The sequence below is a fragment of the Jiella pacifica genome (genome assembly GCF_010500815.1).
Classification (GTDB): domain Bacteria; phylum Pseudomonadota; class Alphaproteobacteria; order Rhizobiales; family Rhizobiaceae; genus Jiella; species Jiella pacifica.
Genome location: NZ_JAAAMG010000026.1, coordinates 1 through 55,911 on the forward strand (window position 1 = coordinate 1; position 55,911 = coordinate 55,911).

The following is a 55,911-nucleotide window of genomic DNA, read 5'->3' on the forward strand; positions in this document are numbered from 1 at the left end:
GGCCGCCCGCACTCTGGACCAACTCTGGCGGGCCGTCGGCGACATCTGCGCCCTCTTCACACCCGACGAATGCTGGAACTACTTCAAGGCTGCAGGCTGTGTTGCAGATTAAACGCCCGACGCTCTAGGATATGATCCAACTGCCCGATTTCGCGGCTTTAACCCGACCTCGGCGTCATTCTCGGGACAAGCCCTGCAGCTTTCGCAAAATCGCCAAAAAACGCCTTCAGACGGCTCGATGCGAAGCAGGTGAGCGACAGCGGCGTGCACACTCTGGAGGCGCCAACCCCAACGCGCCGTCATTCTCGGGCCCCGTCCCGAGAATCCAGAGATCGTCGGGCGCTTTTTGCTTCAGCGGCAGAGGGCGTTAGCGGTCAATGCAGCGGCGGCCGCCCCTGGATTCTCGGGACGGCGCCCGAGAATGACTAAGCGTCAGGACCCACGCGACGACAAAGAACCTGCTCTGGTCGGCGACCGAAACGCAACCGGCGGCGTTTCGGTCCCGATCCCTCTCATCACACCGCCGACAGCCCGTCCGAGCCGATATAGGCCATGCGCAACAGGTTGGTCGCGCCCGGCGTCCTGAGCGGCACGCCGGCGGTGATGATGACGCGGTCGCCGGACTTGGCGTATTTCTGCTCGACGGCGATCCGGCAGGCCCGGTTGACCATGTCGTCGAGGTCCTGGGCGTCCTCGGTGACGACGCAGTGCAGCCCCCAGACCAGCGAAAGCCGCCGCGCCGTGGCGAGCACCGGCGACAGCGCGACGATCGGGATCTGCGGCCGCTCGCGGGCCGTACGCAGACCGGTGGTGCCCGTGGCGGTATAGGTGACGATGGCGGCGACGCCGAGCGTCTCGGCCATCTGCCGTGCGGCGAGCGACACGGCGTCAGCTCCCGTCGCTTCCGGCTCCGGGCGCTGGGCGAAGATGATGCCCGGATAGAGCGGGTCCTTCTCGACGCATTGGGCGATGCGGTCCATCGTCGCCACCGCCTCGACGGGATAGTCGCCCGCCGCCGATTCGGCCGACAGCATGATCGCGTCGGCACCCTCATAGACCGCGATGGAGACGTCCGAGACCTCGGCGCGGGTCGGCACCGGAGCGGAGATCATCGATTCCAGCATCTGCGTCGCCACGACCACCGGCTTGCCGGCCTTGCGGCACGCTCGGGTGATACGCTTCTGGATGCCCGGCACGGCTTCGAGTGGCAGCTCGACGCCGAGATCGCCGCGCGCCACCATGATCGCGTCGGAGAGTTCGATGATCTCGTCGAGCCGTTCGACCGCCTGCGGCTTTTCGATCTTCGACAAGAGGAACGCTCGGCCGCGGGCGATCTTGCGCGCCTCGGCCAGATCGTCCGGCCGTTGGATGAAGGACAGCGCCACCCAGTCGACGTCGGCGGCGAGCACCGCGTCGAGATCCTTCCGGTCTTTGTCGGTCAAGGCGCCGGTGGCGAGCGTCGTGTCCGGCAGAGAGACGCCCTTGCGATCGGAGATCTTGTCGCCGGCCACCACCTTGCATTCGATGTGATGGCTGTCGGTGGCGACGCATTCGAGCTGCAGCCGCCCGTCGTCGATGAGCAACCGGTGGCCGACCTCGACGGCCTCCAGGATCTCCGGGTGCGGCAGTTGCACGCGGTTCGCGTCGCCCGGCTCGGGATTGTCGTCGAGGGTGAAGGTCTGGCCGAGCGTCAGCGCCACCTTGCCCTCGGCGAACTTGCCGACCCTCAGCTTCGGTCCCTGCAGATCGGCGAGGATGCCGATCGGCCGGCCGACATCGCCCTCGACCTTGCGGATCCGCCCGACGAGCGCGCGCATCAAGTCGTGGTCGGCATGGCTCATATTGATGCGGAAGACGTCTGCCCCCGCCTCGTGCAGCTTGCGGATCATCTCCTCGGACGAGGAGGCAGGCCCCAAGGTCGCGAGGATCTTGACCCTACGGTTGCGTCTCATTGATTCCCCGATTCATTTCGCGGGGCCTCGGTGAGCTGTACCATCCAGCTCGCCTGCTCCCCAGTGTCGTATTCCCGGAAACCCGTGCGCTGATAGCCGCGCTTGAGGCAATCCTGGCGTCCGGTGATCTTGAATTCGTTCTCGGCGATGCAGAGATCGACCGGCCCCGCCCAGCGGCTGCGGCCGTCGGCGTCCTCGGCATAGACGTAATAGTAGCGCGAGGAGAGCGGTCCTTCGATGATCGACTTGCAGGTCGTCGCCGGAATCCGCCACCAACCTTCGGTGGTCCAGCCGGCCTCGACGCGGTAGCCGATTGCGACGCCGACGAGCGACTGGGTGCCGTTGCACACCCGAAAGTCCGCCCGCGCCCCGACCGCCGTCACGGGCGCGCTCAGCATGAAGCCGGCGGCGGCCAGAAGGGCCAGTCGGAAGGGCTTCGGCAGCGCTGCGATGACGCCAGCAAGCTTCATGTGAAATGTCCTGAAATCGATCAACTCTCAATCCGCAGTTTTTGCGTTGCGTCAGGCCCTGTCAACGGCCGGAAACTCCCGTGGCATCATCTCTAACACGCCGTGATGACGCGGGGATGGTGCGGCGCGGCCGCGCCACGAAGATGCCGATCAAAATGATGCACCCGCCGGCGATCTGCGCCGGCTGCGGCGTCTCGCCCGCGAAGACCCAGGCGAACAGCGCCGCCGCCACGGCTTCGACGAAGATCACCAGCGACGAGAAGGAAGCCGATAGCACGCCGAGCGCGATGGACAGAAGCCCCTGGCCGCCGGCATGGCTGACGAGGCCGAGCGCGGCGATGTTCATCGCGCCCGTGGAAGTGGCTGGAAGCAGCTCCTCGCCGGAATAAAGCGCGATCGGCAGAAGGATCGCCGCGGTAACGAGGCTGGAGACGAGCGTCGTCGTGCCGGCGCCCAGCCCGCCCCGCGCCTTCCGGACGGCGAGAAAATAAAGCCCGAAGAACAGCGAGGTGGCGAGGCCGAAGCTGTCGCCGAGAAGCGAGCCGGCGCCGGTGCTCGATTGCAGGATCAACAGCCCGGCGCCGGGAACGCAGATCAGGAGCCCCACCCAGGTCCTGCGACCGACCGCTTCGCCGATCGTCATTCGTGACAGCAGCGCCACCCAGAGCGGCGCGAGACAGGCGAAGAAGGTCGCGTTGGCGATCGTCGTGTGGACGATGGCGAGATGCCAGAAGGCGAGATCGCCGGCGAAGAACAGCCCGGCGAGCCCGAGAACCCGCGGATCGACGGGCATTCGGCCGGCTGCCGAGCGCCGCCGCTGCCCTCGCCTTTCCACCATCGCCCAGAGGGCGAGCAGCGGCAAAGCGGCGAAGACCCGCCAGAAGGCGCTGGCGAAGGGCCCGACCTCGGCCTGCCTGACGAAGACCGGCGATATCCCCATCGCCGCCGCGCCGAGGATCAAAAGCCCCAGCGCCATGCCGGCCGTCATCACCGGTCGGGCCATGGCCGCGTCGACGACGGCCACGGTCGCCGTTCCCGCCGTCGCCGCCGTCTCGTCCGATGCTGCGGCGAGCGTCGCTCCGGGCGGTCGTGTCTCGTACTGGCTCATGGAGGCGAAGGGCTCCGGCGATTCGGTGGAGCGAACATGATGCCGCCACCCACATAAGCCGCTTGTCGTCCTGCCGCAAAGCCGCTCCACCCCCGACGCTCGCGCCGCGCCTGCGCCCATCCCGCCCTCGCCCTTCATTCCAAGTGTTGATGCCGACCGCCCGAAGGCCGATATCAGCCGGAGTACGTGAACAAGGGAGACAGGACATGCAGGATTTGTCCGAAGGCCAGCGCATCGCCCTCGAAGCCGCCGCTTTCCGCCGGCTCCGCGATCATCTGCGGGAGCGCACGGACGTGCAGAACATCGACCTGATGAATCTCGCCGGCTTCTGCCGCAACTGTCTGTCGAACTGGTACCGCGACGCCGCCAAAGCCGATGGCATCGCGATGAGCAAGGAGGAATCCCGCGAGATCGTCTACGGGATGCCCTATGACGAATGGCGGGAGAAGCACCAGCGCGAAGCCTCCGCAGAGGCCAGTCAGGCCTTCGCCGCCAACGCGCCCAAGAACCACTGACGCAGGAAGCCGAGAGCCTCACGTCGGCGCCGGCCCCGGTTGCCGGCGCCCGGCGACGCTCCGTTTGCCGAAGTCGCGGTCTTCATCCTCGCTCTCCACATCCGCCATCCGACCGCCCGGTTCGTGCCGCCCTCGACGCCATGGTAACGAAAGCCTTAGGAAAGCCCGTTAAAGGCTGGCGACCCAACAAGGTCCATGAAAAACGGAGTGCCACATGTCTGACGTCAACGGAGTCGCGCAGGATCAGCTCCGCTCCTTCGTCGAGCGGATCGAGCGTCTCGAAGAGGAAAAGAAGACGATCTCGGACGACATCAAGGACGTCTATGCCGAGGCCAAGGGCAACGGCTTCGACACCAAGGTGCTGCGCCGGGTCATCTCGCTGCGCAAGCAGGACGCCGACGAGCGCAACGAGCAGGAGGCGATTCTCGACCTGTACATGCAGGCACTCGGCATGGCGCCGGCCGTCCAGGAGTAGTCGAGACAACGCCTCTCGTCACGGTGCGCGGCCCATGTTGCGGCCGCGCCGCCCTTTCCGGCTCCTCGACTTCACAGTGCGAGCCACCAAGGGCATCGGCCGCCGCACTGGCGGTACGTCGCGCTCCGGCCTGGCGCGTTGGTCCGCCGCCCCTGCACTCACAGACCCTTCGGCAGGGCCGCGCGCAGCTCGGCGATCCAGGGGGCGGCCGTGCCATCGGACGGCGCGCGCCAGTCGCCGCGCGGCGACAGGCTGCCCCCGGCGGAGACCTTCGGCCCGTTCGGCAGCGCCGAGCGCTTGAACTGCGAGGTCTGGAAGAACCGCATCAGGAAGCTCTCGAGCCACTTGGCGATGGTCGCCAGATCGTACTCGTTGCGCGATCCCTGCGGAAACTCCAGCGGCCACAGCCCGGCCTCGGCATCCCTCCACGCGTGCCAGGCCAGGAAGGCGACCTTGGAGGGCGACTGACCGTAGCGCGCGATATGGAAAAGAAAGAAGTCGTGCAGCTCGTAGGGCCCGATCTTCGACTGCGTGCTCTGGATTGCGCCCGTGGCATCGGCCGGCACCAGTTCAGGCGAGATCTCCGTGTCGAGGATCTGTGTCAGTAGCTCGCCCGTCCGCCGGTCGAACTGCTGCGTCCGGACCGTCCAGCGAATCAGATACTGGACCAGCGTCTTGGGAACACCTGCATTGACGTTGTAGTGGCTCATCTGGTCGCCGACGCCGTAGGTGCACCAGCCGAGCGCCAGTTCCGACAGATCGCCGGTGCCGATCACGAAGCCATGGCGCTGGTTCGCCAGCCGGAAGAGATAGTCGGTGCGCAGCCCCGCCTGAACGTTCTCGAAGGTGACGTCATAGACGGGTTCGCCTGACGCGAAGGGATGGCCCATGTCGCCGAGCATCTGCCGCGCCGCAGGGCGGATGTCGATCTCTTCGGACGCGACGCCCAAAGCCTCCATCAGGCCGAGCGCGTTCGCCTTCGTCTCGTCCCCCGTGGCGAAGCCCGGCAGGGTGTAGCCAAGGATCGTCGAGCGCGGCAGGCCCATCTGGTCGCAGGCCTTGGCCGCGACGATGAGGGCGTGGGTGGAATCGAGGCCGCCGGAAACGCCGATGACCATATGGTCGCCCGGGGTCGCCTCGAACCGCCGTCGCAGGCCCTCGACCTGGATGTTGAACGCCTCGAAACAGTCCTCGTCGAGCCGCTCGCGCGAATTCGGGACATAGGGGAACCGGCGCAGCGGCCGAACGAGCCCGATGTCGCCGGCGGTCGGGGCGTAGTCGAACCGGACCCGGCGGAACGACTTCTCGGGATGGCCGCGAAGAGCGGCGGCATCGTTGAAGGTGGGGGTGCGCAGACGCTCCTGCCGCAGCCGGGCGACGTCGACATCGCCGACGATCAGCTGCGGCGGCTGAGCAAAACGCTCGGACTGGGCGATGAGATCACCCGCCTCGTAGATCGTGCCCTGCCCGTCCCAGGCGAGGTCCGTCGTGCTCTCGCCGCGGCCGGCGGCGGAATAGACATAGGCGGCCATGCATCGCATCGATTGCGCGGCCGACAACAAATGCCGGTCGGCCGATTTGCCGACGACGATGTTGGACGCCGACAGATTGCAAAGCAGCAGCGCGCCGGCCAGAGCGCCGTCCGTCGAGGGCGGCGCCGGCGACCAGTAGTCCTCGCAGATCTCGATGTGAAAGACGAAGTCGGCAAGACCGTTCGCTTCGAACAGGAGATCGATCCCGAACGGCGCGATCCGCCCCGCAACCTCGATCTCCAGGCCCGTCATCCCCGCACCCGACGCGAACCAGCGCTTTTCGTAATATTCGCGGTAGTTGGGGAGAAACAGCTTCGGCACGACGCCGAGGATGCGCCCCCCGGCGATGGCAAGCGCACAATTGTAGAGGCGGCCGTTGCGCCGCAGTGGAGCCCCGACGAGCAACACCGTGCGCAGCTTCTCGCTCGCCCCGCAGATCGCGGCGATCCCGTCTTCGACGGCATCGAGCAGCGCGTCCTGCATAAGCAGATCGTCGATGGCGTAGGCCGACAGGCAAAGCTCGGGAAAGACCAGCAGATCCAGATGTCCGGCATCGGCCTCGGCAGCCTGCGCGATGATTGCGGCAGCATTCTTTGCGGGATCGGCGACGAAGACGTTCGGCGTCGCCACGCCGACGCGGACGAAACCGTGGCGATGGATCGACTGGAACGGGGCAGCCATCGAAGCCTGATCGTTTTTCGCCTGTTCGGTCGGGGTCAAGCTATCATCTCCCTGATCATCAGCAGAGCCGTGCGCAAGCATTTGGCCCGGATCGGATCACGACCGATATCGCCGAAATGCTCCACCTTGCGCAACGTCTCGCGGCCGCGGCGGGCACAGGCAAACCACACGAGGCCGACCTCGTCATCGGGGCCGCATGTCGGTGCGGGCCAGGCGGCTTCTCCTCGAAAGCCGGCGCTCGGGCACCGTGGACGGTGCTTCCGCCCGGGCCTTCTCGATCTCCATCAACGGAGCCCGAATCCTGTCCACCACGTGGCAGGCGGATTCGCCGCAAATTCTCCCGGCCGCCGCCGGAGCCGTCGCCGCATTCACGATCCGGAACTGATGACGCTGCTCATCCTTCGGGCGGATTCGCCGGACCTGGAACCTAAGCCAAACCCTTTCGATGTCAGGCGCGAAAGCGCGACATCAGGGTCCTCCGCACCTTCTTCGTCACATCGACCAGGCCGGGTCGGGCCTTCGACCCCGCTTCGTCGGAGAAATGCGACAGCCAGCGGCTCGGCGGTTCGAGACCGAGTTCGCTCAGCTCTGTGACGATCCTCTCCACGTCCGATCTGAAGAGTCCCGGGAACCATTCCGGCATGGGGATCGCGGTGGACTCGGCGTAGCGCCCATTCACGACCTCGGCCGGATAATCGTACGGTTCGAGGCCGAGATGCTCCTCCATCTGACGCAGCCAGGCATGCCGGTCGCTGTGGATGTCCTCGAAGAAGAACAACCGCAGCTCTTGCTCGGAAAGTGCCTCACGCAGGCGGCGTATCGTCGCGCCGTATTCGCCGTGCTTCCACATGTCGTCGCGCCGCACATAGGCTTCGAGCTGTTCCGGCGTCCATTTCCAGATCCCCTCGTTCCGGCCGGCGGTCTGAGTGTTGAAGCGGACATGCGACCAGAGCCGCTCGATGGGGTCGCGCATCGTGAAGATGACCCGCACCGTTCCGGCCACGCGGTGGACGTGGTCCCACCCCGATGGGCCGAGATGGGCGTAGAGATTGCTGAAGTCGGAGCGATAGACGTCGCGCGGACGCTCGTCGAACAGATCGGCATACCAGCGGTCGTCGATCGGCTCGTTCAGATACTTCGCGGTCCATAAAAGGCGGCGACGGACGCTGGCCGGGCTGTGACTCTCCGGGTCGACGGCGGCGTAGGACTTCGCGCGGGCGAGCCGCTCCCGCGCCGAGAGCGCGGTCTCGCCCGGCAGATGCACATGGGCGAAATAGTGAATTTCCTTGGCGTGGGACGAGATGATTTTCGGATGCCGATTGAGGACACGATGCATCCACGTCGTGCCGGATTTCATGGCCCCGACGCTCAGGAGAAGATTGTCGATCAGCAAAAGTCTCGAAGTCCCAATTCGCGTTCGTTGGCGATCATGGCCGACAGGCCTCCGCCATGCAATGTCGGCCGCGCCGCCAGCGGACCGATGGCCCTTCGCGTGAAATGTCCCGACCCGAGGAGGAATTCGGTTCCCCGGTCGTCGGGAATCGGACTTTGTCGGAATCTGCGCGTCGACGGAAATCCCTGTAGGCTGCGCCTGCCAAACGCGAAAAGCGCCAGCAGAAGCTGCTGTCGCCCGAACGTCGATATCACCGGGAAAAAGGCTGGTGCGGTCGAGAAGACTCGAACTTCCACGGGTTGCCCCACAGCGACCTCAACGCTGCGCGTCTACCAATTCCGCCACGACCGCACGCCGTGTTGCCGAGGGCCGTAAGCCGTCGGTGGCGGGCGTGTAACAAGACTTTTCAGGCGGCACAAGGGCTAACTTGGCAGGTCGGCCGGAAATCACCCGCCGACGCAGCAATGACCGCCGCAGTGCGCCCGAAACGCTCAGATCGGTCTCGTCCGCAGATCTCGCGCCCCCGTCATCACAAGGTTTCCGGTCGGCAGGGCTTCACGCCGCCAGGGCCGGGCCGCCACCGGGAAGCGGACTGGCGTGGATGGCGCGGCCCGATTCGCCTGCGCTCCGCCGCGCCCCGTTTCGCCCGGCGCCTTATTCGCTATATGGAGACGATGACACCTTCTCATTCTTCTCGTTCGCAGGATCCCGCTTCTCAGTCGCAGGATCCCGGCCCTTCGTCGGCACCACGGCTCGGCGCGGCAACCGACGCGTTTTTCGCGCAGCCGGGCAGCCCCCCCGTCGAATGGCACGTACTCGAGGGCGTGACGCCCTACGAGGAAGCCCTGGCGGCCATGGAGGCGCGGGTCGGCGCCATTGCCGACGGCCGGGCGAGCGAGGCGGTCCTCCTTCTGGAGCATCCGCCGCTCTACACCGCTGGAACCGGCGCGCGGGACGGCGATCTCCTCGATCGGCGATTCCCTGTGTTCGCCGCCGGCCGCGGTGGCCAGTACACCTATCACGGCCCGGGCCAGCGGGTGGCCTATGTCCTCCTCGACCTCAAGCGTCGCCGCCAGGACGTCCGCGCCTTCGTCGCCGCGCTGGAAGCCTGGATCATCGCGACGCTCTGGGAATTTCACGTCGCCGGCGAGCGGCGGGAGGACCGGGTCGGCGTCTGGGTGCGGCGGCCCGAGCGCCCCGTCGCCCCGGACGGCGCCACCGCCGAGGACAAGATCGCCGCCATCGGCATTCGGGTGCGCCGCTGGGTGACGTTCCACGGCATCTCGCTCAACGTCGATCCCGACCTGACGCATTTCTCCGGCATCGTCCCCTGCGGCATCCGCGGCCACGGGGTCACCAGCCTCGCCGATCTCGGGATCCTGGCCTCCATGCCGGAGGTCGATGGCCTCCTGCGCAGGAATTTCGAATCGGTGTTCGGGATGACGGTGGACGCGCCGTCCGTCCGCTGACCCAGCTGCGCCGGTTCTCTCACTGGCCGGGCGCCGCGAGGCGCTCGACCGTCGACGTCACTCGGTCGCCCGGACCTCGAACGGCCCTTCATAGGCCTCGACCTCGCCGATCACCCGGATATCGTTGACGCTGCTGCAGGCCGGTCCCTCCCGCAAACGTTCGAGCATCGCCTCGACGGCGGCCTCCTCGCCGCTGATAATCGCTTCGACCGCGCCCGAGCGGCGATTGCGCACCCAGCCCGACAGGCCCAGCCGGCCTGCCTCTTCCTCGGCCCAGGCGCGGTATCCCACTCCCTGGACCCGGCCGGTAATTTCGACATGCAGGCTTTTCGTCATCGGCTGTGATCCCTTCCGGTCCAGTATCAGGCAATTCGCATCCGCAGCATAGCCCGCCGATATCTGCTTGCGTGCCAGGTCTCGTGCGACGGCGCGGCGGGTCTTTGACCGGCAGCAGGAATTGCCGCAAACCTGCTCGATCCGGACCAGAATGGATTTTCGCCGATGCACACCCTCTACGTGGATGCCGACGCCTGCCCCGTGAAGGACGAGGCGGTCGACGTCGCCAGCCGCCGGCAGCTTGCCGTCGTCATCGTCTCGAATGGCGGCATCCGGCCGTCGCGCTACCCTGAAGCCCGCATCGTCGTCGTGCCGGACGGGCCGGACGTCGCTGACGACTGGATCGTCGACAACTGCAAGGCCGGCGACGTCGTCGTCACCGCCGACATTCCCCTGGCCTCGCGCGCATTGGAGAAGGGCGCGGTCGCGCTCGGTCCGACGGGGCGTGAGTTCACCCCCGAGACCATCGGCTCGGCTCTGTCGATGCGGGCCTTCAATCAGCATCTTCGCGAGACGGGCGAATCGAAGGGCTACAACGCGTCCTTCTCCGCCGCCGACCGGGCCCGGTTTCTCGAGGCCCTGCACCGGATCCTGACGCGGCTCACCGGCCAGCCCCCATCACGATAAGGAGAGGTCGTTGAAACCTTCCGGCCCGGCTGGACGAATGGCTCGTAACGACGCCGGCCGGCGGAACTCGTCGGTCCCGCGCGATGCTGCATAGGGAGATCCCCAAGATGGTGACGCTCACCGAGGCCGAGGCTTCCGAGAATAACCTGCCGAAAGGCGGAGGGGCGCTCGTCTACCGCCAGCGCCTCGCCACCCGGCTGACGCACTGGCTCTGGGCCATCAGCCTGTTCTTCATGCTGCTCTCCGGCCTGCAGATCTTCATGGCGAGGCCGGATCTCTATATCGGTCAGCAGTCTGGCTTCGGCTTCGACAACACGGTCCTGTCGATCGGCGCCCGCCAGGTCGACGGCGAGATGCAAGGGGTGACGACGCTCTTCGGCACGAGCTTCGACACCACCGGCTGGCTGGGCCTCGTCCCGCAGGGCGACGGTCTCGCCCGAAAGGCCTTTCCGGGCTGGCTGACGGTCCCCGGCTACCGGGATCTGGCCACCGGCCGGGTCGTCCACTTCTTCTTCGCCTGGCTCCTCGTCGCGACGCTCTTCGTCTGGCTGATCGCCAGCGCGTTCAACGGCCACCTGCGCGAAGTGTGGCCGAGCGGCCGGGAGCTGAAACACCTGCCGCGCGACGTCGCCGACCATCTGCGCCTGCGCTTCGTCCATGACGGCCGCTACAACGTCCTGCAGAAGCTTTCCTATGCCGGCGTCCTTTTCGTCGCCTTGCCGCTGATGATCCTCACCGGCCTCACCATGTCGCCCGGCGTCGTCGCCAAGTTCCCCATCCTGCTCGACGTCTTCGGCGGCCGGCAGACTGCTCGGACGCTCCACTTCGTCGTCATGATCGCCCTCCTCCTGTTCTTCGTTATCCACATCCTGATGGTGGTGCTCGCCGGCCCGCTCAACGAGCTGCGATCGATCGTGACCGGCTGGTACCGCACCACCCCGGAGAAACGCCCATGACCCGCCTCGCCCTCAGCCGGCGCCGCTTTCTCACCGGCGCGGCGCTCGCCTCCACCGCGACCCTCGCGGGCTGTTTCGACCCGCTCGGCGATCGCGACTCGACCGTCCGCAACGTCCTCGAGACGGCGAACTCCCTGACCTACCGCGCCCAGCGCCTGCTGCTCGGGAGCGACGATCTTGCCCGGGAATATTCCGAAAGCGAGATCCGCCAGCCGCAGCGGCCGAACGGCTCCACCAATCCGCGGGACGCCGACTATCTCGCGCTCGCGAACCAGAACTTCGCCCCTTATCGGCTGAAGATCTCCGGCCTCGTCGAGACGCCGGTCGAATTCTCGCTCGACGAGATCCGGGCGATGCCGAGCCGCACCCAGATCACCCGGCACGACTGCGTCGAAGGCTGGAGCTGCATCGCCAAATGGACCGGCGCCCCGCTCGCCTCGCTGCTCCAGCAGGCGAAAGTCAAACCCGCCGCGCGGTTCGTTCTGTTCGAATGCTTCGACACGGTCGAGAACGGCTTCAGCGGCCCGATCAAGTATTACGAATCCATAGACCTGCGCGATGCCCTCCATCCCCAGACGATCCTCGCCTATGGCCTGAACGGCGATGTCCTGCCCGTCGCGAACGGCTCGCCTCTCAGGGTCAGAGTCGAGCGACAGCTAGGTTACAAGATGGCAAAATATATCCGTTCCTTGGTCGTCACCGACGACCTGCACGGTCATGGCGACGGCGGCGGCGGCTATTGGGAGGATCGCGGCTACGAATGGTTTGCCGGCATCTGATTTTTGACTTCACGATTGCTTGCTTTCCGTGCGTCAGCCACGGCTCCCACAACCTCCAATTAAATATATGTTATGGAAGGTCTGCTTTCCTGATGGCGAGGCGGTGGGAGAGCTTTTCGAATGAAGGCGAAGAAACACCATAGCGACTTCGCGGTGCGCTTGATGGAGCATCTGGTCGTCCCGACCTTCGTTCTCGATCAGACCGGCCACGTGATCATCTGGAACAAATCCTGCGAGCGGCTGACGGGGATCGCAGCCGCAGACGTCATTGGTACCAAGCGCCACTGGACCGGATTCTATACCGAGGAGCGCCCTTGTCTGGCAGACCTCGTCATCGCTCACGGGGGATCGCAGATCCCCTCGCTCTACACGGTCGACTGTTCGACCGATCCCGACCGCGACATTTTTTCGGCGGAGAACTGGTGTCATCTGCCGATCGTTGCCGGGTTGCGGTATCTCGCCATCGACGCCGGCCCGATCCACGACGAGGATGGCAAACTCATCGCCGTCGTCGAAACGTTGCGCGACATCACCGTCCAGAAGGAAGCCCAGGACAAGCTGGAAGTCCTGGCCCGGCAGGACTCGCTGACGGGCATACCCAATCGTCGGCTGTTCGACGAGTATCTCGAGGCGGAGTGGCAGATCGCCACCGGAACGAACCACCCCCTTGCTCTCCTGATGATCGATATCGACCACTTCAAGGCTTATAACGACACGCTCGGGCATCTCGCCGGAGACCATTGCCTGAAGCGCATCGCCGAGCTCATCAGCGCCCAGACCCGCCGGGAATGCGACGTCTGCGCCCGCTATGGCGGCGAGGAATTCGCCGTCATCCTGCCGCGCACGGATCTTGCCGGAGCCGTGGCCGTCGCCAAGCGGATCGCCCGGGCCGTCAGTCTGGCGCGGATCCGAAATCCTGGGCTCGGCCCGACGAGCAAGCTGACGATGAGCATCGGCGCCTCGGCCTACGACGCCGACAACCGTCCCATCTCGCCGGACGAACTTCTCCGGTCGGCGGATGCGGCCCTCTACGCCGCCAAACAGTCCGGCCGTGCCTGCGTGCGCACACCGTCGTCGCTGCGGGCCGCCTGAGACGTCGTCCGGAAAGTCCTCGGGGGGCCCGGCGAGTCAGGAGGTCGGCTCGGCCGCTGGTATTAGTCGTGGACCGCACCCCCGGTGGTGATTTCTCGCAGGAAGGCCAGCCAGCGATTCGATCAGCCTGCGCGGCGCGAATCCAGGATCGCTGCCGCTGCCTGCATCTCCTGCCAGCGCATGGCCCGACGCGCCGTCGCCTCGTCGTCGGCGCCCCACTGCTCGACGTTCCAATCCTCGTCGAGATGGGCGAGTGCCCAGGCCTCCTCGGCCGTCAGCCTGCCGTCGGCAAGAGCGAACGCCAGCAGCGCCGAGCCGGTGAGCGTGGTGACCTGGTGGAGCGCGGCGACCGCAAAGCCGTCCGCGAAGGTCGCGACATGCCGGCGCACCGCCGAAAGCGAATCTTCCGGCTGGGCGACGTGCATCACCCCTTCCGTCAGGACGAACCGCACCCCGAGCCGATCCTTCGCCCAGTCGAGCACGGGGTCCCAGCGCTGGCGCTGGCGCACGGCCAGCCCCTCCGGCTCACCGGCGCGGTAGAACAGCATATCCGTCTCGGCGAACCGGGCGACATCCGCCGCCACCGGCTCAGGATCGTCGAGGATGCCGTCGATCGTGGTGTTGACGAGCCGGGTCATCGGCATGGTGCCGGGATCGATTCGTTCCTGCTGCGCGTCCCATTCCGCCCGGACGGCCTCCGCCACCGTGCGGCTGGGAACCGCCAGCGGCTTGCGCGCCGGCGTCTTCATCGGTCGCTTGTCGAGCAGGATGGTGAAACCGTCCGGCGTCTCGATCACGTCGACGATCTGGTAGAAGCGCTTCGGCAGATCCGGCCGGGCGAGAAGCGGGTTGTTCGACATTGGGGGCCCTTTCGATGACGATCGACCGCGAAAAGTCGTTTCGTTTGAAGTCGAGCCGGCGACGCTCCCGTCAGCCGGCGAGAAACGCCTCGATCGACCGGCTCAGCGCTGCGACGTCGCGGGCGATCTCGTCGGCCCCTGCCGCGTGCATCAACTCTGGCGAATGGCTGCCCCAGGTGACGCCGAACGCCCTTGCCCCCGCCGCCTTGGCCATCTCCATGTCGAAGGTCGTGTCACCGACGACCACCGCCCGCTCCGCGCCGATGCCGAATTCGGCGCAGCATTCGAGCACCATCGCCGGATGCGGCTTCGACGGACAGTCGTCGGCGGTGCGCACGGCAGCAAAACACTCGGCGATACCGTGATGGGCCGTCAGCGCCGCGACGCCCCGGCGGGACTTGCCGGTGACCATGCCGACGAAGACCGCGTCCCGCGCCGACAGATCGCGCACCAGTTCGGCCATGCCGGCAAACAGCGCCTCGGTAAAATCCGGCCGGGCCCGCTCGGCGCGATACTCGATGCGGTAGCCTTCCGCCACCTCGCGCACAGCCGCCTCGCCGAGCCCCGGCCGCAAGGCCTGCACGGCGGTCTCCAGGGACAGGCCGATGATCGCCCGGGTCGCCTCCGGCGCCGGCGGCTCCAGATCGAAGCGCCGGAAGGCGCGCTCCATGATCGCGCAGATCAACCCGGCCGAATCGGCGATCGTGCCGTCGCAGTCGAAGAGAACGGCCTTCATGGCAGCCTCAGTCCCCCAGCTGGGCTTCGTCGAAGCCGAACAGGTTGAAGGTCTGGACCATGTGCGGCGGCAGCGGCGCGACCTGATCGATCACGCCCTTGCCGTCCGGATGCGGAATGACGATCCGCCGGGCATGCAGGTGCAGCCGCATCTGCACCCCGCCGGGAAACTCCCAATTGGTGTCGTGCTCGAAATATTTCGGATCGCCGATGATCGGATGGCCGATATGGAGGGCGTGGACGCGGAGCTGGTGGGTGCGGCCGGTATGGGGCTGCATCTCCAGCCAGGCGAAGTTCTGCGCCAGCTGGTCGATCACCCGGTAGTAGGTCAGCGCATGGTCGGCGCCGTCGTCGCCATGCTGGGCGATCCGCATGCGGTCGCCGTCCGCCGTCTGTTCCCGGGCGAGATAGGTGGAGACCCGCCCCTCATGCGGAACCGGGACACCCTTGACGATCGCCCAGTAGTGCTTCTGCGTGTCGCGCTCGCGGAACGCCTTGGTCAGCTGCATCGCCGCGCCTCGCGTCCGCGCCACCACCAGGATGCCCGTCGTGTCGCGGTCGATGCGGTGGACGAGCCGGGGCTTTTCGCCCTTCTTGTTGCGCCAGGCTTCCAGCATCATGTCGACGTGGCGCACGACGCCCGAGCCACCCTGGACGGCGAGCCCCGCCGGCTTGTTGAAGACGAAGACCTTGTCGTCCTCGTAGATCAGCATCTTCGACAGGACCTCGCCGTCCTCCCGGTGCTTCATGGTGTTGGCGGTGAGCGGCTTGGTATCGAGGGTCTTGGCATCGCTGCCGACCGGCGGAACTCGCACCATCTGCCCCGGCTGGACCCGCGTGTCCGACTTCGCCCGCCCACCATCGACGCGGATCTGGCCGGAGCGCAGGAGCTTCTGCAGATGGCCGAAGCCGAGCCCCGGATAATGGAGCTTGAACCAGCGGTCGAGCCTGAGCCCCGCCTCGTCCTCCTCCACCCGCTTCTGCTCGACAGTCGCCATTTCGCGCCTTGCGCCTCTGTTTTGTATTGGTTGTTCGCCGTTTCCTAAAGAAAGCCGGAGCGATGGGCAATGAAGGTCGTGAATTTGCCGGACGTTGGGCCCCGCCGGGCAATCCATGCGCACGTCGAAATCGTCACTCACATGACGTCGATCGACCGGTGTCGCAACCGAAATGACCCAGCCTTGAAACGTACATACAAACGTGCATTTCTTGAGAAATGCAGGTCATCGGGTTCGAGTGGGATTCCGGAAACTGGCCCAAATGCGGCAAGCACGGTGTCGATCGCCAAGAGATCGAGCGTGCGGTCCGCGTGGCGGACTTTCGCGTCGTCAACCCGCATCCGTCTGAAGAACGTTGGCGAATCGCCGCTCCCGCCGCATCGGGTCGCTACGTGTTCGTCGTCATCGCCTATCGGGAGACGCCGGAAGGAACGTTCATCCGGCCCATCAGTGCCCGCTATATGCATCAGGAAGAGGTCGATCTTTATGAGCAGCAAAGACAAAAAGCCTTGGCCAAGTCTTCCAAGTGATGAAGCGGCCGAGCAGTTCGTCGCCGAAGCCGATCTAACCGCCTATGACTGGAGCCAGATCGAGCCGATCCACCACGAGTTCGACGACAAGTCGGCTCGCGTCACCATGCGCATGCCGGAACGCCAGCTTGCGGCGATCAAACTCGAGGCTGCGCGGCGGGGTATGAAATACCAAAGGTTCATGCGCGAACTTCTCGACCGCGGCCTGCAGTCGCTCCGCTGACCAGACAAGCGCCCTCGAAGCGATCCCGCGACCACTCCTCCTGCTCGTTGCCGACAGCGTGGAGGCAGAGGCACGGTCACGTCGAGGCCGATGCCTCTTCCTTCGGAGACACATAAGCCGGATCATGGTGGAACGGCAGCTCGCCGCCCTCCTCCACAGCCTGGAGGATCGCGGCGAAATCCGTCCGGCAGCGAAAGCCGAGGACGCGTTCCATGCGGCCCGCGTCATAGACCCGGCCGATCGATCGCGGCAGTTGCCAACCCCTCTGCGCGTATAGCTCCGCCGCTTGCGGAAAATGCCGGGCGATGACCGCCGATGCATCTTTCTTCAACTCGCCCACCTCCGACCGCTCGAACGGCGTCGGCGCCGAGACGACGAAGATCTCGAAGCCGAGCTCCGGCGCCCTGTCGAGGGCCGCGACATGGGCGCTGGCCGCATCTTCCACCGTCAGCCGGCGGTTGAGAAATTCGTTGGCCTTGAGGTTCTCCCCCGGCAGGTCGTCGATCGTGTCGTCCTCTTCGGGAAAGAACCTCGCCGTCCTGAGAACCACGGCGTTCAACCCGTGCTCGGCGTGAAACAGCCGACACAGCCCTTCCGCCGCGAGCTTCGTCACCCCATAGATGTTCCGCGGCGCCAGCGGCCCGGTGCTCTCGTCGAGCCAGACCGCCGCCTCGCCCGCCTCTTCACGGATGGCTTGCGAGATCATCAGCGACGTCGTCGAAGTGAACACGAAGCGGTCGTGCCCGGCGCGAAGGGCCGCCTCCAGGAGGTTCAGCGTCCCCGACACATTGACGTCGACGAAGGCCTGCCGGTCGTAGCGGGCGATGTCCGGCTTGTGCAGCGCGCCGGCATGGATCACCGCCTCGATGGCGTGTTCGGTGAAGACCCTTTCGACCAGCGCCCGCTCCGCAACGGTGCCGACGACGTCGGTGTCGGCGCCTGGCGCGACGTCGAGGCCGATGACGACGTCGCCCCGCGCCTTCAGCTTCGGCGCCAGGAACCGGCCGAGCCAGCCGGAGGATCCGGTCAGTAGAATGCGCATCCGGCGCTCCTGGTGATGTCTCGACGCATCGTCACGCCAACGCCCGCACCAGCGCGAGCCCGGCGAACAAGGCGGCCACCCCGACGACGACAGAGCCGATCACATAGACGGCCGCCAGCACCAGGTCGCCGCGTTCGTACAGGAAGGCCGTGTCGAGCGAGAAGGACGAGAAGGTGGTGAAGCCGCCGAGAACGCCGGTGGCGAAGAACAGCCGCAATTCGTCCGAGGCCCCGAAGCGCCGCGCCAGGAGCTCGATGAAGACGCCCATGACGAAGGAGCCGAGGACGTTGACGAACATCGTGCCATAGGGAAACCCGGCGCCGAGAAGCCGCAGTGCGGCCATCCCGGAAAGATGCCGCAATGCCGCGCCGATGCCGCCGCCGAGCGCCACGATGAGGACGTTGTACATGCTCGAACTACCCGAACGTTTCGCTTGAACGAAAAGCGGCCGGCGCATGATGCGCCGGCCGCCAGATAGCGACTTCTCCGGTCAGATCAGACCTTGTAGCCCTTGGCCTTCATCTTCTCGAGGAAGGGCTGCTTGCGCTCCTCCGCGAGCCCCTTCCAGGTCGACCAGCACAGGAACAACAACAGGATCGCGAAGGGAAAGCCCGTGGCGATCGCCGCGCCCTGCAGCGCTGCCAGCCCGCCGCCGAGCAGAAGCGTGATCGCCACGAGGCCCTCGAACGTCGCCCAGAAGATCCGCTGCGGCACCGGCGCGTCGATCTTGCCGCCGGCCGTGATCGTGTCGATCACCAGGGAGCCCGAGTCCGACGAGGTGACGAAGAAGACGATGACGAGAACGATGCCGATGAAGGAGGTGATCTGGGCGAGCGGCAGCTGGCCGAGCATCTCGAACAGCTTCACCTCGAGATCGGCGTCGACGATGCCGGAAAAGCCGCCGATCGTCTCGGTCAGCGCGGTCCCGCCGAAGACGGTCATCCAGATGATCGACACGATGGTCGGGATGATCAGGACGCAGGTGATGAATTCCCGCACCGTGCGGCCGCGCGACACCCGGGCGATGAACATGCCGACGAAGGGTGACCAGCTCATCCACCAGGCCCAGTAGAAGGTCGTCCAGCCGGTGCGATAGCCATCGTCCATGCGGCCGAACGGGTTCGACAGCGGAATGAACTCTCGCGCATAAGCCACTGTATTGCCGAAGATCCCCTGCACCAGCTGCCAGGTCGGTCCGACCAGGAAGACGAACACGAGGAGCAACAGCGCCAGCACCATGTTGATTTCGGACAGGCGCCTGACGCCGGCGTCGAGGCCCGCGACGACCGAAACGAGCGCGACGCCGGTGATGAGGGTGATCAGAACGACGTTGCTGACCATTCCGTCCGGAATGCCGAAGAGATAGTTGAGGCCACCGGCCGCCTGTTCCGCCCCGAAGCCGAGCGAGGTGGCAAGACCGAACAGCGTCGCGAAGACGGCGATGATGTCGATGATGTGGCCCGGCCAGCCCCACGCCCTGTCACCGAGCAGCGGGTAGAACGCCGACCGCATGGTCAGCGGCAGGCCCCAGTTGTAGCTGAAGAAGGCCAGTGCCAGCGCCACCACGGCGTAAATCGCCCAAGGGTGCAGCGCCCAGTGATAGATGGTTGCGGCCATGCCCAGCCGGCGCGCCGCCTCAGTGTCGCCTGGCGCGCCCATCAGTGGGGCGTCGGCGCCACCTGCCATGGCAGCGGAAAAATGCGTGACGGGCTCGGACACGCCGTAGAACATCAGACCGATGCCCATGCCGGCGGCAAACAGCATGGCGAACCAGCCGAAATAGCCGAATTCCGGCTGCGCGTCCTGGCCGCCGAGCCTTACCTTGCCGAGCGGCGAGACCACCAGAACCAGGCAGAACAGGACGAAGATGTCGCCGGCGAGAATGAACAGCCAGTCGAAGGTCGAGGTGATCGCCGGGCGCAGCCAGCCGAAGAAGCCGTCGGCGAGCCCCGGGAAGAGCAGCGCGAAGGCGACGAACGCGATGATCACGCTTGCCGAGATCGGGAAGACCGGATTGTGAATGTCGAGCCCGAAACGCTGGATATTGTCCTGACCGACTTCGTAGTCGGTCACGGACACGTCGGGTATCTCAGTCTGTTGCGATGACATCGAGACCTCGTCGTTGGAATGAAAAAAGCGCCCGTTTGGGGCGCACGAATGATGAGCCGAGAAACGGCCCGTGTCCATGTGGACTTTAAAATGGCTTAAGGTCGCAATGATCAACCCGTCAGGGCCGGTTTTCGCCGGCTTTCTGCCCCAATTCGGCAGAAACTTTCGAAAGCCGCCACGAAGACCGGCTATCCGCAGCGCTCGTGCGGCAGAATTGAACGGTGAAGTGTCGTTGTTTTCGCGGTGACGGAGCGTCCCGGTCGAAGTTTCCGCAAGGAGCATGGCGGCCGATTCACCCTGGGCTCATCTGCCCCCGCGCTCGCGCCGCAGCCTGTCGAGCCGTGCCAGATGCTCGCCGAGCCTCAGCTCCCGGCCACGATCGGTCGGCTGGTAGAAGCGCTGGCGGCCCATCTCCTCCGGAAAGTAGTCCTGGCCGGAGAAACCGTCGGGCTGGTCGTGGTCGTAGAGATAGCCGGTCCCGTAGCCCTCTTCCTTCATCAGCTTCGTCGGGGCGTTGAGGATGTGCTTGGGCGGCAGCAGAGAGCCGTGCTCCTTCGCCGCCCGCATCGCCGCCTTGTAGGCGACGTAGACGGCGTTCGACTTCGGCGCGGCGGCGAGATAGGCCGTCGCCTCGGCCAGCGCCAGTTCCCCTTCGGGAGAGCCCAGATAGTCGTAGGCGTCCTTGGCGGCGAGCGTCACCGTCAGGGCGTTCGGATCGGCAAGGCCGATGTCTTCCGATGCCATGCGCACCAGCCGGCGCCCGAGATAGAGCGGGTTCTCGCCGGCATCGAGCATCCGGCAGAGCCAATAGAGCGCCGCGTCGACGTCCGAGCCGCGCACCGCCTTGTGCAGCGCCGAGATCAGGTTGTAGTGCCCGTCCTGGCCTTTATCGTAGATCGGGGCCCGGCGCTGCACGACCGACAGCAGCGTCTCGGCATCCAGCACCTCGTCCTTGCCCGCCGCCCGCCAGACCTCCTCGGCCAGCGTCAGCACCGCCCGCCCGTCGCCGTCGGCAAGCTGCAGCAGCAGCTCGCGCGCCTGTTCGTCGAGGGGCAGCGCGCGGCCGGTCTCTTCCTCCGCCCGGTCGACGAGCCGCCCGAGGCTTTCCGGCCCGAGCGACCGGAAGGTCAGAACCCGCGCCCGCGAAAGCAGCGCGGCGTTGAGTTCGAAGGACGGGTTTTCCGTCGTCGCACCGACGAGAACGACCGTCCCGTCTTCCATCACCGGCAGAAACGAATCCTGCTGGGCGCGGTTGAAGCGGTGGATCTCGTCGACGAAGAGCAGCGTCGCCCGGCCGTTCTGCCGCCGCAGCCGCGCCGATTCGAACACCTTCTTCAGATCGGCGACGCCGGAAAAGATCGCCGAGATCTGCTCGAAGGCATAGTCCACCTGTCCGGCCAGAAGCCGCGCCACGGTGGTCTTGCCGGTCCCCGGCGGCCCCCAGAAGATCAACGAACCGAGACTGCCGTTGGCGAGCATGCGCGTGAGTGCGCCGCCCTCCCCGGTCAGATGCTCCTGGCCGACCACCTCCGACAATTTCTGCGGTCGCAGCCGGTCGGCGAGCGGCCGGGCGGCTGCGGGCTTTTTCTCGGCCCGGTTCATCGGCCCGTTCTCCGAGGTCGCGGCCGGGCTGCCGCCTTGCCGCGGCTTCGACGATGCCGGAGGTGGGTCGTCGCCGAAGAGGTCGCCCATCTCAGCGCACGACCTGAGTGAGACGCCGACCGCCCCGCTCGATGTCGAACTGCCAGCCGCGATAGTCCTCGCCGGCGATCGCCACCAATGACTTGGTCGAATCGACGCTCTCGCCATTGACCTCGAGCAGGATGTCGCCCGGCTGCAGGCCGAAGCGGGCGGCGAGCGAGCGCGGCGCGACCTTGGCGACGACCACGCCCGTGGCATCCTGCGGCAGCTGGAACTCGCCGGCGACCCGCGGCGAAAGGTTGTACACCGTCGCCCCGGCGAAAGGATTCCGCCCGTCGATCGTTTCCTCGTCGCGCGGCGGCGTTTCCGGCGCCTGTTCGAGCGGCAGCGTCAAGTCTCCGGTCTCGTCGGCGGAGAGCACCGCGAGCGCGACGCTCTGGCCGATCCCGCGCGTGGCGAAGCGATAGTTGAGCGCGTCTGGGTTGGCCACCTCCTTGCCGTCGGCCTTCATCACCACGTCGCCGACCTTGAGGCCGGCCTTGGCCGCGGGACCATCCGGATAGACCGACCGCACCAGCGCGCCGGTCGGGCGCGGCAGACCCAGCGCCTCGGCAATGTCTGCCGTCACCGGCGCGAAGTCGGCGCCGATGAACGGCCGCTCGTAGCGCCCGCCATTCTCCGCCGCGCGCACGAAGGTCGCGACCATGTTGGACGGGATCGCGAAGCCGATTCCATTCGAGCCGCCCGAGCGCGAAAAGATCGCCGTGTTGACGCCGACGAGCCGCCCGCTCATGTCGATGAGCGCGCCACCGGAATTGCCGGGATTGATCGCCGCATCGGTCTGGATGAAGAAACCGAAGTCGTTGACGCCGATGTGGTTGCGGGCGAGCGCCGAGACGATGCCGTTGGTCACCGTCTGGCCGATGCCGAACGGATTGCCGATGGCAAGCACCAGGTCGCCGGTCTGAAGATCGTCCGAATCGGCGATCGGGATGGTCGCGAACGGCCCGTCCCCGTCGATCTTCAGCACGGCGAGATCGACGGTGGCGTCCTTGGAGACCACCTTGGTGTCGAATTCCCGCCCATCGGCAAAGGCGACCTTCACCTCGTCGGCGCCCTCGACCACGTGGTTGTTGGTGACCACCAGCCCCGAAGCGTCGACGATGACGCCCGAGCCGAGGGACTGCTCCATCCGCGGCGGGTTGTCGAAGCGGTTGCCGAAGAACTGGCCGAAGAAGGGGTCGTCGGCAAAGGGCGAGCGCCGCGCCGCGACCTTGCGCGCCGCATAGACGTTGACGACGGCCGGCGCCGTCTTCTTGACCAGCGGGGCGAAGCTCAGCTTGATCTCTGCGGCCGAGGCGGGAACCCGCTCCTCAGCGGCTCCAGCCTCTGCAACCCGAAGCGGCCCGCCCCCGAGGTCCGCCACGTCGCTCTCGCCCCACTGGGGTCCGTCGTCGCGGCGCAACTCCCCCCGCAATCCGTCATCACTGCGGGAAAGGCGAACCGGCTCTAGGGTGCCGGACGGCGCGAACAGCTGGTGAAGGCTCGAGCCCTCGGACAGGACCGTGGGAGCCGCAAAAGCCGTCCCGATCAGAAGCACGGCGGCGAGCGCCAGGAATTTCAGCTTCATGTCATCCTCGAGCAAAGGCGCGAATCTCGAAGACGGGGATAGACCAGACGAATGCCACGAAAAAGGGGCCTCGAAGGCCCCTCATCCGTCTCATTTCGTGTGGCCGCGGCTTAGTTGCCGCTTGTGCCGACGATTTCGCTCGAAACGCTGTCGCCCGGCAGATCCGCCGTGGCGTAGCTCGCCGTCAGCACGCCAAAGGCGGCGATTGCGCCGAGGAGTGTCAGGAGGGTTCGACGCATGGTACTCCAGCCGGTCGTGTTCATTGTGCTCGCATCATTCATGAAGATTGTTTCAACCGCGTAAACGTTGCCACAATGTTGTGGCGGTCGCCCCATTCATGTCTTCAAAGGGTTAAGGCGCGATTTGGTTGCCTTGCTTCGAACGAAAAACGAATGTGCGGAGCCTATCGCACACGGGATCCCAAGCGGCGATGTCATTTCGGCCACAGTGAGCGCTTTGCCGGATGTGATCCTACCATTCCGGTTTACCTAGCGTCAATCATGACGATGCGCGTCGGTCAGTGCACGGCGCCTTTGTCGCGCAGACTGCGTGCCGCGGCAGCGATGGCATCCTTCGGGCCCCTCGGCGCGAAGCCGAGCATCGCTTTCGCCGGGTCGCACACCAGCGTCTTGCCGCGGCCGAGTTCGCCGACCACCGACCGTGCATCGGAACTGACCAGAGCCGCAAGCCGCACGACGAAATTCGGCAGGACGAACCGCGGCATCTTGTCCCCATAATCCGGCACGGCCTCGCCGATCGCCTTCCCAAACTCCAGCAGCGACAGTGTCCCAGCCGACAAGAGGAACCGTCGCCCGACCGCGCCTTCGGCGGTGAGCGCGGCGACATGGGCGGCCGCGACGTCCCTCACGTCGACGAAGCCGGAGGCAATGTCGGGCACGGCAGGCATCCGGCCCCGCATCATCAGCCGCACCAGCTGCATCGAGGCGCCGGCCTCGTCGTCGAGCAGCGGTCCGACGACGAGAACCGGGTTGATCGACACCATGTCGAGGCCACCGACCTTCGCCGCTTTCCAGGCCGCGGCCTCCGCTTCGGTCTTTGAGATGGCGTAAGGGGAAATGTCCGACGCCTCGACGTTCGACCAATCCGCCTCGCCGATGGTGCCGCTGTGCTCCTTGCCGTGGCCATAGGACATCGCCGCCACCGACGAGGTCATCACCAGCCGCCGCGCGCCCGCCCGCGCCGCCGCCTCGACCACCCGCACCGCCCCGCCCTTGGCCGCCGGCACCAGCGCCTGGCGGTCGCGCGGCTGTCGAAGCGGCAGAGGTGAGGCCATGTGGCAGACCAAGTCGCAGCCCGCCGCGGCCTCGTCCCAGCCATCGTCGCGCATCAGGTCGGCGGAGACGATTTCCAGCTGCGAGACATCGGCTCCATTCTCGGCAAGCGTCCGCCGCAGCTTCTCGCCCTTCTCCGCCGTGCGGACGGTCCCGCGAACGCGGTATCCGGCATCGAGCAGCTGCAGCGCGACATGCTTGGCGATGAAGCCCGATGCGCCGGTGAGGAGGACACGCTCTTGCGTCATGGTCTGGTCGCTCTCGCTCGTGATTGGTCGGCCCCCGCTCGCGACATTTCGATGCCGGTGCTCGAAGGCACGCGGCGGATGTCGATCCACAAGATCGGCCTGTAAGTCTTTGCCCGGATTGTCGTTATTCCCGCCCAAAGGTTTTCGAGCAATTTCCAGGAGAGTGATCGCATCCAGGCATGCCCGTGTGGTCTTGCCGGAAACCTGTGGGGGCTCTCAGCCGTTCCCGTGAAGGCGAAGAACCAAGGCCAAACGGCGGACAAAAAAAGGGGAGCCGAAGCCCCCCCTGACAAGTCATTCGATACGGCGCTTGCGGCTTATGCCGCTTCCTCGCCGCCTTCGGCTTCGAGCCGAGCGCGGTCGGCGGCGCCGCGCGCATCCGGGTCCCGGTCGACGAATTCGATGACCGCGAGCGGGGCGTTGTCGCCGCGCCGGAAGCCGGCCTTGAGCACTCGGCAATAGCCACCCTGGCGCTCGGCATAGCGGGCGGCCAGCGTGTCGAACAGCTTGGCGGTGGCCGCGTCGTCCTGCAGGCGCGAGCCGGCGATACGGCGGGCGTGGAGATCGCCGCGCTTGCCGAGGGTGATGAGCTTCTCGACGATCGGACGCAGGTCCTTGGCCTTCGGAAGCGTGGTGATGATCTGCTCGTGCTCGATCAGCGAGGCCGCCATGTTGGCGAACATCGCCTTGCGGTGGCTGGCGGTACGATTGAGCTTACGGCCGCGATTGCCGTGACGCATGGGTTGGTTTCCTTCGAAAAAGCCGGCTTTTCGCCGTGGTCGGGATCTTTGCGTCCCTGCCGGACCGTCCGACAGGCCGCCGTTCCTTTGAATGATTCGCGTGCCGATACACGCATGCGCCCGGCCACCCCTTCCGGGGCAGCCGGGACGCTTTGGCTCAGTACTGGTCTTCGTAGCGCTTGGCGAGATCGTCGATGTTCTCCGGCGGCCAGGACGGCACCTCCATACCGAGGTGCAGGCCCATGGACGCCAGGACTTCCTTGATCTCGTTCAAGGACTTGCGGCCGAAGTTCGGAGTGCGCAGCATCTCCGCCTCGGTCTTCTGGATGAGATCGCCGATATAGACGATGTTGTCGTTCTTCAGGCAGTTGGCCGAACGGACCGAAAGCTCCAGCTCGTCGACCTTCTTGAGCAGCGCCGGGTTGAAGGCGAGCTCGGCGATCTGCTCGTCGGCGACGCCGCCGGCTGCGCCCGGACGAACGTCGCGCTGCGGCTCCTCGAAGTTGACGAAGACCGACAGCTGGTCCTGCAGGATGCGCGCCGCATAAGCGACGGCGTCCTCGCCGGAGATCGAGCCGTCCGTGTCGATCGTCATGGTCAGCTTGTCCTTGTTCAGGTCCTGACCCTCGCGGGTGTTTTCGACCTTGTAGGACACCTTCTTGACCGGCGAGAACAGCGAGTCGACGGGGATGAGCCCGATCGGCGCATCCTCGGCACGGTTCTGGTCGGCAGGGACGTAGCCCTTGCCGGTGTTGACCGTGAACTCCATGCGGATCTCCGCGCCCTCGTCGAGGGTGCAGATTTCGTGCTCGGGATTCAGGACCTCGATGTCGCCGACCGTCTGGATGTCGCCGGCCTTGACGACGCCCGGACCGGACTTGCGCACGACCATGCGCTTCGGTCCCTCGCCCTGCATGGAGATGTTGATCTCCTTGACGTTCAGGACGATGTCGGTGACGTCCTCGCGGACGCCCGGGATCGAGGAGAATTCGTGCAGGACGCCGTCGATCTGGACGGCCGTCACCGACGCGCCGCGCAGCGACGACAGCAGGACGCGGCGAAGCGCGTTACCGAGCGTCAGGCCGAAGCCGCGCTCGAGCGGTTCGGCAACGAGCGTCGCCCGGGTGCGGCTGTTCTCGTTCTTGAAGACAAGCTGGTTCGGCTTCGTCAGCTCTTGCCAGTTGCTGGAAATCATGGGTGGATGCCTCTCAGTTTCCTCGCCACCATCCAATCGTGGCGATAGGTCTGATGCCGGTCGCCCGCCAGCACGTGCCGGCAGGGCCTTCCGGAAACTCGAACAGCGGAGCGCTTCGCGCTCCGCCCTTGCACTGGCCGCATGACGGCCGGGTCTTCACCACGCGCAACGGCGCGGCCAAGCGGCGCGCCGTTGCGAGACGGCCTCAGACGCGGCGCTTCTTGCGCGGCCGAACGCCATTGTGCGGGATCGGCGTCACGTCACGAATCGAGGTGATGGTGAAGCCGGACGACTGCAAGGCGCGCAGCGCCGATTCGCGGCCGGATCCGGGCCCGCAGACCTCGACCTCGAGGGTGCGCATGCCGTGCTCCTGCGCCTTCTTGGCGCAATCCTCGGCGGCGATCTGCGCCGCGAAGGGGGTCGACTTGCGCGAGCCCTTGAAGCCCTGCGCACCGGCCGAGGACCAGGCAATGGTGTTGCCCTGGGCGTCGGTGATGGTGATCAGCGTGTTGTTGAACGTCGAGTTGACGTGCGCCACACCCGACGAGATATTCTTGCGCTCGCGGCGGCGAACGCGTTGGACTTCCTTGGCCATTCAAACTTCCTGTTCGATCTCGACACCGCCGTAATTCCGGCGGCTCCACCTGCAGCGCCGAATGGCGCCGCGACGTCGGGAACGGATACGACGACGCCCCGACCGGGCGAACGACCCCATCCCCGAACGAAAGCGGGCGCGCGGCGAGTTGCCGGCGCCCGTTCCCGCAAAAGCTTACTTCTTCTTGCCGGCGATCGCCTTGGCCGGACCCTTGCGGGTGCGGGCATTGGTGTGGGTGCGCTGCCCACGGACCGGCAGGCCGCGGCGATGACGCAGGCCGCGGTAGCAGCCGAGGTCCATCAGCCGCTTGATGTTCATCGCGATCTCGCGGCGCAGGTCGCCCTCGACGTGGTAGTCGCGGTCGATGATCTCGCGGATCTGCAGCACCTCGGCGTCGCTGAGCTCGTTGACGCGACGATCCTCGGTCAGGTTCGCCTTCGCCATGATCTCGCGGGCGAAGGACGGACCGATGCCGTGGATGTACTGCAGCGCGATTACAGCGCGCTTGCCGGATGGGATATTGACGCCAGCGATACGGGCCACGTCGCTTCTCCTACAATGTCATGGCAGGCCGTGAAGCCCGCTTTCCTGTTGGGCAATGCGCCCGATCGTTCACGCGGGGGCTTTTATGGCCGAAAACAGCCGGCCGGTCCTCGTTCGAGCCCCGTGCCAGCCGCAAAAATCGCGAATGGGCTGCGTATAGGGAGTCGCGGCGGGCAAGTCAACTGGGGCGACACCGCGCGAACGGCCCCGAAGCGCCGGCTTCCTGCCGGCTTCGCAGGTGCTTCGGCAGCCTCGGATGGAAGCGTCCTTGTCAGCGCAAGAGGCCCTTCACCACGGTGGAGGCTTTGCCGAAGTCCATCTTGCCGGGATAGCGCTCCTTGAGCTTGTTCATGCATCGGCCGACGTCGCGCAGGCTCTTCGATTCGGTGTCCTCGACGGCCTTGCGGCAGGCCAGCTCGATCTCGCCCGGGTCGAGTTGCGGAGGAAGGAACTCGCGGATGATGGCGATTTCCTCACGCTCCTGCTCGGCCAGTTCCAGGCGCCCGTTGTCCTCGTAGGTCCGCGCCGATTCCTCGCGCTGCTTGATCATCTTGATGAGGATGTGCAGCACCTCCTCCTGGCTCACCGGATCGCGGCCGGCGGTCCGGTTGGCGACGTCGCGGTCCTTGATCGCGGTGGTGATCAGCCGCAACGTCGAGATGCGGCGCTTGTCCTGCTGTTTGACTGCGGCGTTGAGAGCGTCGGAAAGATGCTCGCGCATGATTGCCTGACTTTCGAGTTCGGTTGACGGCGCGACTGACGAGCGCGCTGGCGTTGACGTAGTGCAATACTTGTAGAGGACCGACGTAAAGGTCCAATCGCGTTTCGAGCGACGCAACGCTGTGAACGAAACGGGGGGATGTCGCCTGTTTGCATCGGGTCTGCCGGGGTCGGCCCGGCGCCTCGACGCTCTTGCTCGTCGGCACCGGCTGCATGTAAAGACGCCCAAGACTTAGCGCAAGATGTCTTGCCTCCGCCTGACGCGCACCTGATATGTGCAGTCTGTGACGGTGCGCACCGCGCGAAACCGCTCGCAACATCAGCAGCATACGACCCGAAAGGAACGACCATGACCGGCGAAGCCTGGACTGAGCGCAGGACGACGGCAGTGCTCGTCCTTGCCGATGGAACGGTGATCGAGGGATTCGGCGTCGGCGCCGAAGGAGCGATCGAAGGCGAGGTCTGTTTCAACACCGCCCTCACCGGCTATCAGGAAATCCTCACCGATCCCTCCTATGCCAAGCAGATCGTCACCTTCACCTTCCCGCATATCGGCAATGTCGGCGCCAATCCCGACGACCACGAGGACCTCACCCCGGCCAACTCCCATGGCGCGGTGGGTGCGATCTTCCGGGCCGACGTCACCGCCCCGTCGAACTATCGCTCGGCCGGTCACCTCGACGCCTGGCTGAAGACCCGCGGCGTCATCGGCCTGTCCGGTGTCGACACGCGGGCACTCACTGCCTGGATCCGCGACAACGGCATGCCCAACGCCGTCATCGCCCATTCGGCCGCCGGCGAGTTCGACATCGAGGCCCTGAAGGCCCGTGCGAAGGCCTGGCCTGGGCTCGTCGGGCTCGATCTCGCCAAGGAGGTCGCCGTCGGCCAGTCTGCAGCCTGGAAGGAAGCGCCGTGGATCTGGGATGCCGGCTATGCCGAGATGGCCGAGCCCCGCTACAAGATCGTCGCCGTCGACTACGGCACCAAGCGCAACATCCTTCGGCTGATGTGCGGCCATGGCGCCGAGGTGATCGTCATGCCGCCGACGGCGAGCGCCGAGGAGATCCTCGCCCACCGGCCCGACGGTGTCTTCCTGTCGAACGGCCCGGGTGATCCGGCGGCGACCGGCGAGTACGCCGTGCCGACGATCCGCAAGCTGATCGAGGCCGAGGTGCCGCTGTTCGGCATCTGCCTCGGCCACCAGCTGCTGGCGCTGGCGCTCGGCGCCAAGACCGAGAAGATGCACCAGGGCCATCACGGCGCGAACCATCCGGTGAAGGATTATACCACGAACAAGGTCGAGATCGTCTCGATGAACCATGGTTTCGCCGTCGCTTCGAACAGCCTGCCGGCCGGCGTCGAGGAAACCCACCGCTCGCTCTTCGACGGAACGAACTGCGGCCTCAGGCTGTCGGGCAAGCCGGTCTTTTCGGTCCAGCATCACCCCGAGGCCTCGCCCGGCCCGCAGGACAGCCACTACCTCTTCCAGCGCTTCTTCGACATGATCGAGGAAAGCCGGTCGAAGAAGGCCGCCTGATCAAGGCAGCTCGAGCGGTCCTTCGCGGCACGTCGGCCCGTCCGATTGGGCCGGCAGCAAACCGAAACGAAACCGGCGCCGGGGAGACATCTCCAGCGCCGGTTTCGTTCGTTTTCCGTGGTCTCCTGCGTCGCCGTCAGGCGAAGCGGAGCAGTTTCATTGCTCGCTTCCAAAACGACTTGACGCCGCAGCTGAACGTCGCGTGTCGATGCAGATCGTCCCGTCCGCGGTCACCGCCGTAAGAAGAGCGGCCGACCAGAATATCCGCCAACATGGCAGCTCACCCTTTCTCTGTTTGCCATAACATCGATGACGTTATGGTAGAAAACCTGCGCGAGCATGAATTCTCCATACGTCACGATGGGAGAATGTGCACCATGTGCGCATCCGTCAAGGGCGACCAGCGCACTATGTGCGCATTTTGCAGCGCACCTCGTGCGTTTTTTCTTGGCCGGCGCTCACATTCCGAGTAGGGGGGATCATACGCAATCACCGACAAGCGCGGGCGTTGCGGCCGGGCCGCCGGTTCGATCACCGCGCCGCCCCGACCAACGCGGATGGGCAAGCGGCAGGATCACAGTGCCGTGAAGTGGCCACGGAGTTCTGCTCCAGTGGTTTCGAAGGAAGAGACTGTAAGGCGTCGAGAGCGATATGACCCCCGAGACTTTCAAGGATTGGCGCAAGCGCCTCGGCCTCAAGCAGAAGGAGGCCGCCGACAAACTTGGCCTGAAGAAACGCGTCATCCAATATTACGAAAAGGGTCACCGCGACGGGAAGACGGTGGAGATCCCGAAGAACGTCGAGCTGGCCTGCGTCGCGCTGGCGCTGGGACACGAGCGATATGACGCGGCGCTTCTGAGACAGGCTCCCCCCGAGGCGGACCCCGAAGACGACGGATCGGACGGAAAAGGCTCGGCCGCAACGCCTCCCTCCCCATAAAAGACCGCAGATCTGAAGCACGAAGGCCGTACCGGCCTGTCGCTCTGCGCCAATTCGCCGTTTCCGTCCCCGACCCCTTTCGCCGTCCGTCCACCTTCCCTATAAGCCGGCCTCAGCCTCTCGATTGCCAGCCCGTCCGGCCGCCCGCCTGTCTGCGCGCCGGGGCTTTGGCATGCACCGGAAGACCACGCGATGCCCAAACGCACAGACCTCAAATCGATCCTCATCGTCGGCGCCGGCCCGATCATCATCGGTCAGGCCTGCGAGTTCGACTATTCGGGCACCCAAGCCTGCAAGGCGCTGCGCGAGGAAGGCTACCGGATCATCCTGGTCAACTCCAACCCGGCGACGATCATGACCGATCCCGATCTCGCCGACGCCACCTATATCGAGCCGATCACCCCGGAGGTCGTCGCCAAGATCATCGCCAAGGAGCGGCCGGACGCGATTCTGCCCACCATGGGCGGCCAGACGGCGCTGAACACGGCCCTGTCGCTGCGCCGCATGGGGGTTCTGGAGAAATACGGCGTCGAGATGATCGGGGCCGATGCCGACGCCATCGACATGGCCGAGGACCGCTCGCTGTTCCGCGAGGCGATGGCGCGGATCGGTCTCGAAACGCCTGCGTCGCGGCTCGCCAACGCCAGCGAGGCCAAGGCCGCCGACCGCGCCGCCCATGAGGCGAAGAAGGCTGCGCTTTCGAACGAGATCGCCGATCCGGCCGAGTTGGAGGCCCGCCTCGCCGCCCTCGAACTGGAGTGGCAGCACGGCGAGGGCGAGCGCAAGCAGCGCTACATGGGCCGGGCGCTCGCCGCCGCGGCCGAGGCGCTGGAGGACGTCGGCCTGCCGGCGATCATCCGCCCCTCCTTCACCATGGGCGGCACCGGCGGCGGCATCGCCTACAACCGCTCGGAATTCTTCGAGATCGTCGAGACCGGGCTCGACGCCTCGCCGACCACCGAGGTGCTGATCGAGGAATCCGTCCTCGGCTGGAAGGAGTTCGAGATGGAGGTGGTCCGCGACAAGGCGGACAACTGCATCATCGTCTGCTCGATCGAGAACATCGATCCGATGGGCGTCCACACCGGCGACTCGATCACCGTCGCCCCTGCCCTGACGCTCACCGACAAGGAATATCAGGTGATGCGCAACGCCTCGATCGCGGTCTTGCGCGAGATCGGCGTCGAGACCGGCGGCTCCAACGTGCAGTTCGCCGTCAATCCCGACACCGGCCGCCTCGTCGTCATCGAGATGAACCCGCGTGTGTCGCGCTCCTCGGCGCTGGCCTCCAAGGCCACCGGCTTTCCGATCGCCAAGGTCGCGGCCAAGCTTGCCGTTGGCTACACGCTGGACGAACTCGACAACGACATCACCGGCGGCGCGACGCCGGCCTCCTTCGAGCCGTCGATCGACTACGTCGTCACCAAGATCCCGCGCTTTGCCTTCGAGAAATTCCCCGGCGCCTCGCCGATCCTGACGACGGCGATGAAGTCGGTCGGCGAGGTGATGGCGATCGGCCGCACCTTCGCCGAGTCTCTGCAGAAGGCCCTGCGCGGCCTCGAGACAGGCCTCACCGGCCTCGACGAGATCGAGATCCCAGGCCTTGGCACAGACGGCGACACCACCGACGACAAGAACGCCATCCGCGCCGCCATCGGCACGCCGACGCCGGACCGCCTGCGCATGGTCGCCCAGGCGATGCGCCTCGGCATGTCGATCGAGGACATCCATGCAGGCTGCAAGATCGATCGCTGGTTCCTGGCGCAATTGAAGGCGATCGTCGACACCGAAAAGAAGATCGCCGCGCTCGGCCTGCCGGAGGATGCGAGCAATCTGCGGCTCTTGAAGGCGATGGGCTTTTCCGACGCGCGCCTCGCCAGCCTGACAAAGAAGCGGCCGAAGGAGGTCGCGGAACTGCGCAACCGGCTGGGCGTCCGGCCGGTGTTCAAGCGCATCGACACCTGCGCCGCCGAATTCGCCTCGCCCACACCCTACATGTACTCGACCTACGAGCGGCCCTTCGCCGGCTCCCTGCGCACGGAGGCAGAGGTCTCCGACAGCAAGAAGGTCGTCATCCTCGGCGGCGGGCCGAACCGAATCGGCCAGGGCATCGAGTTCGACTATTGCTGCTGCCATGCCGCCTTCGCCCTCAAGGATGCGGGGCTGGAAGCGATCATGATCAACTGCAACCCTGAAACCGTCTCGACCGACTACGACACCTCGGATCGGCTGTATTTCGAGCCGCTGACGGCTGAGGACGTCATCGAGATCATGAAGGCCGAGCAGGAGCGCGGCGAGCTCGTCGGCGTCATCGTCCAGTATGGCGGCCAGACGCCGCTGAAGCTTGCCGAGGCGCTGGAAAAGAACGGCATCCCGATCCTCGGCACCGCCCCTGACATGATCGACCTCGCCGAGGACCGCGACCGCTTCCAGAAGCTGCTGACCAAGCTCGACCTGAAACAGCCGAACAACGGCATCGCCTTTTCCGTGGAACAGGCGAGGCTTGTCGCCGCCGAGATCGGCTTCCCGCTGGTCGTGCGCCCGTCCTACGTGCTCGGGGGCCGGGCGATGCAGATCATCCATTCCGAGACGATGCTGCAGAGCTATCTGCTCGACACCGTCCCCGGCCTCGTGCCGGAGGACATCAAGCAGCGCTATCCGAACGACAAGACCGGCCAGATCAACACGCTGCTCGGCAAGAACCCGCTGCTCTTCGACAGCTATCTCGCCGACGCCATCGAGGTCGACGTCGACTGCCTCTCCGACGGGAAGAACAGCTTCGTCGCCGGCATCATGGAGCATATCGAAGAAGCCGGCATCCATTCCGGCGATTCGGCCTGCTCGCTGCCGGTGCATACCCTGTCGAAGGAGACGACCGACGAGCTCGCCCGGCAGAGCGAGGCGCTCGCCCGCTCGCTGCATGTCGGCGGGCTGATGAACGTCCAGTTCGCCATCAAGGACGGCGAGATCTACGTCCTCGAGGTCAATCCCCGGGCCTCGCGCACCGTACCCTTCGTCGCCAAGACGATCGGCCGGCCGATCGCCAAGATCGCCGCCCGCATCATGGCCGGCGAGAGCCTGGAAGCTGCCTTCGACCACTATGGCGGCAAGCCGGACACCCACAATGTCCGCCACATCGCGGTCAAGGAGGCGGTGTTCCCCTTCGCCCGCTTCCCCGGCGTCGACACGCTGCTCGGCCCGGAGATGCGCTCCACCGGCGAGGTGATGGGGCTCGACTACGACTATTCGATCGCCTTCGCCAAGGCACAGCTCGGCGCCGGCGTCGACCTGCCCCGCGACGGCACAGTGTTCGTCTCGGTCAAGGATTCCGACAAGGAGCGCTGCCTGCCGGCGGTGCGCCGCCTCGCCGAGCTCGGCTTCCAGGTGCTGGCGACAGGGGGCACCCAGCGCTTCCTCGTCGCCAACGCCATCCCGGCGACGAAGATCAACAAGGTGCTGGAAGGCCGCCCGCACATCGAGGACGCGATTCGCAACCGCCAGGTCCAGCTCGTCCTCAACACCACGGAGGGGGCGAAGGCGCTGTCGGATTCGCGCTCGCTGCGTCGCGCCGCGCTGATCCACAAGGTGCCGTACTACACCACCCTCGCGGGCATGGTGGCGGCCGCCGAAGCGATCGCTGCGCTGAAGAAAGGCAATCTTGAAGTTCGTCCGCTTCAGTCGTACTTTATTCCCGCCTGACGCTGTCGGGCGCCTGACGGACGGGCGTCTCAGGCAATCTCAAGCGGTCCGACACTAATGCTGGTCCGGAACGGCGGCGCCGTTCGGGGCTGGTTTCGTATTGTGCCGAGGGCGTCATCCTCGGCTAACTGTGTGCAGAACGACTTCGCTGCATGCGCGAAGTCCGTGAAAAATTGACTCCGCGCCGTGCGCGAAGTCCGGAAAGGTGGAGGCCATGGAAAAGGTCCCGATGACGAGTCGCGGTTTCGAGGCGCTGCGGGAAGAGTTGCGTCGTCGCCAACAGGAGGAGCGCCCGCGGATCATCGCGGCGATCTCCGAGGCGCGCGCTCACGGCGACCTCTCCGAGAACGCCGAATATCATGCCGCCAAGGAAGCCCAGAGCCTCAATGAGGGTCGCGTCGCAGAACTCGAGGACCTGACGGCCCGCGCCGAGGTGATCGATCTGTCGAAAATGTCCGGTGACCGGATCAAGTTCGGCGCCACCGTCAAGCTCGTCGACGAGGACACCGAGGAAGAGAGGCGCTACCAGATCGTCGGAGATCAGGAAGCCGACGTGAAGCAGGGCAAGATCTCGATCTCCTCGCCGATCGCCCGGGCCCTGATCGGCAAGACCGAGGGCGACACCGTCGAGGTCGCCGCTCCCGGCGGCGCCCGCTCCTACGAGATCCTCGAGGTCAGCTGGCAGTAGGCAGCGGCTCCGTCTTCTGGACGTGTTCCCTGGGGATTTCGAGTAGGATCCCGACGGGAGCACGTCCGGCAAACTGAAGCACGGGATCGATTTCGACGAGCCGAAGACGCTCTTCGACGATCCATCTCCTCGAATGCGATACGCAGTCGCAAGACGAACCACGAGACGTCCAACTCGGCTGATCTGAGCTGCTTGCCCGAACTCGCTGAAATCACCGTCATCGCGCCGAACTTCAAGCGCCGGCTCTCGGGCGTCACCTCGACGATCGTCCAGCTGGTGCCGCTCCAGGCCCGCTCGCTCGGCATCGCGACCCTCGGCCCCGGGCTGCCGGACGCCCTTCCGAAGCTCTCCTGGTGCGACCTGCCGAAGCTCTGGCGGCGGCCGACGGGCCGGCCGTTCCGGATCTGGCACGCCCGGCGCAACCCCGAGATGCTGGCGGGAGTCGTCCTGCGCGACGTGCTGCGCATGCCGCTCCGGCTTCTCTTCACCTCCGCCGCCCAGCGTCACCACACTGCCTGGACGCGCTTCCTGATCTCCCGGATGGACGCGGTGGTCGCCACCAGCGAGCGCAGCCGCGCCTATCTGACGGTCCCGGCGCGGGTCGTCATGCACGGGATCGACTGCGAACGGTTCCGCCCGGATGGCCCGATGCCCTCGGGCCCGCTGGCCGAACGCCTCGCCGGCCACAGGATCGTCGGCTGCTCCGGCCGCATCCGCCACCAGAAGGGCACCGACCTCTTCGTCGAGGCGATGATCTCGCTTCTGCCCGACCATGCCGGCTGGTCGGCCGTGATCACCGGACGCGCCACCTCGGACAACGAATCGTTCGCCGCCGATCTGAAGCGACGGATCGATGGCGCCGGCCTCGCCGAGCGGATCATCTTTGCCGGCGAGGTCGACGACATCGCCGCCTGGTTCCGCCGCTTCGACCTCTATGTCGCGCCGCCGCGCAACGAAGGCTTCGGCCTCACCCCGCTGGAAGCCATGGCAAGCGCCACGCCCGTCGTCGCCAGCGACGCCGGCGCCTTTCCCGAGCTGATCGTCGAGGGCGTCACCGGCCGGGTCGTTCCCGCCGGAGACGCGGGCGCCCTCGGCTCCGCGATCGCGCCTTATCTCTCGGGCGATGCCATGCGCGAGGCCGCCGGCACCGCCGGGCTCCAGCACGTCAGACGGAACTTTCCCCTGAAGCGGGAGGTAGGACAGTTGGGCGAGGTCTACGAAGCGATCTGGGCTTCGGTGCGATAGCTCGCCAGCTTTGCGTCCAGCGACTGTCGCGAGATCGGCAGCACGGCGCGAAATGCTTCTTCGTCGAACCACGCCGGCCGGAACTCTGCGTCGGCGAGACGGCGAAGCTGGACCAGGCCCAGCCGCCCTTGCGTGATCAGCCGGCGCACGCCGTAGCCGATGTTGGCAGGCGTCGTGGGCAGGCGCTTGCGCGGAAGCTGGATCGACGTCGTGGTGGACAGACCGACCTCGAACCCACGCGCTTCGAGGAGATGCACCTGCATGGTCGCCGCCGGCTCGATCTGCGCGGCCCTGAGACGGCAGACACCGAACATGAAGGCGTCGACCGGCGCCGTATGGGTGTCGGCGCGGGCGAGCAGCTGCCGCGCCCCCTGCGGCGAAATCCAGTAGGCGCCCGCCCCGGCCTTGTCGCGCAGGACTTCCGCCAGCCGAAGCCGGCCGATCGTTTCGATCCGGCCCTTGCGGAAAAATTTCCGTCGACCGAAACTCTCCAGATTGACGAGGTCGTAGCCGCTCTGCGCCACGGTCTGGACCGCCTCGACGAAATGAGCCGCGAACACCGTATCGTCTTCGAGGACGATCACCCCGTCCGGGCTTTGCGCCGCCTTTTCCCAAAGCGTCTTGTGCGAGAGAAAGGCCGCGACTTCCGGCCGCGTGATCGGCCGTTCCCAGCGCGTCGACAGCCGCTCGAAGGTGGCCTCGTCAATACCAGTGGCCTCGCAGGCCTTCAGCCGGGTCAGCGGGATGCCGAAGGACTCCGCCTGCACCTCCATGAGCGCCCGGCGGTCACGGGCCGCGTCGAGATTGATGTAGCAGATCTCCGGCGTCGCCATCGGTGTGCCTCAATCGATCCAGACCGACGGGAACAGCAGGATCAGCACGGTCACGAGTTCCAGGCGGCCGAGCAGCATGGCCGCCGACAGCACCCACAGGGCGGGGTCGGGAAGCGTCGAAAAGTTGCCGGCCGGTCCGATGATCTGGCCGAAACCCGGGCCGACGTTGGAGAGCGCCGTCAGCGTGCCGGAAAAGGCGGTGATCAGGTCGAGCCCGAACATCGTCAGGAGCACGGTGCCCAGCAGCAGCGTCCCGAAGAAAAGGAAGAAGAAGATCGTGACGGTCTGGATCGTCTGGGCGCTGATGTCGTCATTGCCGTATTTCAGCCGGATCACCGCGTGCGGGCGGACCAGCCGGCGAAAGCTCGCCCGCACGACGAGATAAAGGACGACCAGCCGGTTCGCCTTGATGCCGCCCGCCGTCGAACCGGCGCAGCCGCCGAGGAAGGAGGCGAGGAAGAATATGCCGATCGCCGCGTTCGACCACAGCGTATAGTCCTCCGACGCATAGCCCGTCGTGGTGATCACCGAGACGAGGTTGAAGGTGGAGGACACCAGCGCCTCGCCGAACGGCGTGTCGTTGATGATTCGCCGTGTGACCGCGATGGCGAAGCTGAGAACCGCACAAATTACCAGGAAGACCAGGATCTGCGGATCGCGCCAGAGCTGGAAGCGCCGCGGCAGGAAGGCGCGGACATAGACGACGAAGGGGAGCGCGGCGAGGACCATGAAGACCGTCGAGGCGATCAGGATCCGGTTGTCGTCGAAATAGCCCATCGAGGCATCGTGGGTGGAATAGCCGCCCGTCGCCATCGTCGTCATCGCATGGTTGGTCGCATCGAAGAACGTCATGCCGAGCGAGGTATAGGCGATGGCGCACATCAGCGTCAGCGCGACATAGGCGGCGATCAGCCCGCCGGTCAGCTGGTTCACCCGCGGCAGCACCTTGTCCGACTTGTCGGAGCTTTCCATGTGGAAGAGCGCCAGGCCGCCGGCCTGCAGCGACGGCAGGATCAGGAGCACCATGCCGATGATGCCGATACCGCCGAGCCACTGCAGCAGCGAGCGCCACAGGAGGATGCCGCGCGGCAGCGTGTCGAGGCCGGAGATCACCGTGGATCCGGTCGTCGTCAGCCCCGACATCGATTCGAAGAAGGCCCCGGCGAAGGTGACGTTCACCGAGGAGAAATACAGCGGCAGCGAGCCGATCAGGCAGGCCGCCAGCCACACCGTGGTGACCAGCAGGAAGCCGAGCTTCTGGGTGAATTGGGGCCGCTCGCCCCGCGTTGCCACGGCAATCAGGGCGCAGATCACCCCGACGAGGAAGCCGGTGCCGACGAAAACCCGGAAGTCGTCGTTCCGGTCGGCGAAGTCGGTCAGTGCCGGCAGGAGCATGGCGAAGGCGAGGCCAAGGCCGAAGATCGACGTGACGTGGGCGATCGTCCTGAAAATGTCGTGCTCTCCGAATGCTCACGGCACCCGCGAAAGGTCCGTCGAACCGGCTTTCTAGTGCTTTGCCGCGGCCACGGCAATTCGCCAGCCCTTTCCTGCAGCGGCTTCGCCAGCGCCTGTTGCCCCCATGTTGCAGCACGGGAAGGCCTCGTCTATTGAACGAGGCTATCCCCAATGCCATTTGCCAGACGCATTGCTCGCGAGGCCGCCATGTCCGATCGTCACGCCAACATCATCATCCTGGGTTCCGGCCCCGCCGGCTACACCGCCGCCATCTACGCGGCACGCGCCATGATGAAGCCGTTGATCATCGCCGGCCTGCAGGAGGGCGGCCAGCTCACCATCACCACCGACGTCGAGAACTATCCCGGCTTTGCCGAGCCCGTGCAGGGCCCGTGGATGATGGAGCAGATGAAGGCCCAGGCCCTGAACGTCGGCGCCGAGATCGCGAGCGACATCATCGTCGCCGCCGATCTTTCGACGCGTCCCTTCCGCCTCACCGGCGATTCCGGCACGATCTACACCTGCGACGCCTTGGTCATCGCCACGGGCGCCCAGGCGAAATGGCTGGGTCTTCCGAGCGAGGACACCTTCCAGGGCTTCGGCGTCTCGGCCTGCGCCACCTGCGACGGCTTCTTCTATCGCGGCAAGGACGTCGTCGTCGTCGGCGGCGGCAACACCGCCGTCGAGGAGGCGCTCTATCTGTCGCACATCGCCAAGTCGGTCACCCTCGTCCACCGCCGCGACGAGCTGCGCGCCGAGCGCATCCTGCAGGAGCGGCTGTTCAAATCCGCGAACGTCGAGGTCCTGTGGGACACGGGCATCGAGGAAGTCGTCGGGGTCACCAAGCCGATGAAGTCGGTGAACGGCGTCAGGCTGAAGAACATGAAGACCGGCGAGGTCACCGAAAAGCCCGTCGACGGCGTCTTCGTGGCGATCGGCCACGCCCCGGCGGTCGAACTCTTCGTCGGGCAGCTGAAGCAGAAGCCTTCCGGCTATCTGTGGGTGGAGCCGGGCACGACGCGCACCTCGCTCGAGGGCGTCTTTGCCGCCGGCGACGTCGCCGACGACGTCTACCGCCAGGCGGTCACCGCCGCCGGAATGGGTTGCATGGCCGCGCTGGAAGCGGAAAAGTGGCTCGCCGAGCGGGCCGTCACCGATACGCGACAAGCCGCCGAATAGGCATCGTTCCCCCTTCCGGCGCCTCGTGCCGGATCGCTTGAAGGACCACCCCTCATGGCCCTCGACTGGGACAAGCTGCGGATCTTCCACGCGGCGGCGGAAGCCGGCTCGTTCACCCATGCTGCCGACGCGCTCAATCTCAGCCAGTCGGCGATCAGCCGCCAGGTGGCGGCGCTGGAAAACGAGATCGGCGTGCCGCTGTTCCACCGGCACGCCCGCGGCCTCGTCCTGTCCGAACAGGGCGAGCTCCTGTTCCAGACGGCGAACGACGTCCTGAAGCGGCTCGAAACGGTGCGCATGCAGCTCACCGAGACGAAGGAAAAGCCCGCCGGCAAGCTGCGCGTCACCACCACCGTCGGCCTCGGCTCCGGCTGGCTGACCGAGCGCGCCCGCGAGTTCCTCGAACTTTATCCCGATCTCGAACTGCAGCTGGTCTTCGACAACGAGGAGATCGACCTGACGATGCGCAAGGCGGACGCGGCGATCCGCCTGCGCCAGCCGCAGCAGCCGGATCTGATCCAGCGCCGGCTGTTCACCGTGCATCTCCACGTCTATGCCGCCCCGGCCTATCTCGCGCGCTTTGGCACGCCGGAGACCCTCGACGATCTCGACCAGCACCGGATCATCACCTTCGGCGAGCCGGCGCCGAACTATCTGCGCAACCTCAACACGCTGGAGACCGTCGGCCTGCCGGAAGGCAAGAGCCGCAGCCCGATCCTGCAGATCAACAATCTGATGGCGATCCGCTCGGCCATCGAGAGCGGCACCGGCATCGCGCTGCTGCCCGACTACATGATCGACAAGCGGTCCAAGCTCGTCCAGGTCCTGCCCGAGATGGAAATGCCGACCTTCGACACCTATCTCTGCTACACCGAGCAGATGCGCAGCGCCGCCAAGTTGAAGGTCTTCCGCGACTTTCTGATCTCGAAGGCTCGCACCTGGGCCTATTGAGGACGGCGATCTTCCGCTGATCGCGCTGCCGCCCCCTGACGCGTCCTCCCACACGGTTTTGAGGCGGAGACATTGTCGAACGAACCGAGCGAAATCGTCGCCATCGGCGACGTCCACGGCGAGAGCGGGCTGTTCAGGCGCTTTCTCGACGGCGTCGACCGGCTGGCGGCGCAACGCGGCACCCGCCCGGCGATCTACATCCTCGGCGATCTCGTCGATCGCGGCGAGGACAGCCGCGGAGCGCTGAACATCGCCGACGAAGTGCTTTCGCAATGGCCGGGGTCGAAACTCCTCCTCGGCAATCACGACGAATGGCTGCTGCGCTTCCTGAAGAACGAGCTGTCGCTGGAAGAAATCTTTCATTGGCTCGATCAGGGCGGCGCGGAGACGCTCGCCTCCTACGGCTTCACCATCGCAGAGACGCGGCCCGACGAAATCCGCCGCACGATCAACGAACGATGGCCCGGCCACATCAAGCTTCTTGCCGAGGCCTCTTTTATCGAGTTCGCCGGGACCTTCGCCTTCGTCCATGCCGGGGTCGATCCGGCCCGCACGCTGACGAAGCAGCGGCCGCAGGACTGCGTCTGGATCCGGGCGCCGTTCATGAACCATGTCGGCCGCCTCGGCCATCTCGTCCTGCACGGCCACACGCCGCAAAAGGCAGGCCTTCCGACCGTCACCGAAAACCGCCTGTCGCTCGACACCGGCGCGGTCTTCACCGGCCGCCTGACCGGCGCCTGGGTCGACACCCGAACCGGCATGATCGAATGCTGGCAGGCAGTCCACGGACACGACCTCGCCCGGGTCGAGGCGCAACGGCTCGACCGCGGCCTGGGCACGGCGCTGGATCGGTGATCGCCCCACGCCGATCGTTCTCGCGGACGGCCAGGTCAATGACGGAAAGCGGCGGGGCCTGCCGGAAGGCCGGCGCGCCCCGCCCTTCCCGGCTTACATCCCGCCGGCCTTTTCCTTGAGCGAGGAGAGCCCGGCATCGTAGATCCCGGCGATGACGTTCGAAGCCTCTTCGTCGCTGGCGCCCGCCGCGTCGAACGTCCCCGACCAGTCGACCGTCGCGGCGTCGCCGGAGCCCGACACGCTGATGGTCGACTGGTAGTTCGCCACCGGCAGCGGCCCGCTCAGGATCTTGTAGCTGTAGCTCATCTTTCCGTCGTCGCGGGACACCTCTTCCTCGACGAGTTCCGCGCCATCGGGAAGCGTCAGCGTGCGGACGCTGGCGCCATCGTCGTCCTTCAGCTCGCACTTCGTCGCGGCCGGGTGCCATTTCTGGATGTCGCAGAAGCTGCCGATCGTCGTCCAGACCGTTTCAGGGCTGGCCGCGATCTCCACCGATTTCGAGACCTCTATCGCCAGCGCCGGCGACGCGGCGAATGCGGCGATGGCCGTGAGCACGGCCGCCTTCGATAGGTTCGTCATGAAAGTCCTCCCATCGTCGCATCGAAGCCTTCGAGCGACGTCCTCCCAGGTGCCCGCCGGCACGCTAGAGCACTGATGCCTCGCTTCGCAACACCTCGCGGAGCCTCGGGTCTCGGCGAGGACCTCCAGCTTCTCACGCAAGACCCTGATCCCCCATGCGGACCGGCTCGGTTGCTCCCGTCCACCCGACCGGCGCAGCGGCTCCTCGTGGCATCGACCCAAAAAGCCGGGGGCGCGCTCTGCAGCGGCACCCCCGGCGTTCACAGCAGTCGATCGTGATCGGGGCTCAGCGGCAGACTTTGACGGTCTTCACCCGCTTGTGGCCGTGCCGATAAGAGACGACCTTCTTGAAGCTGCAATGGTCCCGATGACGCACCTGACGGTGCCGGACGACATACCCGCGGATCGGCTTCGGCGCGACATGGTGTCTTGCCGGCGCCCTGTCGTGGCCGATCACGATTTTGACGTCGGCGGCATTGGCCGAGGCACCGGCTGAAAACGAGGCGGCGACGGCGACGGCTGCGGCAATGAGAAACTTACGCATGGAAGGACCCTTTCGATTGTTCGGTCTGTCAACCAGAACGATGGTCCCTGAATAGCGCTTGTAGACTGAATGGCTGCTGAACGATCTGTCCGACTTACGTTTATCGAAGATCGCCGACTGAGCTGCGGAATCCGCGTTTGTTGCGGCCGCGCGGCAGGCGGCGTCTTGTCAGCGCACGACCGGCCCAGAGCCGATCGAACTTCCGACGACACAAAAAAAAGGCGGCCACGGGCCGCCTTGAAGTTTGGCTGGAGTATCAGGTCCAAAACCCGATATGCACACAACGCTACCGCCGGAACATGGTTGCAGTTGGGCAACGCGAATAAAGAAAAATCTGCGTCCGCCGCTTATGTCGGCCTGATCGCGTTACAAGCCTCCGTGCAAGTCCCTCAGCGGAAACATCTATCGGCCGCCCGGCCTTTGCGGCGCAACCAATGCAGCGGGCTCACGTTATCTTGTCGAATTCGGCGGGCGATGGCCTAGCCGCTCCCCCGCCCTATACGATCGCCTACGACGCATCGGCAACGCCAGGAGTTTCGCATATGTTTCGCGACCGACCGAGCACCTACGATAACCTCGCCAACGCGCTCGGCGCGATCAGCGAGCGCATCGGGGAACTGGAAGGCCAGGTGGCCGAACGGCTCGACCCGACGCCCTCCGCGACAGATCGCGCCCGCCGGGCGATCGGTCGGATCATTCCTGGCGTCACGCCCGAGCCGACCGGCCTGACGCGCTACCTGCCGCATCTGTCGGACTACTGGCCGGACGACGCCGGCAAGCGCGCCCGCCGCCAGGTCCGCGCCCTGCAGGACGCCGGTGGCGACCTTGCCCACGGCGCCGAGGACTATTTCGACAGCGCCCGGCGCCATCTCGCCGGCTGGTCGGCACCGGCCCTCGCCTCGCTGCGCGGCCGGCTGCCCGCCCGCTACCAGCCGGAGCCGATCCGTCGCAACCGCGAGCTGACGGCGCTGCTGATCGCCGGTGGCGCCATCGCCGCCGTCGGCGCGGCCTATTACATCACCAAGAAGGTCAACGAGCACAGCGAAGAGCCCGACTACGACGTCGTGCGCTCCGACGGTCCGGTCGAGATCCGCGACTATGAGGGCATGATCGTCGCCGAGACGGTGAAGAGCGGCTATCACGAGAAGGCCCGGCGAATGGGCTTCATGACGCTTGCCGACTACATCTTCGCGAAGAACCGGCCCGGCAAGAAGATCAAGATGACCACCCCCGTCCTGCAGCAGCTCGCCGAGGGCGAAGGCCGCTCGAAAGGCTGGGCGGTGCGCTTCGTCATGCCGAAGAAGTTCACCCTCGCCAGCCTGCCCGAGCCCGGCTCCAGCGACGTCGCTTTGAAGGACGTGCCGGCAAGGCGCGTGGCGGCGATCCGGTTCTCCGGAAACTTCACCGCGACGCTCGCCTCGAAGCATCTGATGACGCTGTACAATTATCTTGCCGACAACAATCTGAAGCAGAAGGGCGATCCGGAATACGCCTTCTACAATCCGCCCTGGACGCCCGGCTTCCTGAAGCGCAACGAGATCCTCATCGAGATCGAGCGCTGAGCCGAGGCCGATTGCCCGCAGACACGACGTGAAAAGGTGGCGCCAGCGCCGCCTTTTTTTTATGGCTTGAACGATGCTGGAACACGTCCCATCGCGGCCACGAGGGCGCGAGAGACGTTGATGGGCAAAGGGCACTTCGGTCCGGTTCCGTCAGGCGCGCTGAAACGAGGAGGTGACGCCCGAGCATGTCAGGGTTCGCCGCCAGTCTCATGCCGCACTGCAGCAGCGCAGAGGGAGGTCCGCAACACTTGAAGCTTTGTCATCCCAGCCTCTGATCCCGCTGCACGAGCGTGGATGGATGGCGGCGACACTTACTGTCTCGTCAGTCCGGCCCCCGAGCCCGCTGCACGAGCGTGGACGGATGGCGGCGACACTTGATTGTCTCGTCATCCCGGCCCCCGAGCCGGGATCCATGCCAAACCGTCGAATTGGCTTTCGCTGGAGAAGAAACGGGGCTGTCGGCGGTGCGGCGAAGGCGAGGGCGAGGGCGTCGACGATTTGGAATGGATCCCGGGTCAAGCCCGGGATGACGAAAGCTTGGTGAATTCACCTGTTCTGCAACGCTGGTGCGCAGCCGAAGGCACCCGCTCCGGGACCGGCGCTTCTGCCTCAGACCGGCTGTGGCCGGTAGGGCATGAAACGCTGCATGATCACCCGGTAGGGAATCAGCGCGAAGACGGCGATGACGAGCTTCACGGTGAAATCGCCGATCGCCCAGGAAACCCAGCGCGGCGCCTCGAGCGAAAACACCCCGAGGAGCCGGGCGCTCTCCAGGGCGAAGCCGTCATTGGCGCCGAGGAAGACGAAGAGCGGCGCGAAGGCGACGGTGAAGAAGGTCACCGTGTCGAGCACCGAGCCGCTGAGCGAGGAGGCCGCCGGCGCGCGCCACCAGCTGTCCTGGCGCAGCCGGTTGAACACCGCGATGTCGAGGAGCTGGGCCATCAGGAACGCCCCGCCCGACGCGACGGCGATCCGGAACAGCCGGTCGGCCGTGGTCGAGAAGCCGAGCAGCCCGAGATCGTAGAGGAGCGGCGGCACCACCAGCGAACAGACGATCGCCGCGGCAAAGCCCGCATAGACCACCCGCCGGGCGACGCGTGGCCCGTAACGGCGATTGGTGAGGTCCGTAACGAGAAAGGCGAAGGGGTAGGTGAAGGCCCCGAAGGTCAGGATGTCGGCCAGTTGCAGCCCGCCGATTTCGGCGAAGACCGGATACTGCACGGCGACGTTCGAGGCGAGGACGATCGCGGCCATGGCCGCGATCGGCAGGGCATAGATCTTGGCTGAAGCCATTTTTTTATCCTGGGTGATGGAACCAGCGATCGGATGACGGCGCATGTCGGCGCGCCGCCTTGGCGAAATGGCCCCTTCACGCACGCGAATGCCGCTCGTATAAACCGTCCGAGCGGCATTCAGCTGAAGAGGTGAGCGCCCGCCCTCGGGCGGAAGACGCTGGCTTAGGCCGCGGTTGCGGCCGTCGCGTTCGTCTCGGCGACCTTCTTGGCGATCTGGCGCTTCAGAAGCTTGGCGCGCTGGGACAGATCGTCCTCGCTGGCCTTGATCAGGAAGGCGTCGAGGCCGCCCCGATGCTCGACGGAGCGCAAGGCATGCGCCGAAACGCGCAGGCGGAAACGCTGGCCGAGCGCGTCGGAGATCAGCGTGACGTTGCACAGATTCGGCAGAAACCGGCGACGCGTCTTGTTGTTCGCGTGGGAGACGTTGTTGCCGGTCAGGACGGCCTTGCCGGTCAGTTCGCAGGCGCGTGACATCGGTTCACCTTTCAGTCTAATCGTAAACCCCTCAAGCCGCGCGCCACCGTTCGAATCCGGCGCGACCATCGCTTCAGGGCATGATCGGGAAAATCTGGCGCTTCATAGTCGCGATCGAAAGGGGCGTCAAGGTTTTCGCGCCATTGCGGCATCGCAGCAAAGAATACGGGACTGTGGCTTTCGTCCCGCTCGCCAACTTCGTAGTGACGCCGCTAAGATCCGGCAACCATCCCCTGCCGAGAACGTTCCGGCGGACGAGGCGACCATTGAAGATGCGACCCATTCCCATGCGTTTCAGGCGAATCGCGATCACCCTCGCCGCCCTTTGCGGCGTCGCCCTCTCCCCGGCCCGGGCTCCGGCGGCGGCCGAACAGGTCGTCACGACCGAATACGGCATGGCGCTGATCGGCCTCATCATCGGCAAGGCGACCTTCGATACGGTGATCGACGGCAAGGGCTTCTCCGTCAAGGGCCGGATGTCCTCCGCCGGCCTCGGCCAGCTGGTCTCCAAGACCGGCGGCACCAGCCAGGTCTCCGGCCGCGTCACCGCGCGGGGCTTTGCCGCAGAGCGCTACAGCCTCGACTACACCTCCGACGGCAAGCGCTGGTCGAGCGACGTGCGCATGCGCTCCGGCCGGGTGACCGGCTCCAGCGTCATCCCGAAACGCACCAGGGACGAGAAGCCGTCCTACATTCCGGTCCAGCGCGCGCAGCTCGCCTCGGTGGTGGATCCGCTGAGCGGCTTGATGATTCGCACCGGCGACGCCGGCAGCGTCTGCCGTCGCACCCTGCCCCTCTATGACGGCTGGTCGCGCCTCGACCTGAAGCTGTCGCCCAAGGAGCGGCGGACCGTCTCGCTCACCGGCTACAGCGGCGAGGCGGTGGTCTGCAACGTCCGCATCGATCCGGTCAGCGGCTACGACAGGAAGTCCAAGGGCCTGCAGTTCCTGAAGAACCAGACGATCGAACTGTGGTTCGCGCCGATCGCCCGGCCGGACGTCTTCGTTCCGGTCTATGTCCGCATCCCGACCACGATCGGCCCGCTCACCCTGCAGGCAACCTCCGTCTCGGTGAAGTGACCGCGCAACGGGTGTGAAGCCGGCGTCGGCGTCCTCGCGCCGCCCCTCTGGCCAGACGCCTGCCGCATGAATAAGCTTGCCTTCTCTTTGACCATTGGAGGGAGTCGGACATGCGGACGGGGACAAGACGTATCGTAGCGACAGGGGCGTCGCTCGGCCTGGCATTGTGGCTCGCGGTGCCTGCGCTCGCGCAAGATCACGGCGGCAAGGGCCTGTGGTCGGTCTATGACGAGGCGCTGAAGGGCGCCAAATATGTCGACCTCACCCACACGATCACTCCAAACATCCCCGTCTGGGCGGGCTTTTCATCGCCGACCTTCGCCCCCGCCAAGGCCGGCAAGGACCTCGAAGGCTATGCCGCGAAAGGCGATACCTTCAGCTTCGAGAAGCACGGCTTCGGGGCGACCGAATACCGCCTGCCCACCGACCAGCTCGGCACCCAGCTCGATCCCCCGGCCCACTGGGCGCCGGAATATCCGGCCATCGACGAGCTCCCGGCCACCTACACGCTGCGCCCGCTCGTCGTCGTCTCCATCGTCGAGCAGCTGAAGAGCGACCCGAATTACGCGCTGCAGGTCACCGACATCGAGGCATGGGAGAAGGAGCACGGCACGATCCCCGAAGGCTCGGTCGTCTTCGTGCGCTCCGACTTGTCGAAGGACTGGCCCGATCCGAAGCTCGCCACCTTGAAGGAGTTTCCCCAGGTCGGTCTCGACGCCCTGAAGTTCCTGCACGAGCAGCGCCACATCCTGTTCCACGGCCACGAGCCGCTCGACACCGATTCGACGCCCACCCTCGAAGGCGAATACTGGCTGATGCACAACGGCTACGCCCAGGCCGAAGGCGTCGCCCATCTCGACCAGGTGCCGCCGACCGGCTGCCTCGTCTCGATCGGCTATCCGAAGTTCGGCGGCGGCCTTGGCGGCTATGCCCGCTACGTCGCCATCTGCCCGGCCGATTGGCAATACGGCGTCACCATCGGCCCCGACGACGCGCCGCTGCCGAAATCCGACAAGCCGCTGCATTTCGACGAAGCCGCCGGCATGCGCGTGCGCTGATCGGTGCCGAGACCAGTGCCGTGCGAGACTGCGGGCCCGACGCTCGGCTCCTGCCTCGTCGCCGTTGCCGCCCCCCCCGGCCCGTCTGGCGGCCGGCAGGTGGTTTTTGCGACGCCGCCAAAGGTGCTGTGGCAGCACTGTGATGGAGAACGATTTCCTTCCCTCGCCGCGCTGCGCCGTCTATGGCGTGTGGCGCCCGCAGATCTCGTGGACGTGCCGCAAGGCGCCGTGCAATTGTCGCCGCTGCGCCCCGGCGCCTAGGCGCTGGATCGCCTGCCCGACGCCGCCTTCGATGACATCAACGAGATGGTGCCGCTGATCGGCGACTTCCTCGCCCGGAAGATCGGCTGACGGAGGCCACGGTGCCGGCGCCGTCTCAGGCCCCCTCGGCTGGATCGGGCGGCACCACCGCCGAGCCGACAAGAGCGACGCCGAGCCGGCCGAAAGTCTCGGCAGTAACGCGACCGGAGAAACGCAGAGAGATGCCGGCTAGCGCGGTCGTCGGCATCGTGCCGAGCAATCCACTCCCGGCCGCCAGCATGCGGCCGGCGGCGACGTCATCGTGGTTGGCCTTCCAGACCCTCCTCTCCTCGCCGGAAGCCAAAGCTGGAGCCGAAATATCATCCGACCGACCCTGACCGCTTTCCAACCCATCCGGATGCCAGGGATCGACGGCCAGGGCCACCCGGCGATCATCGGGAAGCGGGCCGCCGAAGGGCGAGACGATCACGCAGATGGCGAGGAGGACCGCAGGAAGGAGGGCGGCGCCCGCCCGGCTGCCCGACCGCAGCACCTGATAGTCGTCGAGACGTCCCTGAACCATCGTCACCCTCCCTCTTCGGAACGGCGATTCTAGCGTTTGCGGGCGGGCCTGCGTTAGGCGCACCGTCTCATCGATCGCCGTCCAGATTGTACCGAGCGTTCCAATCCGTGCGACGATCGCGGCCCTTGTTCGGTACTCGTGCCTCCCGCTCTAAAGCCCCTGCAGCCAGGCGGCGAAGGGGCGCTCGCTCAGCAGGGGCTCACCGCCCTCGCCGGTGCCCGCTCCGTCCCGGGCAAGCCGGCGCACCTCGCTCGGGGTGCGGCCGAAGCGCTGGCGGAAGCTGCGGGAGAACTGCGACTCGCTGGCAAAGCCGAGGCCATGGGCGATGGTGCCGATGAGCCGCAGCTCCCGGCTGTCGCCGAGCGCCCGGTAGGCCTGCTCCAGGCGCCGTTCCAGGATGTAGGCGGCCACCCCGCCGAAGGGTTCGAAGAGCCGGTAGAGCGTCGAGCGGGAAAGCCCGATCCGCCCGGCGATGAAGTCGGGTCCGAGCCGGGGATCGGAAAGATTCGCGCGGATGAACTGCTGCGCTCGCAACGTCGCCGCCCGCGCCACGGCCGCCCGGCCCCGATCGAGCGCCCGGGGCCGCCGCGACAGGGTTGCGCCGATCAGGTCGACCAGCGCCGTGGCGGTCCCGTCGGCCTGCTCCTGCCGCAGGGTCGGTGCATGCCGGCTGAGAATCTTGATGAAGTCCTTGAGCAGTTCCGTCCCGGCGTCCGGCACGATCCGCCCATGCATCGTCTCGGCGTCGGGCACCACCTCGGTCATGACGTCGCGCGGCAGGATGATGGAGACGTTGTGCGGCGCGATCGGCGCGAAGTCGGTAAGCTCCTGGCCGAAGTCCACGACGTTGAGCACCGTCTCCGACGCCGTCGCGTCGACCCGCAGCATGAAATGGTCGAGCATGTCGGCGCGCAGCATCTTCTTGCGCCGGGCGAAGAAGAACGGACTGGTCCGCATGTCGCTGACGATGACGCGGCCGAGATGCGTGCTCTCGACGCTGATGTCGAACGGCGCCTCGTCGCCGAACTGCGCTTCGAACATCACGCCGACGCGCTCGCTCCAGATGCCTCGGTCCGTCGACCGCAGCAGTCGGCTTGGAACGGCTTGGCTCATTCCCGGCTGGTCCTCTTCATCATGCCTGCACTCGTTTTGCCCTGACTCCACCTCGCAGCCGCCGATTCGTGGCTGATCCGACCGACACGTCGGCAGCGCCGTCGTCGCGACGCGCCCGCCTGTGCCCTGCGGAATGAGACGGGGCGGCAAGAATGATAGCCCGGCGCGAGACGCTCTGAATATCCCCTTCAGCCACGGATCCTCTAATCTCGCGCTCGCTGCGAGGGGGACCTGGACGACGACGGCGGCATGGGACTCAGGCGGTCGGCGCGAGCGCCAGGGATCGCCCGGCCGGCGAGCGTACGCCGCCCCTCCGCAGGTGCCGCCACTGGGATCCTTCCACGCGAGAGATGATCGACATGATTCACAGATACTGGCCCATCGCGCTGCCTCTGCTTCTCGCAGCGGCAGGTTGCCAGACGAGCGCGGAGGCGGTGAGCACCGTCAACGCCAGTTGGGTCGGGCGCCCGGCGGACGACTTCTTCTCGCGCTACGGCGCGCCCTATTCCACCTTCCCTCGCCAGGATGGCGGCGCGATCTATTCCTGGCGCGGCGGCGAGCAGACCCTGGCGGTCAACACCGCGCCGCGCCCCCCGGCCTTCCCGCCGTCGCCCTTCGGCACCACCCCGACGGCGCAGCCCGCGCCGGCACCGCTCTTCGGCGACACCAAGTCCCGCACCACGTCCAATTCCTGGGTCCGCGCCGACGGCACCAAGGTGACAGAAACCCGGAGCCGAACCACCAGCGCCAGCGTCAACGTCGAGACGACCAAGCTGATCGGCTCGCTCCTCGGCGCTGCGGCCGGCAGCCCCGCGGCGGCGAAACCCGCAACGCGCACGATCGTCTGCGAGTTGTCGATCACGGCCGACCCTGCAGGCGTCATCACCGCCGTGAGCGTGAAGCGCGACACCGAAGGCGCCTTCCTCAGCCTGTCGCGCTGCGGCGAAATCCTGAAGTAGGCGCCGCTTCGCCGTCATCGTCCAGCTTCGCCCTCGCCGCCGAAATGCTCCGCCAGACCGCGAGGGGTCGAAGCACGATTGAGGCGGTCGGCGTGGTGCCAGGCGGTGCGACCCGCCGCCTCGATCGCAGCTTGTCTCTCACCCGAGTCCCATCGTCTCCCGATATCCCTCCAGATACTCCCGCTCGCTGTCGCTCACCCGGTCCATGCCGTTCATCGCGCGGTGCCACAGCGGCACGATCGCCGGCGGCCGGCCGGCCTTCTCGATGCGCTTGGCCTGCTCGTCCGTCAGCGTCAGGTCGATCGACCCGAGATTGTCGCGCAGGTGATCCTCGCTGCGAGCGCCACCCGCTCACTGGCCTTCACGCCTGCTGCTCGCTGGAGTGGCAATGCCATTTGAAACAAAATACAATGAAAGTGTTTCAAAAACGAGCGTTCGAATGGCCGGGGTGGGTGGAAAGCGGCTACTCGATGCCCTTTAAGCGGCGTCCGCTCCGCGCCCGATTATCGGCGTTCCAGGCGGTCTTTGATGACGCTGAAAGCGGTCATATGCTCAGGATGTCCTCGTGCCGTATAATGAGATCCATGCGCGCTTTGGAGATGCCTGCTAAGTGGACCCGAATTGAATAAGCGCGGTGGACGGCAATTGCGACACCCCCTAAATTGAACTCGCCTTCGCGAGGGTATGGGAGTTGATGATGACCACGGTACAACGACAGGAGAATGGTTCAAGCAATCGGCGCGTGCTCATCAGCAACACGGCAGCGAACATGATCTCGTCGCTGTACCCGTTCGATAAGTCCAAGGCCAACGCCGTGCGGGCGAAGGTTCAGTCGAGCGTGCTCAACCCGGCGAAGGTCAAGAAAATCGTCGGCGTCGATAATGCCTTCGTCGCGCGTGCCGGGAATCTACGTGTGGTCTTCAAGAACGAGGGCGAATCGGTCGTCATTACCTCGGTAGTCGCGAAGGCTTGATGGCGAAGCCCTATTTTGATGCCCACGTTTTCAGTTTGACGGATGCGGAAGCTGAAGTAGCCGAATTCAAGACCATCCTTGATACCAACGCTGACCTTGCCGAGCGCAAACAGGTGCTGGAAAACTTCGACAAATGGCCCAATCTCTGCGCGATGATGGGGCAGTACAATAGTCGCTTGGGCATTGGCGATCTAATCAAGCGCGAGTTTCGGGTCATCCCCCATTTCAGAACCGATCTTACCGTCCGCCGTGCCGGCACCGACAACATCTGCCTGATCGAGTTCGAGGGCGCGTCCGATCGGCATATATTCGAAAACAGTGATCGCGGCGTCGACACTTGGGCGCGCCCGTTCGAGAAGGGATTCAGTCAGGTAGTCGACTGGACCTGGGCGCTAGATCACTACCGCAAGACCGGCGATTACGTGGACGCCTTCGGCAGCGAGCGACCCAATATCGTAGGTGTGCTCGTGATCGGACGCTCGACCTCGCTGTCGACAACAGTCCGCAAGGATCGATGGGAGTGGCGGCGGAACAAGGTCAAGGCCGACAGCTTCACGCTCACCCTCGTGACATTCGACGAGCTTTATCAAGACTTCGAAACATGGATTGGCCTGAGAAAGATGGATCGCGCAGTTCCCTGACGAACGGCGGCTTTCGCACCTTTGGCCCCGGAAGCGGTCAGGGCGGCTAACGGCCATTCCGGACGTGAGCCGCGGCGCTATTGAACGTCTTCTTTGGGTCGGAAGCTGCCGATCGCCCGCGTCGCCAAATCTGAAACAGAATTGACAATTCCGTTTCAGAGGACAAGCCGCACTTTCGCCACTCACAGTTTCAACCGCCGCATCCTTCTCGATGAACCTGCGGAGCGTTCGGCACGAGGGATACCCTGGCGCCGCACGGGCGATTTCAGGGCTGCCAGCTGATCGGTGGGATGCGGATCTCAACGCGGCATCCTTCGGTCGGAACTCGAGCCGGATCGGTTTGAATCATGAAAAAGCGTAGTCGCTGAGATCCGCTTCGTCAGTCGTGTGAACCCGGAACGGCTTACCGTTGTCTGGTGCGCTGATATTTCTCGACCTCCTTGCGATGCATGCGCCGGGCGCTCAACGGTAGAATTGCGCGTTTCCGCCCGTCTCGCTGCAAGATCGATGTCCACCCGCAGACGGCGTTCTCGCTGCCCGCGACACCATCTCCGATCAATCCAGCCCCATCGTCTCCCGATATCCCTCCAGATACTCCCGCTCGCTCTCGCTCACCCGGTCCATGCCGTTCATCGCGCGGTGCCACAGCGGCACGATCGCCGGCGGCCGGCCGGCCTTCTCGATGCGCTTGTTCTGCTCGTCCGTCAGCGTCAGGTCGATCGACCCGAGATTGTCGCGCAGGTGATCTTCGCTGCGCGCCCCGAGCGCAATCGAGTGGACGCCCGGGCGCTCGCGCAGCCAGGCGAGTACCACCTGCGGCACGCTGCGGCCGACCTCCGACGAGACCTCCTTGAGCAAATCGATCACCCGGTAGAGCCGCTCGGTGTCGACGATGTGCGGCTCGGGCCAGTCGTTGCCCTGGCGGGTGCCGGGCTGCGGGCCGTTGTTGCGGTCGATCTTGCCGGTGAGGAGCCCTTCGCCGAGCGGGCTCCAGACCTGCGTTGCGACGCCGAACTCGCGGCCGGCCGGGATGATCTCGTATTCGACCTCGCGGGCCTCGGGCGTATAGTTCAATTGGTGGGCCACCGGCGGCGTCGCACCGAGCATCTTCGCCGTCATCACGGTCTTGGCCACCTGCCAGCCGCCGTAGTTGGAAACGCCCCAGGAGCGGATCTTGCCGTCGCGGATCAGGTCGTCCATCACCGCAACGGTCTCCTCCACCGGGGTGACGCCGTCCCACTGGTGGATCCAGTAATGGTCGATCCAATCGGTCTGCAGCCGCTTCAGGCTGTCGTCGATCTGGCCCATGATATGGGCGCGCGAAGCGCCGGCCATGTTCGGCCCCTCGCCCATCGTCGTGCGGACCTTGGAAAAGATCAGGAGGTCGTTGCGCTTACCCTTCACCGCCTCGCCGACGACCTTTTCGCTGTCGCCCTTGGAATAGATGTTGGCGGTGTCGATGGCGTTGACGCCGGCTTCCATGGCGATGTCGATGAAGCGCCGGGCGTCGTCGACGCCGACATTGCCGGTCTTTTCGAAGCCGTGGGTGCCGCCGAAGGTGACGGTGCCGAGCACAAAGGTCGAGACCATCATGCCGGAATTGCCGAAGGGGGCGTATTTCATCTCGGGCTCTCTCGCTTGATTGTCGGTTCTGGCTTGCGGCTGGCCGCCGCCATCATGCCGGGCCAACGCATGCGGCCCCGCAAGGTTCGCAGGCTTTCCTCAGTCCTGCAGCTCGCCCCGCGAAAGGGCGCCGGGAATCGACGCGGTGATCGGCAGGCGCGGCGTCAGCGTCGGCTGATAGGCGTGATAGAGGTCGGGCTTGCCTTCATAGATGCGCTCCGAGGGCCGGTTGTCGGCGTCCACCTCGTTCCACCAGCTCCCCTGCCGCCGGTCGATCAGGGCGAGATCGACATAGTCCCAGAAGCGCCGATACCACGTCGCATAGTCCGCCTCGCCGGTCCGCCGATGCAGCAGCGCCGCCGCGGTGATCCCTTCCGCCAGCGTCCAGTGGGCGGTGTTGGGAACCGAGACGCTGCCGTCCCAGCCGACCGTGTAGACGAGGCCGAACTTGCCGTCCCGGTTCCAGCCGTCGCGAACGGCGCCGGCAAACAGCGCCGCCGCGCATTCGGCCAGCCAGGCCGGCGCCGGCCGCCCGGCCCGGGTCAGCCCGGCCTCGAGCTTCAGGCAGAGATGCGACCATTCGAGCGAATGGCCGGGCGTCGTCCCGTAGGGCCGGAACGGATGATCCGGCTGGTCGGCGTGAAAATCCTTCAGGATCGTCCAGTCGCCGGAAAAATGTTCGGGAATGGCGAAGCGGTTTTCCCGCGCCAGCCGGTTGACGAAGCGCTCGGCGATCTGCAGCGAGCGGTCGAGCCAGACCGTGTCGCCCGTCGCGTCGGACGCCGCCATGAAGGCTTCCAGCGAATGCATGTTGGCGTTGGCGCCGCGATAGTCCTCCTCGTCGCCGAAGTCGGCGGCAAAGCTCTCGCGCATCGCGCCCTCCGCCTCGGCCCAGAAGCGCGTCTCGATCACTGTGAGTACATCCGCGAGAAGCTCCCGCGCCCCGGGCCGGCCGAGAATCGACGCGGCCGAGGCGGCCAGCGCGACGAAAGCGTGGACATAGGCCTTCTTCCGCCCGCCGCCCGAGGATGAGCCGGGATCCTGCTCGAACCAGCCGCCGTGGGCGGCGTCGCGCAACAGGCCGGAAAGCGCCGCCAGCCCGTGGTCCACCAACGGCCCGGAGCCGGGCAGCCCCTGCATGGCCGCCAGCGCATAGGAATAGGTCATGCGCGCGGTGATGATCGTGTCGGCTGTCGCGCCCTCCGGTCGGGCCCCGGCCATGTCGAGCCCGCAGAAGCCGCCCGTGGGCAGGCACGAGGCCTTGGAAAAGTCGAGCAGCCTCTGCCCCTCCGCCTCCAGCCAGCGCCGATGCGCCGGCATG

54 protein-coding genes, 1 tRNA gene and 2 pseudogenes (1 of these 57 only partly in view) are annotated in these 55,911 nt (G+C 66.0%); 24 read left to right on the top strand and 33 right to left on the bottom strand.

Translation table 11 applies throughout. The features are described 5' to 3' along the window. Positions 1–112, top strand: a pseudogene (locus tag GTK09_RS27610) (IS630 family transposase); the annotation flags it as partial. 403 nt (positions 113–515) lie between these two features. Here the strand turns inward: GTK09_RS27610 and pyk are convergent. The 3 genes from pyk to GTK09_RS22760 form a co-directional block, all read right to left on the bottom strand. Further along, positions 516–1,952 (bottom strand): pyruvate kinase, encoded by a 1,437-nt coding sequence (gene pyk / locus GTK09_RS22750; protein ID WP_163465705.1) that lies wholly within the window; start codon positions 1,950–1,952, stop codon positions 516–518. After that, the gene (locus GTK09_RS22755; RefSeq protein WP_163465706.1) at positions 1,949–2,422 is read right to left on the bottom strand and encodes a DUF1036 domain-containing protein; all 474 of its coding nucleotides are present in this window, start codon (positions 2,420–2,422) and stop codon (positions 1,949–1,951) included. Before GTK09_RS22755 ends, pyk begins: the two co-directional genes overlap by 4 nt. Before the next feature lie 61 nt (positions 2,423–2,483). Next, a complete protein-coding gene (locus GTK09_RS22760) occupies positions 2,484–3,530 on the bottom strand; it encodes a DMT family transporter (protein ID WP_246218081.1) in 1,047 nt (348 codons plus the stop codon). A 206-nt stretch (positions 3,531–3,736) separates the two neighbouring features. Between GTK09_RS22760 and GTK09_RS22765 the strand changes: the two genes are divergently transcribed. Together GTK09_RS22765 and GTK09_RS22770 are read left to right on the top strand one after the other, a co-directional pair. Beyond that, positions 3,737–4,045: a DUF1244 domain-containing protein gene (locus GTK09_RS22765; protein WP_163465707.1), complete on the top strand. Its 309-nt coding sequence runs from the start codon at positions 3,737–3,739 to the stop codon at positions 4,043–4,045. Positions 4,046–4,259: 214 nt separating this feature from the next. Beyond that, positions 4,260–4,520 carry a DUF2312 domain-containing protein gene (locus GTK09_RS22770; RefSeq protein WP_163465708.1) on the top strand — a complete coding sequence of 87 codons (261 nt, stop codon included), beginning with the start codon at positions 4,260–4,262 and terminating at the stop codon, positions 4,518–4,520. Positions 4,521–4,678: 158 nt separating this feature from the next. On the opposite strand, the gene GTK09_RS22775 is transcribed toward GTK09_RS22770, so the two are convergent. The 4 genes and pseudogenes from GTK09_RS22775 to GTK09_RS22790 form a co-directional block, all read right to left on the bottom strand. Next, on the bottom strand, positions 4,679–6,733 hold the full coding sequence (locus GTK09_RS22775) for an NAD(+) synthase (protein ID WP_163465761.1): 2,055 nt from the start codon (positions 6,731–6,733) through the stop codon (positions 4,679–4,681). A 35-nt stretch (positions 6,734–6,768) separates the two neighbouring features. Then, positions 6,769–6,912 (bottom strand): annotated as a pseudogene (locus GTK09_RS27615) (CinA family protein); the annotation flags it as partial. A 269-nt stretch (positions 6,913–7,181) separates the two neighbouring features. Further along, positions 7,182–8,126 (bottom strand): sulfotransferase, encoded by a 945-nt coding sequence (locus GTK09_RS22785; protein ID WP_163465710.1) that lies wholly within the window; start codon positions 8,124–8,126, stop codon positions 7,182–7,184. A gap of 266 nt (positions 8,127–8,392) precedes the next feature. After that, positions 8,393–8,477: transfer RNA gene (locus GTK09_RS22790), tRNA-Leu, on the bottom strand. Positions 8,478–8,800: 323 nt separating this feature from the next. Here GTK09_RS22790 and lipB point away from each other — a divergent pair. After that, the gene (lipB, locus tag GTK09_RS22795) at positions 8,801–9,595 is read left to right on the top strand and encodes a lipoyl(octanoyl) transferase LipB (RefSeq protein WP_246218083.1); all 795 of its coding nucleotides are present in this window, start codon (positions 8,801–8,803) and stop codon (positions 9,593–9,595) included. Positions 9,596–9,652: 57 nt separating this feature from the next. Here lipB and GTK09_RS22800 read toward each other — a convergent pair whose 3' ends face one another. Further along, the gene (locus GTK09_RS22800) at positions 9,653–9,931 is read right to left on the bottom strand and encodes an acylphosphatase (RefSeq protein ID WP_163465712.1); all 279 of its coding nucleotides are present in this window, start codon (positions 9,929–9,931) and stop codon (positions 9,653–9,655) included. Between the two features lie 165 nt (positions 9,932–10,096). Here GTK09_RS22800 and GTK09_RS22805 point away from each other — a divergent pair, with 165 nt between their 5' ends. The 4 genes from GTK09_RS22805 (at position 10,097) to GTK09_RS22820 (ending at position 13,385) form a co-directional block, all read left to right on the top strand. Next, entirely contained in the window at positions 10,097–10,558 is a 462-nt protein-coding gene (locus GTK09_RS22805; protein ID WP_163465713.1) for a YaiI/YqxD family protein, read from the top strand. A 107-nt stretch (positions 10,559–10,665) separates the two neighbouring features. Beyond that, a complete protein-coding gene (locus tag GTK09_RS22810) occupies positions 10,666–11,514 on the top strand; it encodes a cytochrome b/b6 domain-containing protein (protein ID WP_163465714.1) in 849 nt (282 codons plus the stop codon). Continuing rightward, a complete protein-coding gene (locus tag GTK09_RS22815; protein WP_163465715.1) occupies positions 11,511–12,293 on the top strand; it encodes a molybdopterin-dependent oxidoreductase in 783 nt (260 codons plus the stop codon). The genes GTK09_RS22810 and GTK09_RS22815 overlap by 4 nt, the downstream gene beginning before the upstream one ends. A gap of 120 nt (positions 12,294–12,413) precedes the next feature. Next, positions 12,414–13,385, top strand: a complete 972-nt coding sequence (locus tag GTK09_RS22820; protein ID WP_163465716.1) for a sensor domain-containing diguanylate cyclase — start codon at positions 12,414–12,416, stop codon at positions 13,383–13,385. 122 nt (positions 13,386–13,507) lie between these two features. On the opposite strand, the gene GTK09_RS22825 is transcribed toward GTK09_RS22820, so the two are convergent. The 3 genes from GTK09_RS22825 to GTK09_RS22835 form a co-directional block, all read right to left on the bottom strand. Next, a complete protein-coding gene (locus tag GTK09_RS22825) occupies positions 13,508–14,245 on the bottom strand; it encodes an ATP12 family chaperone protein (protein WP_163465717.1) in 738 nt (245 codons plus the stop codon). Between the two features lie 70 nt (positions 14,246–14,315). Next, positions 14,316–14,981 carry an HAD-IA family hydrolase gene (locus GTK09_RS22830; RefSeq protein ID WP_163465718.1) on the bottom strand — a complete coding sequence of 222 codons (666 nt, stop codon included), beginning with the start codon at positions 14,979–14,981 and terminating at the stop codon, positions 14,316–14,318. Positions 14,982–14,988: 7 nt separating this feature from the next. Next, a complete protein-coding gene (locus GTK09_RS22835) occupies positions 14,989–15,978 on the bottom strand; it encodes an RluA family pseudouridine synthase (RefSeq protein ID WP_163465719.1) in 990 nt (329 codons plus the stop codon). Between the two features lie 218 nt (positions 15,979–16,196). On the opposite strand from GTK09_RS22835, the gene GTK09_RS22840 reads away from it, so the two are divergent. Both GTK09_RS22840 and GTK09_RS22845 read left to right on the top strand, forming a co-directional pair. Then, complete coding sequence (locus GTK09_RS22840) at positions 16,197–16,508, top strand: BrnT family toxin (protein ID WP_163465720.1); 312 nt, start codon at positions 16,197–16,199, stop codon at positions 16,506–16,508. Then, the gene (locus GTK09_RS22845; RefSeq protein ID WP_163465721.1) at positions 16,465–16,731 is read left to right on the top strand and encodes a CopG family antitoxin; all 267 of its coding nucleotides are present in this window, start codon (positions 16,465–16,467) and stop codon (positions 16,729–16,731) included. Before GTK09_RS22840 ends, GTK09_RS22845 begins: the two co-directional genes overlap by 44 nt. 76 nt (positions 16,732–16,807) lie before the next feature. Here GTK09_RS22845 and GTK09_RS22850 read toward each other — a convergent pair whose 3' ends face one another. The 12 genes from GTK09_RS22850 to GTK09_RS22905 form a co-directional block, all read right to left on the bottom strand. Then, positions 16,808–17,773, bottom strand: coding sequence for an NAD-dependent epimerase/dehydratase family protein (locus GTK09_RS22850; protein ID WP_163465722.1), 966 nt, complete (start codon positions 17,771–17,773; stop codon positions 16,808–16,810). Between the two features lie 31 nt (positions 17,774–17,804). Next, entirely contained in the window at positions 17,805–18,182 is a 378-nt protein-coding gene (gene crcB / locus GTK09_RS22855; protein ID WP_163465723.1) for a fluoride efflux transporter CrcB, read from the bottom strand. A gap of 86 nt (positions 18,183–18,268) precedes the next feature. Beyond that, positions 18,269–19,882: a BCCT family transporter gene (locus GTK09_RS22860; RefSeq protein WP_163465724.1), complete on the bottom strand. Its 1,614-nt coding sequence runs from the start codon at positions 19,880–19,882 to the stop codon at positions 18,269–18,271. A 303-nt stretch (positions 19,883–20,185) separates the two neighbouring features. Next, complete coding sequence (locus GTK09_RS22865) at positions 20,186–21,484, bottom strand: replication-associated recombination protein A (RefSeq protein WP_163465725.1); 1,299 nt, start codon at positions 21,482–21,484, stop codon at positions 20,186–20,188. 91 nt (positions 21,485–21,575) lie between these two features. After that, complete coding sequence (locus GTK09_RS22870; RefSeq protein WP_163465726.1) at positions 21,576–23,153, bottom strand: DegQ family serine endoprotease; 1,578 nt, start codon at positions 23,151–23,153, stop codon at positions 21,576–21,578. 110 nt (positions 23,154–23,263) lie between these two features. Next, on the bottom strand, positions 23,264–23,416 hold the full coding sequence (locus GTK09_RS22875) for a hypothetical protein (RefSeq protein ID WP_163465727.1): 153 nt from the start codon (positions 23,414–23,416) through the stop codon (positions 23,264–23,266). 254 nt (positions 23,417–23,670) lie between these two features. Continuing rightward, positions 23,671–24,693, bottom strand: coding sequence for an NAD-dependent epimerase/dehydratase family protein (locus GTK09_RS22880; RefSeq protein WP_163465728.1), 1,023 nt, complete (start codon positions 24,691–24,693; stop codon positions 23,671–23,673). A 317-nt stretch (positions 24,694–25,010) separates the two neighbouring features. Then, positions 25,011–25,433: a 50S ribosomal protein L17 gene (rplQ, locus tag GTK09_RS22885; protein WP_163465729.1), complete on the bottom strand. Its 423-nt coding sequence runs from the start codon at positions 25,431–25,433 to the stop codon at positions 25,011–25,013. 157 nt (positions 25,434–25,590) lie between these two features. After that, positions 25,591–26,628, bottom strand: a complete 1,038-nt coding sequence (locus tag GTK09_RS22890; RefSeq protein WP_163465730.1) for a DNA-directed RNA polymerase subunit alpha — start codon at positions 26,626–26,628, stop codon at positions 25,591–25,593. A 205-nt stretch (positions 26,629–26,833) separates the two neighbouring features. Continuing rightward, complete coding sequence (rpsK, locus tag GTK09_RS22895; RefSeq protein ID WP_083594541.1) at positions 26,834–27,223, bottom strand: 30S ribosomal protein S11; 390 nt, start codon at positions 27,221–27,223, stop codon at positions 26,834–26,836. 174 nt (positions 27,224–27,397) lie between these two features. Continuing rightward, positions 27,398–27,766 carry a 30S ribosomal protein S13 gene (gene rpsM, locus GTK09_RS22900; RefSeq protein ID WP_163465731.1) on the bottom strand — a complete coding sequence of 123 codons (369 nt, stop codon included), beginning with the start codon at positions 27,764–27,766 and terminating at the stop codon, positions 27,398–27,400. Between the two features lie 271 nt (positions 27,767–28,037). Then, positions 28,038–28,487, bottom strand: a complete 450-nt coding sequence (locus tag GTK09_RS22905; RefSeq protein WP_163465732.1) for a GatB/YqeY domain-containing protein — start codon at positions 28,485–28,487, stop codon at positions 28,038–28,040. A gap of 348 nt (positions 28,488–28,835) precedes the next feature. Here GTK09_RS22905 and carA point away from each other — a divergent pair, with 348 nt between their 5' ends. The 5 genes from carA (at position 28,836) to GTK09_RS22930 (ending at position 36,594) form a co-directional block, all read left to right on the top strand. Continuing rightward, the gene (carA, locus tag GTK09_RS22910; protein ID WP_163465733.1) at positions 28,836–30,023 is read left to right on the top strand and encodes a glutamine-hydrolyzing carbamoyl-phosphate synthase small subunit; all 1,188 of its coding nucleotides are present in this window, start codon (positions 28,836–28,838) and stop codon (positions 30,021–30,023) included. A gap of 651 nt (positions 30,024–30,674) precedes the next feature. Further along, on the top strand, positions 30,675–30,962 hold the full coding sequence (locus GTK09_RS22915) for a helix-turn-helix domain-containing protein (protein WP_163465734.1): 288 nt from the start codon (positions 30,675–30,677) through the stop codon (positions 30,960–30,962). 192 nt (positions 30,963–31,154) lie between these two features. Then, positions 31,155–34,661 carry a carbamoyl-phosphate synthase large subunit gene (gene carB, locus GTK09_RS22920; protein WP_163465735.1) on the top strand — a complete coding sequence of 1,169 codons (3,507 nt, stop codon included), beginning with the start codon at positions 31,155–31,157 and terminating at the stop codon, positions 34,659–34,661. Positions 34,662–34,875: 214 nt separating this feature from the next. Continuing rightward, on the top strand, positions 34,876–35,349 hold the full coding sequence (greA, locus tag GTK09_RS22925; protein ID WP_163465736.1) for a transcription elongation factor GreA: 474 nt from the start codon (positions 34,876–34,878) through the stop codon (positions 35,347–35,349). Between the two features lie 192 nt (positions 35,350–35,541). Next, complete coding sequence (locus GTK09_RS22930; RefSeq protein ID WP_163465737.1) at positions 35,542–36,594, top strand: glycosyltransferase family 4 protein; 1,053 nt, start codon at positions 35,542–35,544, stop codon at positions 36,592–36,594. Here the strand turns inward: GTK09_RS22930 and GTK09_RS22935 are convergent. Both GTK09_RS22935 and GTK09_RS22940 read right to left on the bottom strand, forming a co-directional pair. Beyond that, on the bottom strand, positions 36,564–37,427 hold the full coding sequence (locus tag GTK09_RS22935; protein WP_163465738.1) for a glycosyltransferase family 25 protein: 864 nt from the start codon (positions 37,425–37,427) through the stop codon (positions 36,564–36,566). The genes GTK09_RS22930 and GTK09_RS22935 overlap by 31 nt on opposite strands. Before the next feature lie 9 nt (positions 37,428–37,436). Continuing rightward, entirely contained in the window at positions 37,437–38,822 is a 1,386-nt protein-coding gene (locus tag GTK09_RS22940) for a TrkH family potassium uptake protein (RefSeq protein WP_163465739.1), read from the bottom strand. A gap of 267 nt (positions 38,823–39,089) precedes the next feature. On the opposite strand from GTK09_RS22940, the gene trxB reads away from it, so the two are divergent. From trxB to GTK09_RS22955, 3 genes are all read left to right on the top strand, one after another. Beyond that, positions 39,090–40,061, top strand: coding sequence for a thioredoxin-disulfide reductase (gene trxB, locus GTK09_RS22945; protein ID WP_163465740.1), 972 nt, complete (start codon positions 39,090–39,092; stop codon positions 40,059–40,061). 54 nt (positions 40,062–40,115) lie between these two features. Beyond that, a complete protein-coding gene (locus tag GTK09_RS22950) occupies positions 40,116–41,012 on the top strand; it encodes a LysR family transcriptional regulator (protein WP_163465741.1) in 897 nt (298 codons plus the stop codon). Positions 41,013–41,084: 72 nt separating this feature from the next. Next, the gene (locus GTK09_RS22955; RefSeq protein ID WP_163465742.1) at positions 41,085–41,867 is read left to right on the top strand and encodes a metallophosphoesterase; all 783 of its coding nucleotides are present in this window, start codon (positions 41,085–41,087) and stop codon (positions 41,865–41,867) included. Between the two features lie 93 nt (positions 41,868–41,960). Here GTK09_RS22955 and GTK09_RS22960 read toward each other — a convergent pair whose 3' ends face one another. Both GTK09_RS22960 and GTK09_RS22965 read right to left on the bottom strand, forming a co-directional pair. Further along, complete coding sequence (locus tag GTK09_RS22960; protein ID WP_163465743.1) at positions 41,961–42,446, bottom strand: SRPBCC family protein; 486 nt, start codon at positions 42,444–42,446, stop codon at positions 41,961–41,963. Between the two features lie 286 nt (positions 42,447–42,732). Continuing rightward, on the bottom strand, positions 42,733–42,990 hold the full coding sequence (locus tag GTK09_RS22965) for a hypothetical protein (RefSeq protein ID WP_163465744.1): 258 nt from the start codon (positions 42,988–42,990) through the stop codon (positions 42,733–42,735). Positions 42,991–43,532: 542 nt separating this feature from the next. On the opposite strand from GTK09_RS22965, the gene GTK09_RS22970 reads away from it, so the two are divergent. Next, positions 43,533–44,552: an SOUL family heme-binding protein gene (locus tag GTK09_RS22970; protein WP_163465745.1), complete on the top strand. Its 1,020-nt coding sequence runs from the start codon at positions 43,533–43,535 to the stop codon at positions 44,550–44,552. 609 nt (positions 44,553–45,161) lie between these two features. Here GTK09_RS22970 and GTK09_RS22975 read toward each other — a convergent pair. Next, on the bottom strand, positions 45,162–45,845 hold the full coding sequence (locus tag GTK09_RS22975; RefSeq protein ID WP_163465746.1) for a queuosine precursor transporter: 684 nt from the start codon (positions 45,843–45,845) through the stop codon (positions 45,162–45,164). Positions 45,846–46,009: 164 nt separating this feature from the next. Continuing rightward, a complete protein-coding gene (gene rpmB, locus GTK09_RS22980; protein ID WP_163465747.1) occupies positions 46,010–46,321 on the bottom strand; it encodes a 50S ribosomal protein L28 in 312 nt (103 codons plus the stop codon). Between the two features lie 287 nt (positions 46,322–46,608). Between rpmB and GTK09_RS22985 the strand changes: the two genes are divergently transcribed. Together GTK09_RS22985 and GTK09_RS22990 are read left to right on the top strand one after the other, a co-directional pair. Next, the gene (locus tag GTK09_RS22985) at positions 46,609–47,400 is read left to right on the top strand and encodes a DUF3108 domain-containing protein (protein WP_246218084.1); all 792 of its coding nucleotides are present in this window, start codon (positions 46,609–46,611) and stop codon (positions 47,398–47,400) included. Between the two features lie 110 nt (positions 47,401–47,510). Then, the gene (locus tag GTK09_RS22990; protein WP_163465749.1) at positions 47,511–48,458 is read left to right on the top strand and encodes a cyclase family protein; all 948 of its coding nucleotides are present in this window, start codon (positions 47,511–47,513) and stop codon (positions 48,456–48,458) included. Between the two features lie 376 nt (positions 48,459–48,834). On the opposite strand, the gene GTK09_RS22995 is transcribed toward GTK09_RS22990, so the two are convergent. Together GTK09_RS22995 and GTK09_RS23000 are read right to left on the bottom strand one after the other, a co-directional pair. Then, the gene (locus tag GTK09_RS22995) at positions 48,835–49,281 is read right to left on the bottom strand and encodes a hypothetical protein (RefSeq protein WP_163465750.1); all 447 of its coding nucleotides are present in this window, start codon (positions 49,279–49,281) and stop codon (positions 48,835–48,837) included. A 150-nt stretch (positions 49,282–49,431) separates the two neighbouring features. Then, complete coding sequence (locus tag GTK09_RS23000) at positions 49,432–50,394, bottom strand: helix-turn-helix domain-containing protein (protein ID WP_163465751.1); 963 nt, start codon at positions 50,392–50,394, stop codon at positions 49,432–49,434. A 359-nt stretch (positions 50,395–50,753) separates the two neighbouring features. Here GTK09_RS23000 and GTK09_RS23005 point away from each other — a divergent pair, with 359 nt between their 5' ends. The 3 genes from GTK09_RS23005 (at position 50,754) to GTK09_RS23015 (ending at position 52,967) form a co-directional block, all read left to right on the top strand. Then, complete coding sequence (locus tag GTK09_RS23005; RefSeq protein WP_163465752.1) at positions 50,754–51,353, top strand: hypothetical protein; 600 nt, start codon at positions 50,754–50,756, stop codon at positions 51,351–51,353. 694 nt (positions 51,354–52,047) lie between these two features. Next, complete coding sequence (locus GTK09_RS23010; protein ID WP_163465753.1) at positions 52,048–52,326, top strand: hypothetical protein; 279 nt, start codon at positions 52,048–52,050, stop codon at positions 52,324–52,326. Beyond that, positions 52,326–52,967, top strand: a complete 642-nt coding sequence (locus tag GTK09_RS23015; RefSeq protein ID WP_163465754.1) for a Shedu immune nuclease family protein — start codon at positions 52,326–52,328, stop codon at positions 52,965–52,967. The genes GTK09_RS23010 and GTK09_RS23015 overlap by 1 nt, the downstream gene beginning before the upstream one ends. A gap of 555 nt (positions 52,968–53,522) precedes the next feature. On the opposite strand, the gene GTK09_RS23020 is transcribed toward GTK09_RS23015, so the two are convergent. Both GTK09_RS23020 and GTK09_RS23025 read right to left on the bottom strand, forming a co-directional pair. Beyond that, a complete protein-coding gene (locus GTK09_RS23020) occupies positions 53,523–54,590 on the bottom strand; it encodes an aldo/keto reductase (RefSeq protein WP_163465755.1) in 1,068 nt (355 codons plus the stop codon). Between the two features lie 99 nt (positions 54,591–54,689). Then, positions 54,690–55,911 carry the 3' portion of an AGE family epimerase/isomerase gene (locus GTK09_RS23025; protein ID WP_163465756.1) on the bottom strand. Its footprint extends 35 nt past the window's final position, so 1,222 of the gene's 1,257 nt are visible here — the last part of the coding sequence; its start codon lies off the right edge, out of view; the stop codon is at positions 54,690–54,692.

Coding starts and splice junctions, on each gene's coding strand:
- pyk (WP_163465705.1), bottom strand. CDS start 1,952: ATGAGACGCAACCGTAGGGTCAAGATCCTCGCGACCTTGGGGCCTGCC.
- GTK09_RS22755 (WP_163465706.1), bottom strand. CDS start 2,422: ATGAAGCTTGCTGGCGTCATCGCAGCGCTGCCGAAGCCCTTCCGACTG.
- GTK09_RS22760 (WP_246218081.1), bottom strand. CDS start 3,530: ATGAGCCAGTACGAGACACGACCGCCCGGAGCGACGCTCGCCGCAGCA.
- GTK09_RS22765 (WP_163465707.1), top strand. CDS start 3,737: ATGCAGGATTTGTCCGAAGGCCAGCGCATCGCCCTCGAAGCCGCCGCT.
- GTK09_RS22770 (WP_163465708.1), top strand. CDS start 4,260: ATGTCTGACGTCAACGGAGTCGCGCAGGATCAGCTCCGCTCCTTCGTC.
- GTK09_RS22775 (WP_163465761.1), bottom strand. CDS start 6,733: ATGGCTGCCCCGTTCCAGTCGATCCATCGCCACGGTTTCGTCCGCGTC.
- lipB (WP_246218083.1), top strand. CDS start 8,801: ATGACACCTTCTCATTCTTCTCGTTCGCAGGATCCCGCTTCTCAGTCG.
- GTK09_RS22800 (WP_163465712.1), bottom strand. CDS start 9,931: ATGACGAAAAGCCTGCATGTCGAAATTACCGGCCGGGTCCAGGGAGTG.
- GTK09_RS22805 (WP_163465713.1), top strand. CDS start 10,097: ATGCACACCCTCTACGTGGATGCCGACGCCTGCCCCGTGAAGGACGAG.
- GTK09_RS22810 (WP_163465714.1), top strand. CDS start 10,666: ATGGTGACGCTCACCGAGGCCGAGGCTTCCGAGAATAACCTGCCGAAA.
- GTK09_RS22815 (WP_163465715.1), top strand. CDS start 11,511: ATGACCCGCCTCGCCCTCAGCCGGCGCCGCTTTCTCACCGGCGCGGCG.
- GTK09_RS22820 (WP_163465716.1), top strand. CDS start 12,414: ATGAAGGCGAAGAAACACCATAGCGACTTCGCGGTGCGCTTGATGGAG.
- GTK09_RS22825 (WP_163465717.1), bottom strand. CDS start 14,245: ATGTCGAACAACCCGCTTCTCGCCCGGCCGGATCTGCCGAAGCGCTTC.
- GTK09_RS22830 (WP_163465718.1), bottom strand. CDS start 14,981: ATGAAGGCCGTTCTCTTCGACTGCGACGGCACGATCGCCGATTCGGCC.
- GTK09_RS22835 (WP_163465719.1), bottom strand. CDS start 15,978: ATGGCGACTGTCGAGCAGAAGCGGGTGGAGGAGGACGAGGCGGGGCTC.
- GTK09_RS22840 (WP_163465720.1), top strand. CDS start 16,197: ATGCAGGTCATCGGGTTCGAGTGGGATTCCGGAAACTGGCCCAAATGC.
- GTK09_RS22845 (WP_163465721.1), top strand. CDS start 16,465: ATGAGCAGCAAAGACAAAAAGCCTTGGCCAAGTCTTCCAAGTGATGAA.
- GTK09_RS22850 (WP_163465722.1), bottom strand. CDS start 17,773: ATGCGCATTCTACTGACCGGATCCTCCGGCTGGCTCGGCCGGTTCCTG.
- crcB (WP_163465723.1), bottom strand. CDS start 18,182: ATGTACAACGTCCTCATCGTGGCGCTCGGCGGCGGCATCGGCGCGGCA.
- GTK09_RS22860 (WP_163465724.1), bottom strand. CDS start 19,882: ATGTCATCGCAACAGACTGAGATACCCGACGTGTCCGTGACCGACTAC.
- GTK09_RS22865 (WP_163465725.1), bottom strand. CDS start 21,484: ATGAACCGGGCCGAGAAAAAGCCCGCAGCCGCCCGGCCGCTCGCCGAC.
- GTK09_RS22870 (WP_163465726.1), bottom strand. CDS start 23,153: ATGAAGCTGAAATTCCTGGCGCTCGCCGCCGTGCTTCTGATCGGGACG.
- GTK09_RS22875 (WP_163465727.1), bottom strand. CDS start 23,416: ATGAACACGACCGGCTGGAGTACCATGCGTCGAACCCTCCTGACACTC.
- GTK09_RS22880 (WP_163465728.1), bottom strand. CDS start 24,693: ATGACGCAAGAGCGTGTCCTCCTCACCGGCGCATCGGGCTTCATCGCC.
- rplQ (WP_163465729.1), bottom strand. CDS start 25,433: ATGCGTCACGGCAATCGCGGCCGTAAGCTCAATCGTACCGCCAGCCAC.
- GTK09_RS22890 (WP_163465730.1), bottom strand. CDS start 26,628: ATGATTTCCAGCAACTGGCAAGAGCTGACGAAGCCGAACCAGCTTGTC.
- rpsK (WP_083594541.1), bottom strand. CDS start 27,223: ATGGCCAAGGAAGTCCAACGCGTTCGCCGCCGCGAGCGCAAGAATATC.
- GTK09_RS22905 (WP_163465732.1), bottom strand. CDS start 28,487: ATGCGCGAGCATCTTTCCGACGCTCTCAACGCCGCAGTCAAACAGCAG.
- carA (WP_163465733.1), top strand. CDS start 28,836: ATGACCGGCGAAGCCTGGACTGAGCGCAGGACGACGGCAGTGCTCGTC.
- GTK09_RS22915 (WP_163465734.1), top strand. CDS start 30,675: ATGACCCCCGAGACTTTCAAGGATTGGCGCAAGCGCCTCGGCCTCAAG.
- carB (WP_163465735.1), top strand. CDS start 31,155: ATGCCCAAACGCACAGACCTCAAATCGATCCTCATCGTCGGCGCCGGC.
- greA (WP_163465736.1), top strand. CDS start 34,876: ATGGAAAAGGTCCCGATGACGAGTCGCGGTTTCGAGGCGCTGCGGGAA.
- GTK09_RS22935 (WP_163465738.1), bottom strand. CDS start 37,427: ATGGCGACGCCGGAGATCTGCTACATCAATCTCGACGCGGCCCGTGAC.
- GTK09_RS22940 (WP_163465739.1), bottom strand. CDS start 38,822: ATGCTCCTGCCGGCACTGACCGACTTCGCCGACCGGAACGACGACTTC.
- trxB (WP_163465740.1), top strand. CDS start 39,090: ATGTCCGATCGTCACGCCAACATCATCATCCTGGGTTCCGGCCCCGCC.
- GTK09_RS22950 (WP_163465741.1), top strand. CDS start 40,116: ATGGCCCTCGACTGGGACAAGCTGCGGATCTTCCACGCGGCGGCGGAA.
- GTK09_RS22960 (WP_163465743.1), bottom strand. CDS start 42,446: ATGACGAACCTATCGAAGGCGGCCGTGCTCACGGCCATCGCCGCATTC.
- GTK09_RS22965 (WP_163465744.1), bottom strand. CDS start 42,990: ATGCGTAAGTTTCTCATTGCCGCAGCCGTCGCCGTCGCCGCCTCGTTT.
- GTK09_RS22970 (WP_163465745.1), top strand. CDS start 43,533: ATGTTTCGCGACCGACCGAGCACCTACGATAACCTCGCCAACGCGCTC.
- GTK09_RS22975 (WP_163465746.1), bottom strand. CDS start 45,845: ATGGCTTCAGCCAAGATCTATGCCCTGCCGATCGCGGCCATGGCCGCG.
- rpmB (WP_163465747.1), bottom strand. CDS start 46,321: ATGTCACGCGCCTGCGAACTGACCGGCAAGGCCGTCCTGACCGGCAAC.
- GTK09_RS22985 (WP_246218084.1), top strand. CDS start 46,609: ATGCGTTTCAGGCGAATCGCGATCACCCTCGCCGCCCTTTGCGGCGTC.
- GTK09_RS22990 (WP_163465749.1), top strand. CDS start 47,511: ATGCGGACGGGGACAAGACGTATCGTAGCGACAGGGGCGTCGCTCGGC.
- GTK09_RS22995 (WP_163465750.1), bottom strand. CDS start 49,281: ATGGTTCAGGGACGTCTCGACGACTATCAGGTGCTGCGGTCGGGCAGC.
- GTK09_RS23000 (WP_163465751.1), bottom strand. CDS start 50,394: ATGAGCCAAGCCGTTCCAAGCCGACTGCTGCGGTCGACGGACCGAGGC.
- GTK09_RS23005 (WP_163465752.1), top strand. CDS start 50,754: ATGATTCACAGATACTGGCCCATCGCGCTGCCTCTGCTTCTCGCAGCG.
- GTK09_RS23010 (WP_163465753.1), top strand. CDS start 52,048: ATGATGACCACGGTACAACGACAGGAGAATGGTTCAAGCAATCGGCGC.
- GTK09_RS23015 (WP_163465754.1), top strand. CDS start 52,326: ATGGCGAAGCCCTATTTTGATGCCCACGTTTTCAGTTTGACGGATGCG.
- GTK09_RS23020 (WP_163465755.1), bottom strand. CDS start 54,590: ATGAAATACGCCCCCTTCGGCAATTCCGGCATGATGGTCTCGACCTTT.